At 49.7% G+C, this 57671-nt stretch carries 56 protein-coding genes and 3 pseudogenes (2 of these 59 only partly in view); 40 read left to right on the plus strand and 19 right to left on the minus strand.

All coding sequences use genetic code 11. The annotated features are described in order from the left end of the window. The 5 genes from mgtA to KDW_RS23850 all read left to right on the plus strand — a co-directional run. Window positions 1-2123, plus strand: partial view of a magnesium-translocating P-type ATPase gene (gene mgtA, locus KDW_RS23830; protein WP_151758412.1) — the 3' portion only. The gene continues 436 nt to the left of window position 1, outside the view; only the last 2123 of its 2559 coding nucleotides appear in the window; the start codon falls outside the window, past its left edge; its stop codon occupies window positions 2121-2123. A gap of 324 nt (window positions 2124-2447) precedes the next feature. Next, complete coding sequence (locus KDW_RS23835; protein WP_151758413.1) at window positions 2448-4025, plus strand: MauE/DoxX family redox-associated membrane protein; 1578 nt, start codon at window positions 2448-2450, stop codon at window positions 4023-4025. Window positions 4026-4666: 641 nt separating this feature from the next. Next, window positions 4667-4921, plus strand: a complete 255-nt coding sequence (locus KDW_RS23840) for a hypothetical protein (RefSeq protein WP_151758414.1) — start codon at window positions 4667-4669, stop codon at window positions 4919-4921. 125 nt (window positions 4922-5046) lie between these two features. Then, entirely contained in the window at window positions 5047-5967 is a 921-nt protein-coding gene (locus KDW_RS23845; RefSeq protein ID WP_151758415.1) for a cation diffusion facilitator family transporter, read from the plus strand. Between the two features lie 278 nt (window positions 5968-6245). Further along, on the plus strand, window positions 6246-6944 hold the full coding sequence (locus KDW_RS23850) for a VIT1/CCC1 transporter family protein (protein ID WP_151758416.1): 699 nt from the start codon (window positions 6246-6248) through the stop codon (window positions 6942-6944). Between the two features lie 95 nt (window positions 6945-7039). On the opposite strand, the pseudogene ahr reads toward KDW_RS23850, so the two are convergent. Further along, window positions 7040-8053: pseudogene (ahr, locus tag KDW_RS23855) on the minus strand (NADPH-dependent aldehyde reductase Ahr); the annotation flags it as partial. A 448-nt stretch (window positions 8054-8501) separates the two neighbouring features. Between ahr and KDW_RS23860 the strand changes: the two are divergent. The 9 genes from KDW_RS23860 to KDW_RS23900 all read left to right on the plus strand — a co-directional run bounded on the left by KDW_RS23860 (window position 8502) and on the right by KDW_RS23900 (window position 15761). Next, entirely contained in the window at window positions 8502-9185 is a 684-nt protein-coding gene (locus tag KDW_RS23860) for a VOC family protein (protein ID WP_151758417.1), read from the plus strand. A 227-nt stretch (window positions 9186-9412) separates the two neighbouring features. Beyond that, on the plus strand, window positions 9413-10555 hold the full coding sequence (locus tag KDW_RS23865; protein ID WP_151758418.1) for a 4Fe-4S dicluster domain-containing protein: 1143 nt from the start codon (window positions 9413-9415) through the stop codon (window positions 10553-10555). A 5-nt stretch (window positions 10556-10560) separates the two neighbouring features. Further along, window positions 10561-11028: a Crp/Fnr family transcriptional regulator gene (locus KDW_RS23870; protein WP_151758419.1), complete on the plus strand. Its 468-nt coding sequence runs from the start codon at window positions 10561-10563 to the stop codon at window positions 11026-11028. Next, a complete protein-coding gene (locus KDW_RS23875; protein WP_151758420.1) occupies window positions 11025-11867 on the plus strand; it encodes an FAD/NAD(P)-binding protein in 843 nt (280 codons plus the stop codon). The genes KDW_RS23870 and KDW_RS23875 overlap by 4 nt, the downstream gene beginning before the upstream one ends. 1 nt (window position 11868) lies before the next feature. After that, the gene (locus KDW_RS23880; RefSeq protein ID WP_198925484.1) at window positions 11869-12648 is read left to right on the plus strand and encodes an NADH-quinone oxidoreductase subunit B family protein; all 780 of its coding nucleotides are present in this window, start codon (window positions 11869-11871) and stop codon (window positions 12646-12648) included. Next, a complete protein-coding gene (locus KDW_RS23885) occupies window positions 12638-13930 on the plus strand; it encodes a Ni/Fe hydrogenase subunit alpha (protein ID WP_151758421.1) in 1293 nt (430 codons plus the stop codon). Before KDW_RS23880 ends, KDW_RS23885 begins: the two co-directional genes overlap by 11 nt. 42 nt (window positions 13931-13972) lie before the next feature. After that, window positions 13973-14440, plus strand: coding sequence for a hydrogenase maturation protease (locus KDW_RS23890; protein WP_151758422.1), 468 nt, complete (start codon window positions 13973-13975; stop codon window positions 14438-14440). Window positions 14441-14593: 153 nt separating this feature from the next. Continuing rightward, window positions 14594-14902, plus strand: coding sequence for a hypothetical protein (locus tag KDW_RS23895; RefSeq protein ID WP_151758423.1), 309 nt, complete (start codon window positions 14594-14596; stop codon window positions 14900-14902). A gap of 19 nt (window positions 14903-14921) precedes the next feature. After that, window positions 14922-15761: a baeRF3 domain-containing protein gene (locus KDW_RS23900; RefSeq protein WP_162005560.1), complete on the plus strand. Its 840-nt coding sequence runs from the start codon at window positions 14922-14924 to the stop codon at window positions 15759-15761. 31 nt (window positions 15762-15792) lie between these two features. Here the strand turns inward: KDW_RS23900 and KDW_RS23905 are convergent, their stop codons facing one another. From KDW_RS23905 to KDW_RS23915, 3 genes are read right to left on the minus strand one after another with little or no spacing between them, the layout of a single operon-like run. Beyond that, the gene (locus tag KDW_RS23905; protein WP_151758425.1) at window positions 15793-16398 is read right to left on the minus strand and encodes a hypothetical protein; all 606 of its coding nucleotides are present in this window, start codon (window positions 16396-16398) and stop codon (window positions 15793-15795) included. Window positions 16399-16439: 41 nt separating this feature from the next. Beyond that, window positions 16440-17036: a DUF6114 domain-containing protein gene (locus tag KDW_RS23910; protein WP_151758426.1), complete on the minus strand. Its 597-nt coding sequence runs from the start codon at window positions 17034-17036 to the stop codon at window positions 16440-16442. Window positions 17037-17086: 50 nt separating this feature from the next. Further along, window positions 17087-17884 (minus strand): hypothetical protein, encoded by a 798-nt coding sequence (locus tag KDW_RS23915; RefSeq protein WP_151758427.1) that lies wholly within the window; start codon window positions 17882-17884, stop codon window positions 17087-17089. A gap of 677 nt (window positions 17885-18561) precedes the next feature. Here KDW_RS23915 and KDW_RS23920 point away from each other — a divergent pair. The 3 genes from KDW_RS23920 (at window position 18562) to KDW_RS23930 (ending at window position 20006) form a co-directional block, all read left to right on the plus strand. Beyond that, window positions 18562-18978 carry a hypothetical protein gene (locus KDW_RS23920; RefSeq protein WP_151758428.1) on the plus strand — a complete coding sequence of 139 codons (417 nt, stop codon included), beginning with the start codon at window positions 18562-18564 and terminating at the stop codon, window positions 18976-18978. 16 nt (window positions 18979-18994) lie between these two features. Then, window positions 18995-19426: a hypothetical protein gene (locus KDW_RS23925; RefSeq protein WP_151758429.1), complete on the plus strand. Its 432-nt coding sequence runs from the start codon at window positions 18995-18997 to the stop codon at window positions 19424-19426. Between the two features lie 112 nt (window positions 19427-19538). Next, complete coding sequence (locus KDW_RS23930; protein WP_162005561.1) at window positions 19539-20006, plus strand: hypothetical protein; 468 nt, start codon at window positions 19539-19541, stop codon at window positions 20004-20006. Between the two features lie 363 nt (window positions 20007-20369). On the opposite strand, the gene KDW_RS23940 is transcribed toward KDW_RS23930, so the two are convergent. After that, window positions 20370-22649 (minus strand): HAD-IC family P-type ATPase, encoded by a 2280-nt coding sequence (locus KDW_RS23940; protein WP_162005562.1) that lies wholly within the window; start codon window positions 22647-22649, stop codon window positions 20370-20372. Between the two features lie 1032 nt (window positions 22650-23681). Between KDW_RS23940 and KDW_RS23945 the strand changes: the two genes are divergently transcribed. From KDW_RS23945 to KDW_RS23980, 9 genes and pseudogenes are all read left to right on the plus strand, one after another. After that, window positions 23682-24113 carry a GNAT family N-acetyltransferase gene (locus KDW_RS23945; RefSeq protein ID WP_162005563.1) on the plus strand — a complete coding sequence of 144 codons (432 nt, stop codon included), beginning with the start codon at window positions 23682-23684 and terminating at the stop codon, window positions 24111-24113. 221 nt (window positions 24114-24334) lie between these two features. Then, window positions 24335-24721, plus strand: coding sequence for a hypothetical protein (locus KDW_RS23950; RefSeq protein ID WP_151758434.1), 387 nt, complete (start codon window positions 24335-24337; stop codon window positions 24719-24721). An 11-nt stretch (window positions 24722-24732) separates the two neighbouring features. Beyond that, window positions 24733-24915 (plus strand): annotated as a pseudogene (locus KDW_RS36125) (NB-ARC domain-containing protein); the annotation flags it as partial. A gap of 74 nt (window positions 24916-24989) precedes the next feature. Next, complete coding sequence (locus tag KDW_RS23960; protein WP_233097866.1) at window positions 24990-25679, plus strand: ATP-binding protein; 690 nt, start codon at window positions 24990-24992, stop codon at window positions 25677-25679. Further along, window positions 25643-26989 (plus strand): hypothetical protein, encoded by a 1347-nt coding sequence (locus KDW_RS23965; protein ID WP_151758437.1) that lies wholly within the window; start codon window positions 25643-25645, stop codon window positions 26987-26989. The genes KDW_RS23960 and KDW_RS23965 overlap by 37 nt, the downstream gene beginning before the upstream one ends. A gap of 66 nt (window positions 26990-27055) precedes the next feature. Next, window positions 27056-27220: a hypothetical protein gene (locus KDW_RS33150; protein ID WP_198925486.1), complete on the plus strand. Its 165-nt coding sequence runs from the start codon at window positions 27056-27058 to the stop codon at window positions 27218-27220. Beyond that, window positions 27207-27356 carry a DUF3303 family protein gene (locus KDW_RS33155; RefSeq protein WP_198925488.1) on the plus strand — a complete coding sequence of 50 codons (150 nt, stop codon included), beginning with the start codon at window positions 27207-27209 and terminating at the stop codon, window positions 27354-27356. The genes KDW_RS33150 and KDW_RS33155 overlap by 14 nt, the downstream gene beginning before the upstream one ends. Before the next feature lie 91 nt (window positions 27357-27447). Beyond that, complete coding sequence (locus tag KDW_RS23975) at window positions 27448-28128, plus strand: phosphoribosyltransferase (protein ID WP_151758438.1); 681 nt, start codon at window positions 27448-27450, stop codon at window positions 28126-28128. A 125-nt stretch (window positions 28129-28253) separates the two neighbouring features. Beyond that, window positions 28254-28934: a dienelactone hydrolase family protein gene (locus KDW_RS23980; RefSeq protein WP_443092590.1), complete on the plus strand. Its 681-nt coding sequence runs from the start codon at window positions 28254-28256 to the stop codon at window positions 28932-28934. A gap of 80 nt (window positions 28935-29014) precedes the next feature. On the opposite strand, the gene KDW_RS23985 is transcribed toward KDW_RS23980, so the two are convergent. From KDW_RS23985 to KDW_RS24005, 5 genes are all read right to left on the minus strand, one after another. Continuing rightward, window positions 29015-29995: an alpha/beta hydrolase gene (locus KDW_RS23985; RefSeq protein WP_151758440.1), complete on the minus strand. Its 981-nt coding sequence runs from the start codon at window positions 29993-29995 to the stop codon at window positions 29015-29017. A 15-nt stretch (window positions 29996-30010) separates the two neighbouring features. Beyond that, window positions 30011-30661, minus strand: coding sequence for a response regulator (locus KDW_RS23990; protein WP_151758441.1), 651 nt, complete (start codon window positions 30659-30661; stop codon window positions 30011-30013). Then, on the minus strand, window positions 30658-31716 hold the full coding sequence (locus tag KDW_RS23995; protein WP_151758442.1) for a HAMP domain-containing sensor histidine kinase: 1059 nt from the start codon (window positions 31714-31716) through the stop codon (window positions 30658-30660). The genes KDW_RS23990 and KDW_RS23995 overlap by 4 nt, the downstream gene beginning before the upstream one ends. Before the next feature lie 153 nt (window positions 31717-31869). Further along, the gene (locus KDW_RS24000) at window positions 31870-34284 is read right to left on the minus strand and encodes an FtsX-like permease family protein (RefSeq protein WP_151758443.1); all 2415 of its coding nucleotides are present in this window, start codon (window positions 34282-34284) and stop codon (window positions 31870-31872) included. Then, entirely contained in the window at window positions 34281-35051 is a 771-nt protein-coding gene (locus KDW_RS24005) for an ABC transporter ATP-binding protein (protein ID WP_151758444.1), read from the minus strand. Before KDW_RS24005 ends, KDW_RS24000 begins: the two co-directional genes overlap by 4 nt. A gap of 354 nt (window positions 35052-35405) precedes the next feature. Here KDW_RS24005 and KDW_RS24010 point away from each other — a divergent pair, with 354 nt between their 5' ends. After that, window positions 35406-35945 carry a hypothetical protein gene (locus KDW_RS24010; protein ID WP_151758445.1) on the plus strand — a complete coding sequence of 180 codons (540 nt, stop codon included), beginning with the start codon at window positions 35406-35408 and terminating at the stop codon, window positions 35943-35945. 79 nt (window positions 35946-36024) lie between these two features. On the opposite strand, the gene KDW_RS24015 is transcribed toward KDW_RS24010, so the two are convergent. After that, window positions 36025-38382, minus strand: coding sequence for a phosphoketolase family protein (locus tag KDW_RS24015; RefSeq protein WP_151758446.1), 2358 nt, complete (start codon window positions 38380-38382; stop codon window positions 36025-36027). 347 nt (window positions 38383-38729) lie between these two features. Between KDW_RS24015 and murB the strand changes: the two genes are divergently transcribed. The 3 genes from murB to KDW_RS24030 all read left to right on the plus strand — a co-directional run bounded on the left by murB (window position 38730) and on the right by KDW_RS24030 (window position 42857). Continuing rightward, window positions 38730-39725, plus strand: coding sequence for a UDP-N-acetylmuramate dehydrogenase (gene murB, locus KDW_RS24020; RefSeq protein WP_151758447.1), 996 nt, complete (start codon window positions 38730-38732; stop codon window positions 39723-39725). A gap of 736 nt (window positions 39726-40461) precedes the next feature. Then, complete coding sequence (locus tag KDW_RS24025; RefSeq protein WP_162005565.1) at window positions 40462-42315, plus strand: PAS domain S-box protein; 1854 nt, start codon at window positions 40462-40464, stop codon at window positions 42313-42315. Window positions 42316-42398: 83 nt separating this feature from the next. After that, entirely contained in the window at window positions 42399-42857 is a 459-nt protein-coding gene (locus KDW_RS24030; RefSeq protein WP_151758449.1) for a MarR family winged helix-turn-helix transcriptional regulator, read from the plus strand. A gap of 131 nt (window positions 42858-42988) precedes the next feature. Here the strand turns inward: KDW_RS24030 and KDW_RS24035 are convergent, their stop codons facing one another. Further along, entirely contained in the window at window positions 42989-44161 is a 1173-nt protein-coding gene (locus KDW_RS24035) for a hypothetical protein (RefSeq protein ID WP_151758450.1), read from the minus strand. A 419-nt stretch (window positions 44162-44580) separates the two neighbouring features. On the opposite strand from KDW_RS24035, the gene KDW_RS24040 reads away from it, so the two are divergent. The 4 genes from KDW_RS24040 (at window position 44581) to KDW_RS24055 (ending at window position 47888) form a co-directional block, all read left to right on the plus strand. Next, window positions 44581-45084: a J domain-containing protein gene (locus KDW_RS24040; RefSeq protein ID WP_162005566.1), complete on the plus strand. Its 504-nt coding sequence runs from the start codon at window positions 44581-44583 to the stop codon at window positions 45082-45084. 195 nt (window positions 45085-45279) lie between these two features. Continuing rightward, window positions 45280-45756, plus strand: a complete 477-nt coding sequence (locus tag KDW_RS24045) for a DUF2231 domain-containing protein (protein WP_151758452.1) — start codon at window positions 45280-45282, stop codon at window positions 45754-45756. Window positions 45757-46030: 274 nt separating this feature from the next. Further along, entirely contained in the window at window positions 46031-47077 is a 1047-nt protein-coding gene (locus tag KDW_RS24050) for an ABC transporter ATP-binding protein (protein WP_198925490.1), read from the plus strand. A 49-nt stretch (window positions 47078-47126) separates the two neighbouring features. Next, window positions 47127-47888 (plus strand): ABC transporter permease subunit, encoded by a 762-nt coding sequence (locus tag KDW_RS24055; RefSeq protein ID WP_151758453.1) that lies wholly within the window; start codon window positions 47127-47129, stop codon window positions 47886-47888. Here KDW_RS24055 and KDW_RS24060 read toward each other — a convergent pair. Beyond that, window positions 47869-48674, minus strand: a pseudogene (locus tag KDW_RS24060) (IS5 family transposase). The gene KDW_RS24055 and the pseudogene KDW_RS24060 sit on opposite strands and share 20 nt — an antisense overlap. 19 nt (window positions 48675-48693) lie before the next feature. On the opposite strand from KDW_RS24060, the gene KDW_RS24065 reads away from it, so the two are divergent. From KDW_RS24065 to KDW_RS24075, 3 genes are all read left to right on the plus strand, one after another. Beyond that, window positions 48694-49008 (plus strand): hypothetical protein, encoded by a 315-nt coding sequence (locus KDW_RS24065; RefSeq protein WP_151758454.1) that lies wholly within the window; start codon window positions 48694-48696, stop codon window positions 49006-49008. A 69-nt stretch (window positions 49009-49077) separates the two neighbouring features. Beyond that, window positions 49078-50547 carry a sensor histidine kinase gene (locus KDW_RS24070; RefSeq protein WP_162005567.1) on the plus strand — a complete coding sequence of 490 codons (1470 nt, stop codon included), beginning with the start codon at window positions 49078-49080 and terminating at the stop codon, window positions 50545-50547. After that, window positions 50525-51178, plus strand: coding sequence for a response regulator (locus tag KDW_RS24075; protein ID WP_233097867.1), 654 nt, complete (start codon window positions 50525-50527; stop codon window positions 51176-51178). Before KDW_RS24070 ends, KDW_RS24075 begins: the two co-directional genes overlap by 23 nt. A 42-nt stretch (window positions 51179-51220) precedes the next feature. Here KDW_RS24075 and KDW_RS24080 read toward each other — a convergent pair whose 3' ends face one another. From KDW_RS24080 to KDW_RS24095, 4 genes are all read right to left on the minus strand, one after another. Next, window positions 51221-51544 carry an EthD family reductase gene (locus KDW_RS24080; RefSeq protein WP_151758457.1) on the minus strand — a complete coding sequence of 108 codons (324 nt, stop codon included), beginning with the start codon at window positions 51542-51544 and terminating at the stop codon, window positions 51221-51223. A 194-nt stretch (window positions 51545-51738) separates the two neighbouring features. After that, window positions 51739-52284, minus strand: coding sequence for a hypothetical protein (locus KDW_RS24085; protein WP_151758458.1), 546 nt, complete (start codon window positions 52282-52284; stop codon window positions 51739-51741). Window positions 52285-52445: 161 nt separating this feature from the next. Further along, window positions 52446-52865, minus strand: a complete 420-nt coding sequence (locus KDW_RS24090) for a protease inhibitor I42 family protein (RefSeq protein ID WP_162005568.1) — start codon at window positions 52863-52865, stop codon at window positions 52446-52448. A gap of 291 nt (window positions 52866-53156) precedes the next feature. Next, window positions 53157-54617, minus strand: a complete 1461-nt coding sequence (locus KDW_RS24095) for a tetratricopeptide repeat protein (RefSeq protein ID WP_151758460.1) — start codon at window positions 54615-54617, stop codon at window positions 53157-53159. Window positions 54618-54699: 82 nt separating this feature from the next. Between KDW_RS24095 and KDW_RS24100 the strand changes: the two genes are divergently transcribed. The 3 genes from KDW_RS24100 to KDW_RS24110 all read left to right on the plus strand — a co-directional run bounded on the left by KDW_RS24100 (window position 54700) and on the right by KDW_RS24110 (window position 56297). Beyond that, the gene (locus KDW_RS24100) at window positions 54700-54996 is read left to right on the plus strand and encodes a hypothetical protein (RefSeq protein ID WP_151758461.1); all 297 of its coding nucleotides are present in this window, start codon (window positions 54700-54702) and stop codon (window positions 54994-54996) included. A 38-nt stretch (window positions 54997-55034) separates the two neighbouring features. Continuing rightward, window positions 55035-55577: a hypothetical protein gene (locus tag KDW_RS24105; RefSeq protein WP_151758462.1), complete on the plus strand. Its 543-nt coding sequence runs from the start codon at window positions 55035-55037 to the stop codon at window positions 55575-55577. A 90-nt stretch (window positions 55578-55667) separates the two neighbouring features. After that, window positions 55668-56297 (plus strand): MauE/DoxX family redox-associated membrane protein, encoded by a 630-nt coding sequence (locus KDW_RS24110; RefSeq protein ID WP_151758463.1) that lies wholly within the window; start codon window positions 55668-55670, stop codon window positions 56295-56297. 28 nt (window positions 56298-56325) lie between these two features. Here the strand turns inward: KDW_RS24110 and KDW_RS24115 are convergent, their stop codons facing one another. Both KDW_RS24115 and KDW_RS24120 read right to left on the minus strand, forming a co-directional pair. Beyond that, window positions 56326-57246, minus strand: coding sequence for a cellulase family glycosylhydrolase (locus KDW_RS24115; RefSeq protein ID WP_151758464.1), 921 nt, complete (start codon window positions 57244-57246; stop codon window positions 56326-56328). A gap of 323 nt (window positions 57247-57569) precedes the next feature. Continuing rightward, a protein-coding gene (locus tag KDW_RS24120) for a glycoside hydrolase family 30 protein (protein WP_151758465.1) crosses the window boundary here: on the minus strand, window positions 57570-57671 show its 3' portion. 1854 nt of this gene lie beyond the right edge of the window; 102 of the gene's 1956 nt are visible here — the last part of the coding sequence; its start codon lies beyond the right edge, outside the window; the stop codon is at window positions 57570-57572.

Genomic DNA, 57671 nt, shown 5'->3' on the forward strand with positions numbered 1-57671 from the left:
GGCGTGAACTCGTGCCGGGCGATATGATCCGCCTCGCCGCAGGAGATCTGGTTCCCGCTGATGCGCGTCTGGTCCAATCAACCGATCTGCATATCCAGCAAGCCGCGCTGACCGGTGAATCATTGCCTGTCGATAAAAACGCGGATGACATTGAGGCGCCGACAGAAAGCTTTGCCGAGGTCCACAATTGTGTCTTTCTTGGTACCTCCGTGGTGAGTGGGAGTGGGACCGCCCTGGTTATCGCCATTGGTCGGGACACAGCCTTTGGGGATATCGCCGTGCGTCTGGCCAGTCGGGCACCTGAGACCGAGTTCCAGCGCGGCATTAAAGGCTTCGGACAGTTGATCATGCAGACGGTCTTCTTTTTGGTGTTCTTTATTGTCCTGGTTGGAGTACTTGGACGCCACCCGCCATTTGAGACGATGCTCTTCGCCATTTCACTCGCAGTGGGCCTTACGCCTGAATTCTTGCCGATGATCACAACCGTGACCCTGGGACGCGGCGCTTTACGTATGGCAAAGCAGAAGGTCATCGTCAAGCATCTGGAATCCATCCAGAATTTTGGCAGTATCGACACACTGTGCAGCGATAAAACGGGGACACTAACCAGTGGTGAGACCAGGTTGGAAGGCCATCTTGATCTACACGGTCATGAATCTGAGCGTGTGTTGCTGTTTGGATATTTGAACAGTGCGAACGAGACCGGGATCAAGAGTCCGCTTGATGAAGCTATTTTGCACTATCGCAAGCTTGATGTCAGTGCCTATCACAAGATTGGCGAGATACCGTTTGACTTTGAGCGGCGCAGTCTCTCTGTGGTGGTCCAGCATGAGGGCGAAACCTTACTGATCACCAAAGGCGCTCCTGAAAGCGTGCTGGAACATTGTACCGCTTATGAAGGCGACGGCGAGCGCAGTGTGAGTGAGGAGTCACGGACAGCCTATGCGAATACCTATCGTGACCTGAGTCGCCAGGGATATCGGGTGCTCGCCGTTGCCTATCGCTCTATTTCCCCGCAGGACAAATATCGTCCAACGGATGAGCAAGGACTGGTACTCTGTGGTTTCCTGACCTTTGCTGATCCGCCTAAAGCCGATGTGGCACAGGTGCTACAGGCGCTCAAAAACGATGGGGTACAGGTCAAGATCGTCACCGGTGACAACGAATTAGTTACCCATCATGTCTGTGAACTGGTGGGTTTAGAGAGTAGCAGAATCGTGCTGGGCAGTGAACTGGAGCATATGACCGATCCGGCGCTGGCTCAGGTCGTCGAGGAGGTTAATGTCTTCGCTCGTGTTTCGCCTGCGCAGAAGAATCGCATTATCCTGGCCCTCAAGAGTCGCAAGCACGTGGTTGGCTATATCGGTGATGGCATCAATGATGCGCCATCATTGCATGCCGCAGATGTTGGAATCTCGGTCTCAACCGGCGTCGATGTCGCCAAGGACGCGGCCGATATCATCCTGCTCGAATCGAGTTTGCAGGTCCTGCATAATGGTATTTTGGAGGGGCGTAAAGCTTTTGGAAATGTCATCAAGTATTTGTTGATGGGAACCAGTTCAAACTTCGGAAATATGTTCAGTATGGCCGGAGCCTATGTCTTCCTGCCTTTCCTGCCCATGCTGCCAACGCAGATCTTGCTCAACAACTTTCTCTATGATCTGTCGCAGGTGACAATCCCAACCGATAATGTGGACGCCAGCTACATCAAAAAACCGCAGCACTGGGATATCGGCCTCTTCCGTAATTTCATGATCATTATTGGACCGATCAGCTCAATCTTTGATTTCTTAACGTTCTTTATGATGTTGTGGATTTTCCACGCCGGCCCCGTGCTATTCCATACAGGGTGGTTCGTAGAATCACTCGCCACCCAGACACTGGTCCTGTTTATTATTCGGACCGCAGGAAATCCGTTGCGAAGTCGCCCCAGTCGTATGCTAGCGATTACCACGCTCTTGATTGTCGCGATCGGCATCATCCTGCCGTACACGCCACTGGCCGGTCCACTTGGCTTTACACCCTTGCCGCTCCTCTACTTCCTCTTCCTGATCGGCATGGTAATAACGTATCTCTTGCTCGTTGAACTGGTCAAGAGGCGCTTGATGAAGAGGTATGCTTGAAAACCTCTTGCCTATCGACAGCAAAATTATAAACACCTATTTGTGTGGATTTATGGTATTATTGACTTTTGTTGATTTTTATATTATGTATATTAAAGAAAGATTTTTTGATGATTAGTAGCATGTGCTATACAATGGATGAATTTAAGCGCGAGTATCAGGAAATGTGCCTCTCTTGATTCTCTGCTTCTGTGGTAGGGCAGATGTGGGTGCCGGGTTGTCTACAGAGGGATCTGGATCTCATGCCTCGTGAACGCAGTTCGTATCTCCACCATACAGAACTTTCAAGCTTATGATGTTTCAGGTTGAGGGGAGAAAAGATTTATGGCTGTCGCTTTACTGCTGGTACGACTCCTGCTCTCATTCATTTTCCTGCTTGCTGGCCTGGCCAAACTGGCTGATCTGGCGGGATCGCAAAAAGCCTTGCGTGATTTTGGGCTTCCGGACGTACTCGCCAGACCGCTGGGAAGCATATTACCTATTGTCGAAATTGTGCTTGCGGTCGGGCTTGCGTCGCGCGTCTGGTCCGGGTTGGCTGCTCCAGGAGCGCTGATACTGCTGCTCGTTTTTTGTGCAGGTATCGGCTATAACCTGGCCCGTGGACGTAAACCGGATTGTCACTGTTTTGGACAACTGTACTCAGCTCCAGCGGGTCCTGCGGCGCTTGGACGCAATGCTCTACTAGCGTTGCTGGCTCTGGCTGTGACCATATTTGGGAGCAGAAGCACCAGCATGAGCGCCACGAGCTGGTTTACTGCCAGGCCCATGTTGCAACAGCTTATGCTTCTGCTCGCGATTATCGTTGTGCCGCTGCTCATAGGCGGTGGCTGGCTATTACTGCAAGCACTGCGTCAACAAGGACTGCTGTTGCTGCGTCTTGATCGTGTTGAGAATCGCCTCGGGCAGGCTGGCATTTTGTTGGAGAAGACGCAAGAAGAAGAGTCTGGCACTGGATTGCCCGTTGGAGCACCGGCTCCAGCATTTTCAGGCAAAGGACTGGATGGCGAGATCATCTCCCTGCATGGCTTGCTGGCCGTTGGCAAGCCTGTGGTACTTGTCTTTACTGATCCTGACTGTGCTCCCTGTGCAGTGCTCATACCTGAGATCGGGCGCTGGCAGCGAGCATATGCCAGTAAGCTAACGGTGGCTTTATTGAGTCGCGGTACGGTTGAAGCTAATCGCGCGAAAACGTCTGAGCATCACATCACACGTATCGTGTTACAAAACAGTGACGAGCTTGACAAACTTTATGCCATCCATGGCACCCCCAGCGCGGTACTTGTCCATGCTGATGGTCTGATTGAGAGTCCGGTCGCCGCAGGTATAGAGAGCATACGGACCCTGGTAGCGAATACGGTACATCTACCCGTCTGGCGACGGCGGTTGCCTGTTGTCGTGGCAGGCAATAACAACAGCGCCGCTCCCGAACTCCAAGCACCCGCTATTGGTACACCCGCCCCGGCTTTCAGTCTGCCTGATTTGAACGGTGAGACGGTGGACTCGAACTCGTTGCGTGGTCAGCCAACGTTGTTACTCTTCTGGAATCCAGACTGTGGCTATTGTAAGAATATACTCCCAGACTTGCATGCATGGGAAGCCGAACCGCCTCAGGGAGCGCCGCGCCTGTTGATCATCTCGAGTGGAACGCTAGAGCAAAACCGCTTGCTGGGCTTGCGCGCCCCTGTTTTGCTCGGTGAAGACACCAATGTGCGGGCACAATTTGGTGCCACCGGTACACCAATGGCCATCCTGATAGATGCCCAGGGAAAGATCGCATCGGCCCTGGCGCAGGGATCATTTGAGGTACTGAGACTTGCCTATCAAAATCCAGCAGCAGATGGAGCACAATTCCCCGATACGCCCGACGAGAAGCAAATTCCTACCGTGAGTGAGCATCGGTAAAGGAAACTGCAGGCTTTATCACTGAACAATGTCATTATATGTGAAATGCAAACAAGAAAAAGATCCATTCCGGACGCTTATAGGGAAAAGAACCGGAATGGATTTCCGCGTTGAAACCTCCTATGCTATTATGTTGCACGGATGCAATTTTATGTTAGCAAAGGATGTGCTATGTGACACTCCGCACGCCCTGAAGGGGCGGCGGCTTCTTGCACTCCTACGTAGTCGGCCCCCTGAGTCGGTGCCTCGTTGAGGCAACTCGTTGAAGACCGTAGTGGGTGAGGAATACACTCAAGCACAGATCCACACATCTGCTCGCTTGAAGGGCGGTGCCATGCCTGTTCACCGTTTCATGCCGTACCCGACGGGTGTGCAGCCAACGTCGGGTGTTTGGCGACCTGGAAAGGGTGAACACCTTTCTCTTTCGAAAACTGATGCATGCATCAGTGGGAGGCTTTTCTTGAACGATTTTGCCTGGCAACACTTCCTAAGGCCGTACAGCCTGTGCTGTCGTGCCTTCGTTGCACCTATGCAGTATAATCCAACCATGCATTCTATGCAACAAGCAAGGGCTAAAGCCCAGGAGAAACCCGCCTATCCGCCTGGGTTTAAACCACAGCGGCTTGCGGCGGGTTACGCTTTTGTCACTCTTAACACTATTTGGTGCAGCGGCGGTCAGTATTATGCTGCTCGCGTATGCTCTGGAAGCTCGTTCTCATCTCTGGGTATTGATCTTTGCCTTCGCGTGCGCGGCCTCATCTCTGTATGGATGGCTCTCTGGAACCTGGCCTTTTGGGGTTGTCGAAGGTATCTGGGCATTGGTTGCCCTGCGGCGCTGGTGGCGTCTGCGTCTATCCTTTGTTCCGCCTGACGAGCCTGCCTCGATGGTCGAATAAAGACAGAAATTATGGATGAAGATCGCATCCTGCTTTATTCCACTTTCGTATTAGTATTAACAGACTTGTGCGTAAAAAACAGAACAGTATAAGCTTGTGGAGAGCCCGTGCTGTGAAAGGATACGATGAAACAGCAATCTCTGCGTGTGTATATGTACTTATCGATAGCCGCAGCGCTGGTGACGATGGGGGTTAAGTTTATTGGTTATTTTCTGACAGGTTCGGTCGGACTCTTTTCGGACGCCGCTGAATCGGTCGTTAATCTGGTGGCGGCCCTGGTAGGACTGTGGGCGGTCACGCTGGCGGCGCGACCTGCTGATGCGGATCATACCTATGGGCATACCAAGTCTGAATATTTCTCTAGTGGCGTTGAGGGGGCGTTAATTCTGGTGGCGGCCCTGATCATTGCTGTTGAAGCTATTCCGCGCCTGTTGCATCCTGAACCAATTAGTCAGGCGTTTGTTGGTTTGTCCTTCTCGGTCTTTGGGGCCGTGATCAACGGTGTGCTTGCGTGGTTTATGTTACGTGCAGGCAAGAAGCAACGCTCTATTACCCTGGAAGCGGATGCACACCATCTCTTTGCTGACGTGGTCACAACTGTAGGCGTCCTGGTGGGAGTGCTCCTGGTGGCAATCACCAGATGGTATATCCTCGATCCAATCGTAGCCTTGCTGGTCGCAGTCAACATCATCTGGACGGGCGTCAAACTGCTACGGCAAACAGGATTGGGCTTACTTGATACCGCATTACCAAAAGAAGATCGGGACGCAGTCAACAAAGTCTTAGACACCTATCGCAAGCAGGGAATTGATTTTCATGCCCTGCGCAACCGCATGGCTGGCAGACGGCGTTTTGTCTCCTTTCATGTGATTGTGCCAGGAAATTGGACAGTGCTCAAGGGGCATTCCATCTGTGAGAAGATTGAACTGGAGATTTGTCAGGCCTTGCCAGAAAGCACCGTGTTTACTCATCTCGAACCAAAAGAAGATCCTGTCACCTTTGAAGATATTAATTTAGATCGAGAAACTCCTTCCCAGACAAACTGATGTTCGTTATGATCATTTTGTGTTGTTGAATAAAGAGCTTGTCTGGTTATATGCAATATCAGGCAAGCTCTTTGAGGCTATCTCTAGTCGCCGCTCGTAAAATAGCTAGAGGGCAGGTTTTATCCCTATGGGAAAGCTATGCCGCTATGTGTACGGCATGAAAATACAATAGCGTATCCTGGACTGCCCTTGACCGATCCAGGATACGCTAAATATATATATATGTGTTAAGGCATTTTGAGGAACTGTCCTCAGCAGAAAATAAGCGAGGCGTAGTTATGCCACAAACACCACATACTGAGAAACATTTCACGGCTGGCGAGACAATTAGAGATATTGTGATTGGTATGTCAGACGGATTAACGGTTCCGTTTGCGCTGGCGGCCGGTCTGTCGGGCGCAGTCAGTTCGACGACCATTATCATTACCGCAGGTCTGGCCGAGATCGCAGCAGGCTCGATCGCGATGGGACTAGGTGGTTATCTGGCCGCCCGTAGTGATGCTGAACATTATGCCAACGAGCGTCTGCGTGAGGTGCAGGAAGTTAAAGAGAAGAGCGATGCCGAGAAAGCGGAAGTCAGGGATGTCTTCACCTCGTACGGCCTCAATGAAACCGAAAGTGCTCCTATTGTCGAAGCCCTCAGTAAACGTCCGGAGGCCTGGGTTGATTTTATGATGCGCTTTGAGCTTGGACTTGAGAAGCCAGATCCAAAACGTGCGCTCACCAGTGCGCTGACCATTGCCGTATCTTATATCGTTGGCGGCTTGATACCGCTAAGTCCCTACTTTATTTTCTCACCAGCCACTACCGCGCTATTGTATTCGGTTATTGCCACTCTGATCGCCTTGCTTGTATTCGGCTATGTTAAAGGGCGCTTCACCGGTGCAAAACCTTTCAGAAGCGCGTTTCAAACTGCACTTATAGGTGGGCTCGCCGCGGCCGCAGCCTTCATGATCGCACGCTTTATTTCCAGATAGCGTCTGCTTCTCGTGTGATGTCCAGTATCCGTGTATAACACATGCATACTGGACACCACACGAGAAAAATTCAGACGAACCTCTATGCGCTTACTTTTTGCAGAGTCTACATCGAGCACGATACGATATTGTGCCTTTCCTGATTCCAGCCGCGCAAATGCCTCATTGACCTTGTTGAGCGGAAAAATGTTCAACCTGCGGCGCGATCTTATGACGCGTTGCAAACTGTAACATTTCGGCAATCGTGACGGTTGAACCCGTGGGAGAGCCGGCAATGCTGCGCTGGGCACCGATTAAATCGAAGACGGTAACGGGAACCGCCTCGGGCACGACGCCGACAAAATGTAAACGTCCTCGAGGGGCCAGGTGGCGATCAGTGCAGACCAATCAAGCGAGACATTGACTGTGACGAGCAGAAGGTCAAGTGAGCCGGCCAGGGATTGAATTGCGTCTGCCGTCTCGGCTGAGAGACCACACGATGTGCTCCAAGCGCCTTCGCATCCTCGAATTTTGCTTCGCTCGAAGTCAATGCTGTGACCTCGCACCCCCAGCATTGGCGAATTGAAGGCCATGTGACCAAGCCCACCGATGCCAACTACTCCTACGCGTTGAGTAGGTCTGATATCAAATGTATACAGAGGAGAAAAGACTGTGACCCCACCACACAGCAGGGGCCAGCGCGCTCGGGTCCAGTCCTCAGGAATAGGAATGGCCCAATCCCATTGGGCACGGACGCGATCAGCAAAGCCACCGTAATGTCCAATGATGGTTGGGAGCGCCTCGGCACAGAGATGCTGATTGCCTGAAAGGCACTGCTGACAGTGCATACAACTGGCGGCTGTCCACCCAATACCAACACGCTGGCCGAGCGTGAGCCCTTTGCTGTCAGCGCCCCGAGCAACCACCCGACCAATGACTTCATGACCCGGAACAAAGGGATAGACCGAGTTTCCCCAATCATTATTGAGAACCGAGATGTCGGAATGGCAGAGTCCACTGTATTCTACGGCGATCTCCACCTCATCTGGACCAAGCTCGCCTGCTTCGTATTCGTAGGGAACGAGGTCTTGTTTGGGACCATGAGCGGCCCAGGCATGTATAACGGACATATATTCCACCTTATCTATGTTGTGTGTTTTTACAAAGAATCGCTAAAGTAGTGGCGGCTCTCATCAGCCACTGCACTTCTTCTTCATAAGGGATGGAGGAGAAACTGAGGAGGAACCCGATTTGCGGATCTTATTTCTGTCCTCACCTGCTACGATGGAGTCAGTCAACGCAGCAGGATCTCCTGCCTTGTAGTTGAGATGCATACGATAGCATCTTGTTCCTTTGTATTGTAGGCCAGTGCAACCATAAAGTGCAAATAGAAATTCTGCAGGGTATTATAAAAATATTTATGTCAGCTTGTTCATTGGTACAGGTCAAATCCGGCCTTTTGTACGGTGTCCTGGTAGCGCAAATGAGGGATACTATCTGCATAGCCCGGAGGATGTGCAGGTAGAAGAAAGGTGGAAGTGATACATTATAAGAGCTAAGACAAAGGAGTTGAGAGTTATGCATATTCAAGCATTACAGCTACAGACAAAACATCTAGTTGAGCAGAAAGCATTTTATCATACTGTACTGGGTTTACCTTTACTGGCTGAGACCGCTACATCTTTCAGCGTCCAGGCAGGCACTACCCGCTTGAGCTTTCAAGCAACCGAGCAAGAGGTGCATTATCATATCGCCTTTACCATTCCGAGCAATAAATTTGCGATGGCTAAAGCCTGGATTAGCCAACGTATGGCTTTACTACTCACAAAGAAAGCCGAAGACGAAATCTTGTTCCCCAACCTCAATGCGCGCTCATTCTATTTTGGTGACGCAGCCGATAACATTCTCGAATATATGGTGCACACTGGCCTGGATAACCAGACAGCAGGCGATTTCGGACCCGAGGATGTCTTGCGTGTCAGCGAGATTGGTCTACCAGTGGAAGACGTACCTGCCCTTGCAGAGCAGCTAGAAAAGCAACTGGGCATCGTATCGTATCCCACGGCGAATGAGGTTTCCGCTGGTTTTGGCTATCTGGGTGATATCTTCGGGCAACTGGTCGTAGTGAAAGCCGGTCGTCCCTGGTTGCCCGGCGAAACCATGCCCGCCATCGTCTCACCTGTCCATGTCGTGATTGAAGGCCAGCACGAGCAACAGCTTCAACTCTCACCCTATCCATATACGATTACGGCGCAAGCATAACCATAACGTCTCATGCCCAATAAGAAGACTGATAGCTGGCGACCACCAGCTATCAGTCTTCTTCTATAAAAAGGCGAGCGCAGCAGGCATGAGTCGCCAGAATAATATAGTGCGTGTCCAGTATGTATGCAAAGTATTCAATGAAAGCGTGTGAAGAGTGAAAGTGGTAGCCAGATAATCTTAAAGAGATTATTTTTGTTGATATTGAGCAGAGCAGGAGGCGGACCATGCACTCCTCACCATCCATCAATGATCAGCTGATCATGCAATGTGAGCAGTTTGAGCAACTGCTACAAAGATTGCAGCAACGAGAATATCATGTGCTTGGTCCAACCGTGCGTAATCAGGCCATCGTTTATGATACCCTGACTTCAATTGCCGACCTTCCCAAGGGCTACACAGACGAACAGGACGGGGGAAGCTATCGGCTCAAGCAGCGCCACGACGATGCCTTCTTTGGATATGCAGTCGGTCCCCACTCCTGGAAACAATTTCTCCATCCTCCCATCACGCGCATATGGCGAGCAAAGCGTGACGGATCTTCGTTTCATATCGCCAAAGAGGATAAAGGCATTCCCAAATATGCCTTTATCGGAGTGCGCTCCTGTGAACTGCATGCTATTGCGATTCAAGATCGGGTGTTCTTGCAAGGTGCCTGCACAGATCCAGGCTATCAGGAGCGCAGGCAGGATCTCTTTATTGTGGCTATCAACTGTGGGCAGGCCGGTGGCACCTGTTTCTGTGCCTCGATGCAGACGGGACCACGCGCTACTTTTGGCTATGATCTGGCCCTGACCGAGATCGTGGATACCCGGCAGCACTTCTTTGTGGTCCATATCGGTACAGAACTGGGCGCAGAGATGATGGATGGTCTGGTATGTCAGCAGGCCAGTCCAGACGATTTGCAGCGGGACGAACAGATTGTGGCCTGTACCGCGCAAACGATGGGGCGGCAGATGGCTACCTCGCCGGTTGAATTAAAAGGTTTGCTGGCGCGCAATCTGGAGCATCCACGCTGGGAAGAGGTTGCCGGGCGCTGTCTGTCCTGTACCAACTGTACCATGGTCTGTCCCACCTGCTTTTGTACTACGGTTGAAGATGTGATAGACCTGGCCGGTGAAGAGACAGAGCGGGTGCGCAAATGGGATTCCTGTTTTAACCTGGACTTCTCTTATCTGTATGGTGGAAGTGTTCGGGCCTCGGCTAAGTCGCGCTACCGACAGTGGATGACACATAAGCTTTCAACCTGGTATGACCAGTTTGGTTCCTCTGGCTGTGTTGGCTGTGGGCGTTGTATCACCTGGTGTCCTGTAGCCATCGACATCACCGAGGAAGTGCGCGCAATCTATGACAGCGAGCAAAAGGAGTAGTAGCCATGCCAGATTATGATCGGCTGCTGGCAGCCCACCCATTTTTCAATGAATTTCAAGCTGATTACCTGCATCAAATAGCCTGCCTGGCTACAACGGTATGTTATGAGCGCAACGCCTATATATTTCATGAAGGGGATGCGGCCGAACAATTTTATCTGATTACTCGCGGTCATGTCATGCTTGAGACCTTTGGTGTCGAGAGAAGAGGATCCATTTCCATTGAGACGATTGAAGCCGGTGAGGTATTGGGATGGTCATGGTTATTTGCGCCCTACCGCTGGCATTTTAGCGCACGCACCCTGGAAGAGGTCGAGGTGATTGTGCTGGATGGTGTCTCTCTGCGCTACATGTGTGAAGCTGATCCCATGTTTGGCTATGCGCTGCTAAAACACATGGCGGTTATCATTATGCAACGGCTGCAAAGAACACGTTTGCAATTAATCGATATGTATCGAGCGGATGGTGGATGATGCTGGTAGAAAGAAATGATCCTATGCTGCCACGCTGGTATCGCATCCAGCATAGACGTGAAGAACTCGCCAATACGTTTACCGTGACACTTGAACCGCAGGATCACGAGGATATTCCCGTCTTTGACTGTGGACAGTTTAATATGCTCTATGTGTTTGGTGTCGGGGAAATACCGATCTCAATCAGTGGGGATCCTGCCCATCCTGCTCCACTTATCCATACCATACGCGCCGTTGGCAATGTCTCAAATGGTCTGCAGGGCTTGAAATCTGGCGCGCTGATAGGTGTGCGTGGACCCTTTGGTACTCCCTGGCCGCTGGCATTAGCTGAAGGAAAGGATTTGCTACTGATTGCTGGCGGACTGGGTCTGGCACCTTTGCGCTCGGTGATGTATCACGTGATCGCACATAGAAAAGCCTATGGGCGCGTCACTCTGCTGTATGGTGCGCGGACGCCCGAAGACATGCTCTATCGTCAAGAATGCGAACACTGGCGCGCGCACCTGGACCTCGATGTGGCGGTCACCGTTGATCGGGCTACGGAATCCTGGCGTGGTAGTGTGGGCGTCGTGACTCGACTGATTGCACACGCCCTGTTTGATCCTGCTAAGACACTGGCGTTTGTCTGTGGGCCCGAAGTCATGATGCGTTTTTGCGCCCAGGAACTTGAGAAATGTCGTGTTCCTGGCGAGCAGATTTTTATCTCGATGGAGAGGAACATGAAATGCGCCATTGGTTTCTGTGGGCACTGCCAGTATGGTCCCTTCTTTATTTGTAAAGATGGCCCGGTGTTGCCATATTATCAAGTAAAGGACTTACTGCGTAAACGGGAGATCTGACATGGTGAGTGATGCGAAACCTAAACTTGCCGTCTGGAAATTTACGTCCTGTGACGGTTGTCAGTTGAGCTTACTGGACTGTGAAGAGGAATTACTGCCTCTGGCGAAAGAGGTAGAGATCGCCAATTTTCGAGAAGCATCCCGGGCCGTGATCAAGGGACCATATGCGCTGTCCCTGGTTGAAGGATCGGTCACCACCGCAGAAGAGGTTGAACGCATCCAGCACATCCGGAGCGTATCTAAACGCGTGGTTACCATCGGAGCATGTGCTACCGCGGGCGGTATTCAAGCCCTGCGTAATTTTAAGGACGTGCAGGAATTTAGCGCTCTCGTCTACGCGAGCCCGCAATATATTGAGACCCTGAGTACCTCCACGCCGATTGCTCAGCACATCACTGTTGACTTTGAGTTACAGGGATGTCCGATCAACAAACGACAGTTGTTAGAGGTCATCACTGCGTATCTCCATGACATCAAGCCCACGATACCCGCGTACAGCGTCTGTGTGGAATGCAAGCAGCGTGGCACTATCTGCGTGATGGTCGCGCACGGAACACCTTGCCTGGGTCCTGTCACCCATGCAGGGTGTGGCGCGCTGTGTCCGGCCTACAACCGAGGGTGCTATGGTTGTTATGGTCCCAAAGAAACGCCCAATCTGGTATCACTGAGTCGACAATGTCGTCACATGGGCATGTCCACCGATCAAATCAGGCGCGAACTGCAGACCTTTAATGCGTATGCTGAACCCTTCCGGCGTGAGAGTCTGTCATATGAAAAATAGAAATATTATCGTGGATTATCTGGCGCGTGTAGAGGGTGAAGGAAGCCTCTTTATTAAGATCAGGGATGGCGCGATCAGCGATGTGAAATTGAAAATCATGGAGCCTCCACGCTTCTTTGAAGCCTTATTACGTGGCCGGGCCTGCACCGAAGCACCAGATATTACCGCGCGCATCTGTGGGATCTGTCCGGTTGCGTATCAGATGAGCGCAGTACATGCGCTGGAGGACGCCTGTCAGCTCAAGGTTGAAGGACAATTACGTGCGCTACGACGGCTGCTGTATTGTGGAGAATGGATAGAAAGCCATACCCTGCATGTCTATATGTTGCACGCCCCGGATTTTCTTGGCTACTCATCGGCCTGGCAGATGGCCCAGGACTATCCCGATATTGTGAAGCGTGGTTTGCAGATGAAAAAAGCTGGCAATGCGGTCATCGAATTTCTCGGTGGTCGGGCTGTGCATCCAGTCAATGTGCGCGTTGGTGGCTTCTATAAGCTAGCGACCCGGAGTGAGTTTGCTCCACTGGTAGAACAACTAGGCCGGGGCCGGGATGCGGCGCTAGAAACGGTACGCTGGGTCGCGCAACTGCCATTTCCAGATTTCCAGCGGGACTATGAGTTCGTGGCGCTCAGTCATCCTGATGAATATGCCATGAATGAAGGTCGGCTGTGTTCAAATAAAGGATTGAATATCGCCGTACAGGACTATGATGATTACTTTATCGAGGAGCAAGTGCCGTATTCAAATGCGCTCCAATCCCGTATCAAGGGGCGCGGAGCCTATTTTACTGGCCCGATGGCGCGCTATAATCTGAACTTTGCTCGCCTCTCGCCGCTAGCCCAGGAAGCGGCATGTGCCGCTGGACTCGAAGAAAGCTGTCAGAATCCTTTTCAGAGCATTATCGTACGTAGCGTAGAGATCCTCTACGCCTTTGATGAGGCCTTGCGGATTATTGAGGAGTACGATATGCCAGTTCAGGCCTCACTTCCCTTTCAGCCTCGTGCTGCGACCGGTTATGCCTGTACCGAGGCACCTCGGGGCACGCTTTATCATCGCTATAGCATTGATGATGAGGGCATCATTCTGAATGCCAGGATTGTTCCGCCAACCTCGCAAAACCAGAAGACCATTGAGCAGGATCTCAGGTACTATGTCGCCCAGGTGATCCATTTACCCGAGCAAGAACTGACCTGGAAATGTGAACAGGCAATTCGCAACTATGATCCCTGTCTTTCATGTTCCACGCATTTTCTGAAGGTTCATATTGAGCATGAGTCGTAACAGCGCCAGACTGCAGCACGCTGGCACGGGAAGGTGGTGGGAATGGCAACGCGGATGCTTCTGGTTGGCATTGGTAATCCCTATCGCAGTGATGACAGGGTTGGCCTGCTGGTCATTCAGATGCTCAAGAGCAAGCAGTTGCCAGGGATTACGTGTATTGAACACAACGGAGATGGGGCTGATCTGCTGGAAATCATGGCGCAAGCTGAGCGCGTGATCCTGATTGATGCCGTGAAATCCGGAGTAGTTCCAGGCACGATCCATCGGTTTGATATGCATACTACCTGGTGGCCATCAGCTATGACGTTCATCTCATCGCATGCCTTCGGAGTAGGAGAAGCCATCCAACTGGCCCGAGCCATCAAACAACTGCCAGCATATCTGCTGATATATGGTATTGAATGCAGCAATTTTGGCACAGGAACGGTGCTCTCACCTGTAGTGGAGCAGGCTGTGCCAGGAGTAGTTGACCTGATCCTGGAGGATATTCAGGCCAGCACGTTACGATAGCTGTCCAGAGTATTGAGTTATGAGAGTGTGGTGTCACCAGCGAGGTGTCTGCTTCGTGAATGGGGTGCAGTGGCCCTCTCTATTCACGAGGCAATAACAAGGGATCTGGTATGCGTTACTAATTTTGATGAGGGAATAAAGGAGAACTATCCTATGCAGATACCATCCAGATTTGAAGTAAAGACGCTCATGGAAGAGTATCACGATCCATGCGTCTCATTGTTTCAACCCGTCGAGCACGTTGGTCCGGAGACCCGGCAGAATCCGCTGCGGCTGCGCAATCAACTCCGTGAAGTCGAGAAGCAACTGGATCAGAATCCCCATTTTGCAACCAGGAAAGTTGAGCTCCTGAAGCCGTTGCTGAACCTGCTCAATGATGAAGATTTCTGGCTAGAAAGCGGTCAGGGGCTGGCCATCTTCCGTAATCTGGAACAGCTACACTTCTATCTATCATCTACCTGAGAGCGTCAAAGAGCAGGTGGTGATCGCGCCCCATTTCTACCTCAAGCCCCTGCTTCCCTTTTTGATCAATGATGGACGTTTCTATATTCTGGCATTTTCTCAGAAAGAAATCAGATTATTGCAAGGGACGCGTTATACAATTCAGGAAGTACTCTTGCCAGAGCAGGTGCCTGAAAGCCTGGCTGTGACCTTGCAATATGATAAGCTACAAAAAGAACTCCAATACCACAGTACCGCCTCAGGTGCGCTGAAGGAAAAAGGCGGACGGCATGCCATGGTTTTTCATGGCAAAGGCGAGAGCGATGGAGCGACCGAACATCTGAACCGCTACTTTCATCAGATCAATCATGGCTTGCATGAATTCCTGCACGACGAAACGGTTCCCATGGTGCTGGCAGGCGTAGAGTATATGATGGATGAGTATCGTAAGGGCAATACGTATCCCCACCTGGTTGCGGGTGGACTGGCTGGCAATCCAGATGAGATGTCGATTCAGACTATACACCAGCGGGTGTGGCCAATTGTTGAGCCGACGCTTTCACAGGCCCAACAGTCCGCACTCGCGCAATATCAGGAATATGCTGCGACAGAACAGGCTTCTAACAATATCAGTTTGATTGTGCCTGCGGCCCATGCAGGGCGTGTTGCCACCTTGTTTGTGGTCCGTGATCAAGAACAATGGGGACACTTTGATCCTGCCACTGGATCAATAGAAGTGCATACCAGCGCAATGGCTGGCGATGATGACCTGCTAGAGCGAGCCGCCACCCAGACGATCTTGCATGGTGGATCTGTCTATGTGCTCGATCAGAGCACAGATATTGGCAATCAACTGGCCGCAGCAGTGTTTCGCTATTAAGGTTGTATGCACTCACATCATGGAATAGTGGCTAGCGGGTGACCGAGAGATGCATATCAGGGAAGAGCGCGCTATCAAGGCTGATGAATGGCGCCTTGATATACAAATTATAGAAGGTCTGGTCACCCGCAAAAATTCTGACGCCAAAGCGAGCATTGGACGAGATAGACTGGTTCTGGATGCGATCAAGACTCGCGCTTAGAGACTGGATATCCGTGCGGGTCCCAAACAGCCTGGCTGGTCTATTTCCATTCCCGGTTCTTAAGAGAAAAGTGACAGGGCCGATAAAGGGAAGATCGATCCGCTTGGAGATACGTAAATTAAAAGCGGTCGCGTTGTCGGTGACGATGGCCACCGGCACATTATGGCCTGAATTCGAGAAGCCCAGCAGCAACGTGCTATTGGTAATGTCAAACCTATCTGCTTGAATGGTAAATGGCAGCGGGAAATTTGCCGCAATGGCGAGATTTCCTGTCATCGCTTGCCAGACCAGGCCGGCGAGGAGTAGAAAGGCGATAAACAGTACCGGCCAGAAAATTTTACGCCTGCTATAGCCAACCGTGACGACATCAACGGTCTCAACATTTTCGGGATATCCCTGTTTTCTCGGTGGAAAGCTGGAAAGTGTTTTCTGCATAATCTCTCTTCCTTTTATCATCTGATAAAGACCTTTTATCGTTAGCGTGAAGACGTTGCCTGGTATTTGCGTAGATGCCAGCAACGCTTTTGACGAGATGGCCGTGCTAATAGCAGTTGATACTCAGTCCTGGAAAGTGTGAGGTTACGCCAGGCTACACCCTGCGCGCCCCCGATAATGCCAAAAATCATCCCGATACCGAAGCCGCCCGCCGCCGCCATCAGTGAAGCAAGGGCACAGATAATCGCCAGGATACCTGTTAGCAGGGCATAGGCTGGAAAGAATAATTGTAGGAGTCCCAGCACACACAGCATAGAGCCTACCAGCAGGCCGGCCCAGACCGTATTACCGGGTAGAAAGGCAAACTGCATCAATGCCAGCGGCCCCCAGAGTACCAGTATGCCTGCCAGTACAATCAAGCAGGAGCCTACCACTGGCCGTTGCTGGAGCCATAACCTGCGACAAGAGGGGAAATCAGCTACAGGTACAGAAGTAGCGGCCGGTGCTAGCAGTAGCTTCTCAGGCTGCTCGGCGACCTCGACTGTGGTCGCATGTGACCTGATGTCTGCCGTTACTGCTGACCCCGAAGATTTTTTTTTGCGTGATCGATGTGTGGTGCGTCGTGTCGCTGTTGCCATAAATACCTCCTTCACGGATGAACGTTGAAGTCTTTTCGGGACCCAAAATGTTATTGCACGGAAAGCAGCATGTCTGGAATGTCAATGCCCAGAGCATCCAGTGATGTTAGTTTGATCGTAACATTGGTCAGTGTGATCGTAAGCTTTGATAAATCGGGCAGACCAGGTGGATTGATGGTCGGTGGCACAGGACTGGCTACAGGTAGTGGGTCTGGCGTAGACATAACGGTCCCTACCAGCGGATGTTGTGTCTCCTCTGGATCCGCTTCTGTATCTGTGACCGGTGTTGCCTGTATATGGTAACTATTGGTGGCTGTCGAAAAGTCACTCTGCGAAGATCCTGGCGTCGCAGGAACGCTCCTACCGGCACGTATGGTTGGTGTGCCTGGTTGATCAGGTACATTGATTGGAGTGGTTGGAAGTTTACCAGAAATAATACTCTCCAACGGGATACCGATCACGTTCAGGCTGGTAAAATTCCCCTGGTCCGAGGTGATGGAAATAACGTGAGCACGAAGATTGGAGAAGCGGACCGGATTGTTTCCTGTGTTGGCGAATTGAAACGTCACCGTGCCGACAAATGGTAGCGACACCTGTTTGCTGAAGACCAGTTTGGTGGCGATCGCATCCAGGACGATCGCATCCGCCAGCGATCCTCCATTTTGCACCACACGCAGGTCCAGATGAAAATTAAATGCCTTGAAAGAACTGGCCGTTATCGTAAAAGGACCATTAGTATCGAGCGTTGTGGCGAAAGCCATGGGTGACCAGAGCAGCAAAGAGATGATGCACACAAATAACGAGATACTGGCCACAATCAAATATTCTACAGATCTAACACGTCCCATATCATCTTCCTAATCCAAAAATATATGCTTTGTATTATCCTATCGTACTATTTTTGCATTTATTGCATAAAAAAGCATGAATGTAGAGGTCATGTTGGGTGAGCAGGCGTGTAGATGCTGTGAAGGGTCAGGCAGATGGACATGGAGAGAGGTGATAGTTGGGAGCAAACTGGTTACGCTCGTGGGGTGACGTTCGCAGCCATGAAATCTTCCGTTACCGAACAGGGGTATCCTGTAGCATATTCTGATAAACTATCTTATTCTATGGTCTTTTATGTTAAAATAGGATAAATATTTCTTCGAATACAAGATTAATACCTTGAGTTTCTTTATGCATAAGTAAAATTATGTGTAATAATATGAAGGAGTACTTTTAGTTAATGTCATATGCATTTTTTGTGGATCATCTCTTAAGTATGGAGTAAGTGCCAGGTTAATCTTACTACATCCAGGAAACGCAAGTGTCACAGATGTGAGGTGTAAAAGTGAGAATATGCATAGTGCATTACGTATAGGTAGTTCATCTTATTGTGTACAAAATTTTTGTTGTTGGCCAAGGGGGTTATTATGGGAAGGATTTATTTCCTTGATCTCTCAACATTACTTACCTATTTCCAATATCAAGAATCCCCTGTGTCCTGAAAACCACGTTTAAGACAAGGAATATAACTGGTTATGTGATGATTGAAAAAGGCGCAGTTATTCGTTCGCTCGTGATGGATATGAGGGGTAATACGATAAGTCATGATCAGGAATATGAAGCCCTGTGGCAATCAAATGAATGGGAAGTGGTCTTACCATCTGAGATACCGCCTCAACTACAACAAAGAACTACTGAACCACTTGCCCTGAATCCTCGGGCGATGCGGTCACATTCTTCTGAAGCTATCGTTATATTGTTAAGCAAGAAACGCGACATCTCTGACCGGGAATTAGCCGATTTATCGGTGAAGCAGCGCATGCAATTGCGTATGGTTTTAACAATGATTAACGGGCAACGAACGAGTGACGAGCTTAAAGCAACTATCCACCTTCCAGGCCAACTCATCGACGAGATTCTTTTTTATCTTTTCTGTATTGATGCCATTGAATGAGAAAAAGGAGCTAACTATGAACGCAGCCTTATCCTGGTGGTTTCGTCTTTCACTTCCCAATCTCCCTACGGAAACACCCAGCCAACGAGAAAAAGCACGTTACGCCCGCCTGACCAGTGGTTTTCTACTGCTGATTAGTCTGCTTTTTCTTCCAACCGCCTTTATCATGATTTTTGACTCACCGAAGAGTCCTTCTTCGCCTCCCATTGCGATGATCGTCGTACTTATTCTCTGCGGCGCTTTTATTTTTGGACGGATGGGACTCAATATTTTATCGGCCAGTTGTATTGTTTTCTACGATATTTTTATGGTGACCGGCGTCCTTCTTAGTAATCCCTTAGATCCCTCGCTGCTTCCCCTCTTTGGAGCGTTCGTGCTGGCAACCATTATTGCCAGTGCCTTGATGCCGCGATTGCATCTATTATTGTCGGAATTATTTGCTGTCTAGACATTTCGTTTATCGCGTTTAATCCTTTCGTACCTCGGACCGCAGCCTTTCAAGCCATGCTCAACGACGGACTGTACACCGTAACCTGGCTGTACCCATTCTCGTACAAATTGTGATTGCGACGATCATGTTTGTGGTCATGACGATCCTGACAAAAGCGATCCGTCGAGCAGATAGAGCTGAAGAAGTTGTAGCGCTTCAACTTGAGTTAGCCGCTTCGCAACGTCAGCGTGCAGAAGAGCAGCGGCAACTCGAAGAAGGATTTCATCAAATAGCAGAAGTGCATGCGCGCGTCGCGAATGGTGATATGCGTGCCCGTGTCTCGCTTGAACAAGGACACGTATTATGGAGTGTGGCTGTTCCTCTGAACAACCTGTTAAATCGGATGCACCGGACGCAGAACGATACAGATATTTTGTTGCAGACCCAGCAAGTGGCCCAATATGTTGCCAGTTACATCCATCGGGCCCGTGTCACAGGCGAGCAAAATCCGCTTTCTGCTACCGGAACCGCACTTGATCCTGTGATCGTAGAAATTAATAAGGGTTTGCCATCGGCCTATTCAAATAGAGGCAATTAGCAGTCCACATATTTTTTTGTGTACCTGTTTTGTTTGGTCATTATGCTGTGGTGGAAATGCGTGCGCGTCGCGCACGCATTTCCACCACAGCATAATAATTTTTGAGCGCCGTAGGCGCGAAAGTCTGTCGACGAAGTACCTCATGGAAGTGATTTTCAGACACACTCTAATAGTGATAATGCTACAGGCGGAAGAAACGTTCGAAGAGATGGAAATGCAAGATGCTGTACATGAGGATGGCCCAGACCAGTGTGGCACCGCCGATCAGCAGGTATGTGCCAGGATCTAATGCCTGTAAGTTGAACAGCGTACGCAATGGTGCTATGGCGAGTATGCTGCTAAAGCAAAGGAGCAAGCCCAGCATCAGTAATGAAGGAAGCCAGTTGTTATACGTTCCTGGTTGACCTGGCCTGGCGCGGTTGGGGGCTCAACAAAAAGTACCAGTAGCAATCCACACAGGACCAAAAATACCGTGAGGGCTGTCTGTGCTAAGGGGATCGCGCCCTCACGATAGGGGTTGGTAGGTACCGGGAAGGTAAGAGTGGCAGGAATCAGAACAGCAAGATAGACCCCAAGAGCGATCAGACAGGTTATCAGGGATACAGGCATGACGAAACGCACCAGGGAGCGAATCAAACTCTGTCCCGCGGTGTGTCCTGGACGTGCCCAGTAGGCCAGAGCGAGAGTAGGGATGCCTACGGTAAAGAAGGTGAGCAATGACGTCTGGCGGGGTTGGAAGGGAAAGCCACCGATAAAGGTGATAGCGACCAGCAGTAGTGTCACAGAGGAGACGCGCGCTAAAAAGAGTTTCAAGATATCCTGCATACCGTTACGGATACGTTGTCCTTCATGCACGGCTGAAGGAAGGGAGGCAAACGTATCATTGAGGAGTACCAGGTCAGCAACGCCGCGCGTGGCCTGACTACCGCTCTGCATGGCGATGCCGAGATTGGCCTGTTTGAGTGAGAGCACATCATTAACGCCATCACCGATCATAGCGATATAGTGATTGTTCTGGCGGAAAGTCTTGATCAAACGTTCCTTCTGGTGTGGGGTGATACGGCCAAAAATAGTGGTTTCCTCGGCTCTCTGCGCCAGTTGCGCATCATCTAACTGCTCCAGTTCTGTTCCTGTCATCACCTTGATCTTGTCATGGAGTCCTAATTGGAGCGCCAGGGCAGTAACGGTTTGAGGATGGTCGCCAGAGATAATTTTTAGCTGGACACCCAGGGCCATAAATTGTGCCAGGGTTTCGCGGGCCTCAGGACGAATGGTATCGCGCAAACTGAGCGCACCCAGAGGGATCAAGCCCGCAGGTAACGTGCCACCAGCATCCTGCGTTTGTAGGAAGACAGGTTCAGGATAGCGCGCAAAGAGCAGCACACGTAGTCCTTTTTCTCGCTCCGTCTCCATGAAGGTCCCCAGAGCGGCATCCGGAATCAAAAATGGCTGAAGCATTTCTGGCGCGCCCAGCACATAGACACCTTGCATGACAGTATCCCCAAACACGAGCGCGCTCCACTTGCGTGCGGAAGAAAAAGCAATCTCCTGGCGTACAGGCAATCCCGGTCGTGCCTGCTCCTGACACGCGACTCTGATCGCATTACTGGTTGCATTCTGACTTGATACATGCATGCTATAGGTGCCAAGAAGCTCACGGAGCATGTCTTCATCAATAGCATATGGGTGTAATGCGGTCAGTTCAAGCTCATTGGTCGTCAGCGTTCCGGTTTTATCTGTGCACAGGATATCCACATGGCTCAGTGACTCGATGGCATTAAATTTTTGGACCAGTGCCCCTTTGCCAGCGAGGCGGACGGCCCCCAATGCATAGGCCACACTGATGGAAAGAAACAGACCATTTGGCACAATACCGATGATCACCATTGCCATGCGCACTGTTTCCACGAGGGGAATCGTACTCACCACAGAGGCGGCAATCAGCAGCGTTTCCAGGAAAAGAGCGATCAGGAGCAGGACACGGATAATCAAAGCAATTTCACGCTGGAGCGGCGTGGCCATATCACGATAAGCACGCGCGCCCGCCGTAAGATTCCCGGCGACACTCTGGATACCAATTTTGTCAGCGCGATACAATGTACGTCCCGTGACACAGAAGGTTCCAGCATAGAGGCGATCGCCTTTGCCTTTGCTGATCGGATCCGTTTCGCCGGTCAGCAAAGACTCATCGACCTCCACGCATCCCTCACCCACGATCGGTCCATCGACCACGATTTGATCTCCAGGATGTACCACCATAATATCATCCACCACCACCGACTCTGGATGAATCTGCTGCTCGCGGCCATCGCGTAGCACCACAGCATGGGGGCGGGTCAGCAAGGCAATATGATCCAGCGTGCGCTTAGCGCGTATCTCTTGAAACAAGCTGATCACCAGATTAAACGAAACCACCCCAACCGAGATCAACGCATCGAGATATTGGCCCAGGAGAACAAGAGCCAGTGCGATAGAGAAAAGAATAGTATTGACCGTATTAAACACATTTTCACGGATAATGCGTATATATGAGCGTCCTGTAGGGGGCGGTGGCACACAACCGAGTCCCTGAGCACGCCGTTCCTCAACCTCATGTGTGCTTAATCCTCGCATCAACAATGTTTGATTCTGCTGGCTCTTCATCTTCTGTCTGGCACACCCTCCTGGCTTGCTCGCCAATGTTTGCGTTAAAGATAGCATACATATCTCACAAAACGCTCTTCATCATGAGTATGAGACTCTCACCAGGATCACAATGATTTCTGACCCTCTTTGTGTAAAAGCCAGGGCCCAATGATTCTGTAACGCGAGATTGTTTTATAGGATGAGGAAATACAACAGGGAGGATAAATTTAACATTTTCGATTTATTGCAGCAGATATGTTGTAATGTTTGTTGGATGTTTGTCAATTTTGGATCAACTTTGGATCAACTTTGTACTTCTCTAGTAGCACTCTTTTACCGTATACTTACGCATATAAAAGGTTGTGGTGAGTCAGGTACCCCACGCCTCTGCGGCGGGGGCTTGGAGAAGGGGTGATTGCTGCCCGTCTTCTCCAGGTCCGGACCTGACCAGACCCAGCCAGGGGTGCTTGCACCCATCGGGCTACGATACCGGACGTGTCAAAGAACCTACCAACGCGTGCTTGCCAGCGCGTTGCTCTAGAACTTCTCAGTTAACCAGTCAGACGGGGTTCGAGGCAGTGCTGAGAAGATGTGCAGGCCGGTATCATCGTCGAGGCACACCTTACCTGGGAAACCAGTGGGGTTTGACCGTTCCCACCAAAAACGGTCTCCCGCAAGGGACGACACACAAGGAACAGCAAACAGGAGGCGTGCTTCCTCCCCATGCCTGAAGGCAGGGGTACCCGCACGATTGAAGTGATGGAAGAGAACTAACCTGGAAGTATATACGCGATATACGTAAATATAGCAGGAAAATAGTGTGGCGTGTATTGGTGGGATAGCATGTGGTTCTCTGAAGAAAGGGATAATTTTATGCATATTGCTTCAGCAAAGTGGACGAACCTGAATCGCATACATACTATACAAACAGCTTCATGGCTTGTGTGGCCTGCTACCCACTCTGAAGAAGATCAACGCTATCTGACATACATGTGTTATGTATCCGTTTTTCCAACGCGTCTTTACCCTCTTCCGATGGGAGAAGAGAGAGTGATACAGCGTTTACCACAAATAGCTCCCTGGCGTAATGAATGGGGACGTCCAGGAGATATGGCCTTTATTGCGATTGATACCATCACAAAGAAACGCTTAGGGGCTATCTGGTGTCGTCTTTTCCCTGAGGCAAGTGACTTTGTGCCCGGTTTTTGTAGCAGTAATATTCCAAATTTAGGTATTGCTGTTGATACTTATGCTCGTCATCGGGGAATAGGTGGATCATTGCTCCGTTCGCTGAAACAGGCAGCCTATCAACAAGGCTATACTGCCCTTAGCCTGGGTGTGACAGCTAAAAATCCTGCCAGATTTCTGTATGAGCGCCATGGATTTAAGACCCAAAACGTACCAGCCTATCCTGATCCCATCACGATGTTAGTCGATTTAGGGGCAAAAGCAGACAAAAGTTATAAAAATTCTATTTGTTAAGTGTCCGGACAACATTTGGACAACATTTGGATAATCTTTGTTTTGTATGAGGAAGTAGAGCTAGAGAGAGGAAAAGCCTATTCATTCTATAAATGTTGTTGTAATACATCTATAAAGTACCTATTTATCGTAAGCGCATTGAATTTATGTGCTATAATCAGGGTGTTATGTTATGTAGTGGATGATAACAAGCATCCTATTATTAAGCTGTAAAGAATAAAATGACGTCTACGACAAATAGAGATTATAAGCCTTCTCTAGATGCGCTCACGCGTTTTCGTGAGGAGATCACGATTGCTCGCCGTAAGACGGGGCATTTGCAAAAGGAATTGGCAGATGCGTTGGGTATTGATGCCCAGGTACTGAGCCGCAAGCTCCATGGGGCAAAGCGGTCTTTGCTCACGCATGCCGAGGTAAAGCAAATTATTAAGGTACTGGCTGATTGGGATGGCATTACTACTCGTGCTGAGGCTGGCAAACTGCTCAAGTTGATGGGCTTAAAAGCAGAAAGTTTCTCTGAACTTGATTGGAAGTCTCCACCACTGGATAAGCTTGAGATAGCCTCACCTCATACGCAGTCACCCAGAATAGTTTCCCCCGGCCAATAGCTCACCGCTCTATGCCCTTTTTACCCAGTCCAGCAAACGCACTTATCGGCCGTGAATATCATGTACAGTTGTTATTGGATCGACTACGACACATGTCGGTGCGCCTCGTGACATTATTTGGCATGGGTGGAGTTGGCAAGACGCGTCTGGCATTGGAGGTTGCTCATACGATCCAGCATGAATTTGCTGATGGTGTCTTTTTTATTCCTCTGACATCACTGCGTGAGGCCGCCCTATACCCTCAACGATTGTGCAAACATTGCGCCTCATGGACCCAATCAAAGACAGTGATCCAGACAAGCAAAGCATTTTTTCACACGAAGATGTGCTTAAAACTTTCCTGCACAACAAAAAGCTCTTGTTTATATTTGATAATGTGGAGCAGATTCCAGAGATCGGCTCTTTTATCAGTGATCTGCTGCAGAGTGCCCGGGAAATCAAGATCATGGTGACAAGTCGAACGCTACTGCACCTGTATGGTGAATATGAATTTGATGTGCCACCATTAACTATTTGTGCTTCTGACCATGAAGCTCATCAAGACACCTTTGAACAGTTTGCTGCTATTCGCCTCTTTATTGAGCGGGCGGAGGCTGTCAATCCAGCCTTTCACATGACCAGGGAAAATGCCGTAACCATCTCGCGTATTTGTACGCGTCTGGATGGGCTTCCGCTGGCGATTGAACTGGCGGCGGCGCGTTCCAAGGTGTTACCCCTGACCAAAATTTTACAGTGGCTGACCAGCGGAATGGGTCAGAATTTCCTGAGTACCAGTGCACATAACACATTACAGAGCCACCAGACATTACAGGCAACACTGAACTGGAGCTATGAACTGCTAAGTCCACAGTATCAGGCTCTTTTTCGTCGTTATGGCGTATTTGTTGGTGGCTGGACCCTTGAGGCTGCCAGGCTATTGTCATGCCTGACGTTGAGGGAAGCCCCATTGCCAGCGTGATCGAGCAAATGGAGTTTCTCATCGGTCAGAGTCTGGTGAAACGCATGCGGTCAGACGAGATGGCCCCGAAAGATAATCTGGAGTCGCGCTTTCATCTGCTAGAAACGATTCGTGAATACGCGCTGGAGCAACTGGCAAGAGCTGGCGAGCAAGCGGATGTACAGAGACAGCATGCCAGCTATTATCTCTCGCTGGTCGAAAAAACCGAAGCCAGCTTATCTGGTGATGATTCAGCGGCTGCCGTCGCGTTATTTGTGCGCGAACAAGGAAATCTGCGTGCCGCGCTTGCCTGGGCGACTGATCATGGTGAGAACGATACCGCTTTACGGATCAGCTGTGCCCTGGGACGATTTTGGGAAGCCCGGATGCAGTTCCATGAAGCTTTTCGCTGGATTGACGCTGTATTCAAGCTACAAGCAGATACACCTTTATCCGCCCGTGCCAATCTCTTGATGGGAGCCGCCCGGCTGGCGCTGTGGGAGATCGGCTGTGAGCGTTCCCGCGAACTGGCACAGGAAGCCCTGACGCTCTATGCCGCCGAAGGTAACCAGGTTGGTAGAACCTGGGCGTTATTCCACATTGGTGATACCTGGCATATCCAGGGAGATTACGTACTATCCAGCACCTACCTGGAGCAATGTCTGCAACTTCTCCACGCACAGCAGGACTGGCGTAACTACGCCTTTACCCTGAGCAGACTTGGAGCGCTGGCGACTCTGCGCGGCCAGATGCAGAAGGCGCGTGCCTGGCTGAGCGAAGCAAGGGAACTTCTCTATGAATACGATGAGCCAGGCTTGCAGACTGTGACATTGGTTTACCTGGGGATCCTCACCTTTGTGCAGGGCGAACTGGTGCTGAGCAGCAACTATTTACGTGAAGGAATGCTCCTGGCCAGACAAACGGGCAACCACTATATGCTGGCCGCTGATTTACTTGTGCTGGGTTGTGCCCTGGGTCGAATGTACGGGCCATTTTACACGGCCCACATCTGTAGCGCAGCCGAAATGCTTTACGCGAGCCTGAAGGCCAGCGTGCCAACAGCATACCGCCCACTCTATGACACCAATCTTGGCAGCTTACAGGCAAAAGTTGACAGAGTAACCTGGGACATGTGGTGGGAGGAAGGTAAAGCCTTCTCTTTAGAAGAAATCTGTACGCTGGCCCTCTCTGCCGAGCGGAGCCAAAGAAGCCGAAGTACCGATGCCCTCCCTCGGGCGCTGATTGCTCGACGCGGACAGGTCGCAGCGACCAGCGCTGCCGGTACGGGGCACTGTAACATTATGGTGCTATCATTCGTGCCGTGTGCGTGACAGAACGAAGCTTCCTGTACTGTTTGTCGAAACGCTAATTGCGTAGAGAAAAAAGGAGGAGTTCCCATGTTGTGGTATTGTAAATTCAAGTGGCATGCACATACAACCCGTGACCAGGTGGCCAGGCGTGTAGTCCAGCAACACGATGCAGGTGCTAACCACCCGGAGCGTATTAAAGGCTGGTTCAATCTAGCCGGGGCGGGCAGGCTTCCTCCTGGTGGAGACAGATGATCCACATAAGTTAACAGCCTTCTTACAGCCGTATATGGATCTGATGGACTTCGATGTTCACTCTGTCTACCCAATCGATTATGATCAACAGATCAATGAACTGCGCCAGGTGGTGCAGGTGGCAGCGCCCGTCTGATCTTGATTGCCGTGCTGGCAAAATGGATCGGGCAATACTACTGTGGTCGCGATAAAAAGGGCCGCGACCACAGTAGTAGGGAGGAACCGTGATGGCAACGCAATTTCGTGATCGAACAGATGCAGGCGAACAACTGGCCGCCCGCCTGGCCGCGTATAGCAATCGTCCAGATGTGCTGGTGCTGGCATTACCGCGTGGTGGTGTAACGGTTGGCTTTGAGATCTCCCATCAACTGCATGCTCCCCTGGATGTGATGATCGTGCGTAAGCTTGGCGTCCCCGGACAAGAAGAACTGGCGCTGGGAGCGCTTGCCCCAGGCGGTATACGGGTTCTGAATGAAGATGTACTGCGTATGCGTGGCATCTCCAATGAAGTGATTGATGAGGTAGCTGCTCGCGAGCAACGTGAATTAGAGCGACGAGAGCGCCTCTACCGTGGCAATCGTCCAGCGTATGATGTACGTGGACGCACCGTGGTGCTGGTAGATGATGGTATCGCGACCGGAGCAACGATACGTGCCGCTATCGCCGTCCTGAAACAGCAGCAACCTGCCCACCTGATCATCGCCGTTCCTGTCGCGGTAAAGATTACCTGTGATGAGTTCGCAGCGCAGGGATATGAGGTCGTCTGTCCTCTGCAACTGGAGACCCTCTATGCGGTGGGTAACTGGTATGAATATTTCCCGCAAACCAGTGACGAAGAGGTACACGACTTGCTTGAAAAAGCCTGCCATGAGCAAGATGCGTGGTTAGCGCAACACAAAAAAGGCTGAGCATACTTTGCTATTTTTCAGCGAGCTTTTGGGATTTTCTCCGCCCTATAGTTTTTGGGATCATACAGCTATCCATATAGTGTGGCATTGATAGAGCATATTCAGCAATCATGGAGGAGGGAATGATGGGCAAGCTTCAACTTGAGAAAATTGTACAGATACCAGCGGATAGCATTGCGCTTGAAGGTGCGCTTGTGATTCCCGAACATGCCGAGGGTGTGGTGACTTTTGCTCATGGGAGTGGAAGTAGTCGTCTGAGTCCCAGAAACACTTTTGTTGCTCAGCAGTTAAACAAAATCGGCATTGGCACACTCCTGATGGACCTACTCACTGAAGAAGAAGACGCGCGCTATGAAACGCGTTTTGATATCGAGCTACTGGCTAATCGTTTGCTGCAAGTGACCTACTGGCTACAGAAGCAGCCAGACACCAGAAATCTGATACTCGGTTACTTTGGAGCGAGTACAGGCGCTGCCGCTGCTTTGCGGGCAGCCGCAGCGTTGCCGGAAGCATCCATCAAAGCTATCGTTTCGCGTGGTGGACGTCCCGATCTGGCTGGAGGTGCGCTGATGCATATTCAGTCTCCGACCTTGCTGATTGTTGGTGGCAATGATGATATCGTCCTGCAACTGAACCGTGCGGCCTTTGCCAGTCTTCCTGGTGAGAAAGAGCTGGCAATTGTTCCAGGCGCGACCCATTTGTTTGAAGAACCAGGTGCTTTAGAGGAAGTTGCACGATTAGCCAGCAACTGGTTCAAAAAATATCTCCATATACTTGCGGCTCCTGGAAATGTGAATAGCCAGTGAGCAGGATGTCGAGGAGCGTGGCTATACGCGAGGGTTGCTGGTGCGCTAAATTTTGGTCGTACGGGAACAGGTTGCAGCCGTCAAGGCTGCCGGTACGTGGCGGTGGTATCGGGCCAGGTGCCGTTTGCGAGGGCGATGTATTTCTCGAAGTAAGCGGCGATCTGGTCCAGGGCCAGATGACCCTGGGCGGCTGGCAATTGATCTGCGAAGGCGTGCCAGCCATGGAACATACCTGCCATGGTGACGCATCTGGCTCTGACACCCGCAGTCGTGGCGAGCTCTTTGAACTTGTAGGCATCGTCATGGAGGAGTTCAAGTTGTCCAACTTGCAGAAAGAGTGCGGGTAGGCCATGCAGGTCAGCATACATGGGTGAGGCTAGTGGCTGGGCTGCTTCTGCCTGATTGACATACTGGCTGGCGGCGTACTCGAGTAGATCCAGGGAGAGGACTGTATCAGTGGTGAGCTGGCTTTTGCGGCGTAAACCGGTGGTGGTGAGGTCAAGCCAGGGTGAAATACATGCGGCCATGGTTGGTAATGGGATTTTTTGATCACGAGCCAGCAGTAATACTGCCAGTGCGATACCGCCGCCGGCTGCTGATCCCATGATGGCCAGGTTTTTATTGGCGTAGCCCTGTTCCTGTAGCCATTGATAGGCCGTAAGCCCATCCTCAATGGGGGCTGGAAAAGGATGTTCCGGTGCCAGTCGATAGTCTATTTGTAGTATTCTGGTGCGGGTCATGGCGGCCAGCGCTGAGACAAGTACGCGATCAGTGTGCAGTGAGCCATTAATATAGGTGCCACTATGGAAATAGAGGATGGCCTGTTGTGTTCTGGCTGCTACAGGAATAATCCATTCGGCCGCTAGATCCTGAATGGAAAAGGTTTTAATAGTTACCTCAGACTGCATGGTATACAGTGTCGGAATGGTCTCAAAAGCGGCACGATATTGTTCGATAGAAAGTGTGTCCAGTGGCTGTTCATGTATGTCCCGGAGTAGGGACGCGATCTTTTGTTGAATCTGTGAGGCATTGTTAGTATTAGCGCTGGTTTGATCTTCCATGTTTAACCGTTTCCTTTATTTCCTGACGATACCCTCACGCCAGGCCAGGACAGCGGCCTGTGTACGGTCGGTCAGGTGAAGCTTACTTAGAATATTGTTGACGTGGCTTTTTACAGTGCCTTCGCTGATAACCAGGTGATTGGCGATCATAGCATTACTGTATCCATTGGCAATCAGGCGTAGCACTTCCAACTCGCGCTCACTGAGTTCGCGAAAAGGATTAAGTGCATCCCGCCGTTTCCCCTGTAACTCCTGGATTACACGGGAAGCGACACGCGGATGGAGAATAGCTTCCCCGCGTGCGGCTTTATAAATGGCGTTGACAATCTCCTCCCCTGCGGATTCTTTGAGCAAATATGACAGCGCTCCCGCCCTGATGGCGGGAAAAATATATTCATCCTGAGCATAAGAGGTCAGAACGACAATGTATGTTTGAGGATGGATCTTTTTCACACGTTGCGTGGTTTCAACACCATCTAAGCCCGGCATAGCCAGATCCAGCAGGAGCACATCTGGCTTCAGTGTCGTGACCAATTGCAGCGCTTCTGCACCTGAACCCGCCTCGCCAACGACTTGAATGTCTGTCCGGGTAGCTAAAAAAGCCTGGATCCCCTGGCGGACTACTATATGGTCATCAACAATGCAGACCCGAATCAGTGCTGTCATTTCTTCTCCACTTCTACTGGCACTGGAATACGTGCCTGGATGGATGTTCCCTTTGTTGAGCTCTCAAGTGTAAATAAGCCATCAATAGCTGCAATGCGCTCACGCATGTTGTGTAGTCCTAGACTGTGTTTTTGCTTACGAGTAATTGAAGGATTAAAACCATGTCCATCATCGGTGATACTGAAAGTGATTGTATGTGACTCATCTAGCAATAGTTTCAAGTATACATTATGGGCGTGACTATGGCGGGCGATATTTGACAGAGCCTCCTGGGTGACGCGAAAGATGGTCTGTTCAATGCCGGCGGGAAGAGAAATGACTGGTTCTATATGCACAGATAGCGCGATAGCCGTACGCTGTGACCAATCGTGGCAGAGTTCTTCAAGCGCCGGCCCGAGTGTTTTATCCATCAAGGCTGGTGGGCGAAGCTCTTCTATGAGCGTGGCCAGTTCTTGTTGCGCTAGCAGGGCAAGCTTTTCGGCTTCGACAAGATGGCGATATGAGGCGTCGGCGTCTTGCTGAAAAAGGACACGGACGGCCGATAACTGCATCTGGACGGCAAACAGATGTTGCTTGACCGCATCATGTAAATCTTGTTTTAAGCGTGCCCGTTCCTCCAGGATCGCCAGTTTGCGTCGGGCTAACAACAAGAGTTGTAGTTGTTCTGCCATATGATTCAGGTCGGCACTTAATTGTCCCAGTTCATCGTGAATATGATCATGAATAGTGTCTTGAAATTCTCCTCGACTCCATGCTTTTGTGGCCTGAGCAATCCGGCGCAGGCGGCCTGTAAGATGCCGGGCGATAAGCATGCCAGCGCCCGTCCCTAGAGAGCTGGCTAAGAAAATAAAGTAAAAGCCGTTCGGCTGCCAGTAACTCCATAAGATCGGGAATAGCCGTTCTGGTCGGATTGTGTTTGAATTCTGGATATCTTGCAGCACGGGAGCCAACGTGATCGTGCATTCAATCGTCAGGGCGGCAATAAATGTGACCAGCAGATACGACATGCTGAGCCGCCAGAAGAGACCACCAAAATGCCAATGCCATCTGCGCATAGCGTAAGATCCTCATATAACTATAGTTGTATTATTTTACGACGCTAATATCCTATTATAGCGATTGGTGCACATATGATACTGGCAGTATATGACACTATTTACGCTCTATGCATCAGGAACTCATTACCGCTATTGAGATTTGTGAGCGTGTTATTCATAGCGCAGCAATTCAGCGATGTGTAAGCGCGCGGCATTTTTTAGCGGGATAATACTGGCCAGGGTGGCGATAGTTAGTAGAGACAGCAGTAGTAGTAGAAAAGCCAGAGGATCGACGATAAAGTCTACTGGCATCACAAACTGGCTAAACAGGCGTAAAAAGGCGTAGGCCAGGGGCAGTCCCAGCAGCGTTGCAGGCAGCCAGGCGATGAGTCCAAGTGAGAGGCCCTGTACCCAGAAAACCTGAGCTACGCGCCATGAGCTAGCCCCCAGGGTCCGTAACATACCTATTTCTCGCCGCCGTTCTAGTACTGCGGCGGTTAATTCATTGGCCAGACCGATCATGGCTGCACCGCCAACAATGGTCGCGACTCCATAGAGCAAAATGTAGGAGATAAACCAGCTACGCTGATGACGCATAATTTCATCCTGCACCAGATAAACGTTGACTATTCCGCCGCCACGCTCTACTGAGCCACGCGTGGTCGCATCCATAGCTAGATTCCCTAGCTGCTGCGTGAGCGCCTGGATTGTGGTAGCTGAATGATCGGTTGCCTGGAGCAGGACACGAAAGGCTGCATCATTGACGGATTGTGCGGGGGCACCCTGAAATTGATAGAGTGTATTGACAGGAACCACTGCGGCTCCCATTTGCCCCAGACCATTGACGTTCTCGTTGATGATACCAATAATGCGCCAGTTTATGGCTTGATTGCTGGGATTAGTCACGCTGAGATTATCGCCGACAGCCAGGCCGGTGAGCGCTGAAAAATGCCGGCTAATGAGCACAACCTCGCGATCCTCAGGCCGTAACCAGCGTCCGCTGACGAGTTGATAGTGGTAGATTCTGGTCTGTGGCTCAATTCCCCAGAGTGCCAGATGTCCCCAGCGGGTGGTAACGCCTCCCTGTCCATAGCGCTCAAGGACGCGAATATGCTGGACCCTGGCCAGATCGTGTTTGAGGCTGCTGAACGTCATCTGGGGCCCTAGATCTACTTCAATATCGGCATGAAAGTTCGTAAAGACCGAGCCTACTGTATAGTTAATCGAAGTGGTCAAGATTTGCACCATTAAAAAGCTGGTTCCGGCGATGCTGAGCATAAAAATAGTGAGCATAGCACGCCAGCGTTTGCGGAAGAGGCTGCGTAATCCCATCCACACGGTTTGCGAAATCCAGGTGAGCCGCCAGTCAAAACGCGTTAGTAATGTATTGTCTCGTTCTGTACTAACCCCATATGTAGAAAGCGCCTCACGGATAGTGATGCGGGTACCATTCCACAATGGAAGTATTGCTGCCAGGATGGGCACGCCAAAGCCGACAAGCAGACCCAGCAGAATGAGATTGATGGGCAGGATAAATGGCCCTAACGCCAACGGAATCGCAGGTGCCAGTATGGAGGCCAGAGCATAGCCACCGGTAATCCCCAATATCAGTCCAGGGATGGTGGCTAGCGAGCTACAGATAATGATAAAAAGCAGGTAACTGCGCATAATCTGCCATTGGGTGCCACCCAGTGTTTTCATGGTAGCAATGATCGCTGTTTGTTCGGTAATCAAGGTGGTGACTGTATTGAAAATGAGGATGGCACTGACAAGTACCGCCAGGATGACCAGTGCGATGAGCAGCGTAAAAATGCCATTAATTTGTGACAACGGCACAATAGCAGGACCCGGGAAGGCCGTCACCAGCACACTTATATGTTGGCTGTGTAGGATCGTCTGGAGATCTCTAGCCGTCATATCAACCTGGCTGATATGCTCCACTTTATAATGAAGCATATATTGGCGGGCGGGACGATTGGGTTGATTGCTATTGGTCAGTACATCTAATTGACGTATGCCGTCTGCACTCATATATGCCTGGGCCTTACCGGAGGTAGCAGGATCGACGCCAGCGGTGCGGGCCATGCCTACCACGCGTAACTGCACCTGTCCATGGGTTGTATCGATACGAACCATGTCGCCAATGGCCGTAGGTGCCAGGGCGGTATCGCCATATTCCAGCACAATCTCGCCTGCCTGAGGATAACGACCACTGATTAGTTCAAATGGAGCCAGCGCGGGTGTGTGCAAATCGGGATAACTGATAATTTTGAGCGCGGTATAGCCTGGTGCTTGATGGATGCTCCAGAGGGTTGAGACTCGCGTCTCGAATTGAACCGCTTTGACATTGGGCACAGCTTTCAGCGCAGGTAGCAGGCCAGCATCTAATCTGTCGACAACCATGGTAATATCCGGTTGGGTCGCCTGGCTCTCAATGGTATAGGCGAAAGCTGAAAAAAGGATGTCTTTGGTAAAAGTAATGCTGATCAGGCCAAACACCCCTACGAGAATACCGCTAATCAGCAGCAATGTGCGGGCTTTTCTTCTGTACATATCCGCCAGAATCTTTCTTGTGCTTGCGCTCATGAATGTACCTCCTCCTGGCGGGAAGTGATCGTGGCCTTTGTTCCATGTGTATTGACAATCTGACCATCCAGTAGATCAATACGCGCCTGTGCGAGTGACGCAAGTTGTGGATCGTGCGTCACATAGATGACCGTTTTTCCCTGGGTGGTAAGGTTTGCCAATGTAGTAAAGATCGCGTGTGCTGTGCGAGAATCAAGATTACCGGTTGGTTCATCGGTAATCAGCACTGGTGGATCATTGGCTAAGGCCCGGGCGATGGCGACCCGTTGTTGCTGGCCACCAGAGAGTTCAGCAGGTAAGCGCTGAGCGAAAGAGCCTGCATCTACGATGCTCAGACATATCTGAGCCCGCTCGCGCCAGGCCTGGCGCGGAAGGTTACCGCCTCCACCTAATTCCAGGGCCAGTAACACATTTTCAATGGCCGTAAGGGTAGGGATGAGTTGAAAAAACTGAAAGATGATGCCGACATTACGCCCACGCCAGCGCGCCAGCGCATTTTCGCTTTGAGCCTTCAACTCCTGACCAGCAAAAATGACGCTCCCCTCCGTTGGCCGGTCGATGCCAGTCAGCATATTCAACAGCGTCGATTTGCCACTACCCGATGGACCATTAATCGTAAAGAGACTTTGCGTGGGCACGGTAAAGGTGATGTCATTAAGGAGCGTGGTCTTTTGAGCACGCGCCGTAATGACACGTGTAAGGTGCTCGACCTGGAGGAATGGAGATCCAGGTAACTGATAATCAGCATCTTTATCAAGATTGAGCATGGAGATTGATCCTTTCTCAGGGAGCATATTTTGACCTGAATGGTCATATTGCGATCCTTGAGAAAGTATAGGGGAATATAAACTTAAAGCTTTCTATCGGAAGTTAGATCGTGCCTCTATTTGAAGTTAGAAAGTATGTGGCGGATACGGCTGTTTGTATGCCTACCGGTAATTATACCGGGTGGTTACTCTTTTTTTGCATATAAAAACCCGGTAGACATAACCAGTATATTTACAGGATAATTATCTCTTATTTCTCTTGTATACTCCCATAGCATAAAAAACATGCTACGTGGTTTCCACGATCCACACACTTTTTGTTGATTTTTGTTTCTATCAGGAAAGGAAACGTCCATGTCTCGCATTTTCTCAAAAGTATCTGCTTCGTTTCTCATGCTCTTGTTAGCGCTTGTTATCGGCACACCGATGGCGCAAGCACACACTGCTGTGACTGCATCACAACCATCCTGTCGACAACTCGTTGTCTACTTGCATGGTAAAAATCCCGTAACCACAAAATGTCTGTCAACCACGGCAACAAACTCTTCCCATACTGTCTCGCCACACACATCAAAAGTTGATTGTGGGAGTCGTGATGCGATGGTTATCTGGTCAGATGCCAATTTACAAGGATGGAGTATCTGTTTTGTCGGGACTGGTTTTGTCAATATGACCTCTTTCTCAGTCAATCCTTTCTGGAATTGGAATGATCAGGCTAGCAGTTATGGAACTGGATGTTTAGATGGAATCTTTTATACCAATACCAATGGTTGGGGACAAAGCCAACCGTTTACAATGAAAACGACTGGAAACTTTGATGGCTATGCCGGTCACTTGCCCAATGATGCGCTTTCTTCGATCTACATCACCTCGGATCATTCGCCCAACTGCTAACCAACCTGCATATATGAGAGGCGAGAGGCGCAATGCAAATTGCGTCTCTCGCCTTTGACGTATGTTTGATGGATTGTACTTATTCTGTCCAGTGCCAATCGCTAACCTCGGGCATGTCTTCAAGATTGGTGCGGATATAGCTTTTGTGTCTGGCGAGCATATCGTTGCACTCTGCAATGAGCGGAGGCGTTAAGCCGTGGACGCGGGTTGCACGGCGCATGGCTTCAATACAGAGTTGATAGCGGCTCATGCCATTGAGTACGACCATGTCGAATGGTGTGGTGGTTGTGCCTTCTTCGTTGAAGCCACGTACATGGAAACGCGCAGGATTGGTGCGTCCATGGACGATTTCGTGGATCGCACGTGGATAGCCATGGAAGGCAAATACCACTGGCTTATCCGCTGTGAAATGGTCAACAAATGTCGTCTCATCCAGTCCATGTGGGTGTAAGAAAGATGGATAGAGCGTCATCAGGTCGACGACATTTACCACCCGGACCTTCAGTTCAGGGATATGATGGCGCAACCACCAGGCCGCTGCAATGGTTTCCAGCGTCGGAATATCGCCTGCACAGGCCATGACCACATCGGGTTCAACGTGTTCATCATTACTGGCCCAGTTCCAGGTCGATAAGCCACGGGTGCAGTGATCGATGGCATCCTGCTGGTTCAACCATTGGAGTTGCGGCTGTTTATCAATGACGATCAGGTTTACATAGTCGTGACTACGCAAGCAGTGGTCAGCGACCGAGAGTAAGCAGTTGGCATCTGGCGGTAAATAGATACGCGCAACACTGCCCTTTTTGGTGAGCATAGTATCAATCAAGCCAGGACCCTGGTGGCTAAAGCCATTGTGATCATTGCGCCAGCAGGTCGAGGTCAACAGGATATTCAGTGAGGAAACGGGTTGTCGCCACGGAAGCTTGATGCTCTCCTCAAGCCATTTGGCATGCTGGATGGTCATAGAGGCCGAGACCATGGCGAAGGCTTCATAGGTAGCAAACAGGCCATGGCGGCCAGTCAGTAGATAGCCCTCAAGCCAGCCCTGACATAGATGTTCGCTCAATACCTCCATGACGCGACCATCAGCAGAGACATGATCATCAGATGGACTGATCGCTTCGACGGAACAGCGATTTTCAACCTCAAAGATATTGCCGAGGCGATTGGAATTGGTTTCATCAGGACAGAAGAAACGGAAATTCTGCTGTTCGGCATTGCGAACAAAGATGTCTCGCAACATTTTGCCGAGTTGACGCGTCGATTCGTGCAATTCCGTGGCCGGTTTTGTAACCTCTATCCCATAATCAGTAAATGCAGGCAGGTCCAGATCGACCAGCAGTTTGCCACCATTCGCATTGGGATTGGCACCCATACGCCGATCACCCACCGGGACCAGTTGCGCGAGTTCCGGTACCAGGTGGCCCTGCTCATCAAACAACTCTTCAGGATGATAGCTACGCAGCCAGTTCTCAAAGATATGCATATGCTCCGCATTGGTGCGCACTTCCGCGACCGGGACCTGGTGAGCGCGGAACGTCCCCTCGATCGCCATTCCATCTACCTCTTTAGGACCTGTCCACCCCTTGGGTGTACGCAGCACAATTACCGGCCAGGCTGGTCGTTGTGTGGAACCATGTTGACGAGCATCTTCCTGGTAGGAACGGATTTTTGCGTAGCAGACATCCAGGGTCGCCGCAAAGTCCTGATGGACCTGCATGGGCTCATCGCCCTCCACAAAATGGACATCATAGCCATGGCCTGAGAGTAGTTGATGGATATGTTCGTTACTGGCGCGCCCGAGCACCGTTGGTCCGGAAATCTTATAGCCATTCAAGTGTAAGATGGGGAGTACCGCACCATCGCGGCGTGGATTCAGAAACTGTAGACTTTTCCAGGCACCCTCAAGTGGAGCCGTCTCCGCCTCACCATCCCCAACCACCGCCGCTACAATCAGGTCAGGATTATCAAAGGCGGCTCCAAAGGCATGAGAAAGAACATAGCCTAACTCACCACCTTCATGGATTGATCCTGGAGTCGGGACGCTGACATGGCTGGGTACACCACCCGGCGTCGAGAATTGACGGAACAGATGCTGCATCCCCTCGGTGTCCTGCGATATCTTTGGATAGATCTCTGAATACGTGCCCTCCAGATATACATTCGCCAGCAGGGCAGGACCGCCGTGACCAGGGCCGGCGAGATAGATAATATTCGCATCGTGATCCTGGATCAGACGATTTAAATGAACATAAATCAGGCTCAGGCCCGGCGAGGTCCCCCAGTGTCCCAGCAGACGGGGCTTGATATGGTCCGGGCGTAAAGGCTCGCGCAGGAGTGGATTAGCCTGTAAATAAATCTGGCCGATGGTCAAGTAATTCGCTGCATTCCAATATTTGTGCATCAACTCAAGACGTCCCTGATCGACGTGAGACATTTATACCTCCATATATTGCAGTCATCTTTTTATCCATGTCCTGAGCATAGGCGTCCTGGATCACAATCCGACTACATCGAGATGTAGTTATGTCACATATCAATCACAGCAGTAGTTGGTCAGGAAAGAAGATTGGATAGCTCAGGCGTGATTGATATGTGATAGTAGAGGATGTTTTGTGTGCATTTTGTGATACTGCTCCTTTATACTCGCAGTAGAAAATGGATTACACTGAATATACCCAGGTTTCCTGCGGCATAGAAAGGAATCATTGTTATGATATTCGATGCTGACCATGCCTACGAAATACTTTCCCCCCATTTTCAAAAGCGTGTTCATTGTCATGAATCGCTTGCGCAGCACAGTTCGTTTGGTGTCGGGGTGAAGCCGATCTCTGGATTACTATTGAGAGCCAGAAAGAACTGGCAGACCTGATCAGCGTATGCTCGCAAGAACGCTGGCCCTTGCTGGTGGTTGGCGCAGGCACAAATATTTTGTATGCTGACGCAGGGGTGCGGGGAATTGTGGCTCGCGTGAATCTGCATGATTATAGTATGGAAACCCAGGCCGATGGGACCGCGATAGTGACTGCTGAAGCCGGTATCCGTTGGAGTGAACTTATCCAGCGACTGGTGCCGCTTGGCTGGGGTGGATTAGAGTTCGGGATTGGCATTCCTGGAACTCTTGGCGCCGGAGTCGTCAGCAATGCCGGGGCGCATAACCAGGATCTGGGGCAGGCCCTGATCTGGATTGATGTCCTGGATGCACGCGGATGCAATGTCGCTGAAGAAGGCGAATATGCGCAGCCGTTGGTGCGGCGTTATTATCACGAGGATTTAGCGCTCGGCTACCGTCACAGCCGTTTCCGTGAGCAGCCGATAACGCAGATTGATCAAGACGGACAGGTCATATTGACTTCCCATGGTCTGATTACGCCGGCCGAACTGATTATGACCGTGGCGTTACGCGTGCATCGACAGGATCCCGCAGAACTGTCCGCATTGCGCGATCAGCACGTGGAATATCGTAAGCAAATTGAGCCCTCCTACCGCCATCTAGGCTCCATTTTTAAAAACCCTCCCGGTACAACCGCGCACGACCTGATCAAAAAGGCAGGTCTGGCAGGAAAGACACAGGGCAAGGCGCAGATCTCGGAACAGAATGCGAATTATATCCTGAATTTAGGCGGCGCAAGTGCGCAGGATATTGTCGATCTGATCGTGGAAGCACACCAACGGGTGCTCGCTCAATCTGGAGTTGCTCTGGTATTAAATATAGAACTGCTTGGGGAATGGGACTCTCTCATTGGAACTGCTCCTGGCGCAATTGTAGCGCGTCAATAAGCATATACATGAATAGGTCTGGCATGGTTTAAAAAAGCCAGTTCCCCAGAGCGTTTTTGGCTGCTCTGGGGAACTGGCTTCATGGTCGTGGAGAGAGGTGCGCAGCCTTCATGGCTAATACGTTTCACGTAAGCCTTTTTCTGGACGAGATTGACGAAAGCATCTAAGCCGATCAGAGGCCCAGTGACTTCAAAGGATCAAGAAAAGCGAACAGGTAGGTTCGACCCTTTGGGTCGATTCGTGCCTGCATGATATCCTTGCTTGACCATGAGCAAGCCTCTTCATGCCTTGCTTCACCGCTTTTTCACTTGCGTGATCCTGCGGAGGTGAGGGTATCGTAGAGGCAACCGAATCGACCCAAAGGGTCGAACCTACACGTTTTACCTCTCTTGATCCTTTGAGAAGGTGTTCCTTCACCGTCATGCTATCATTTCAGCCATTCAATCCTTAAGTGAAAAGTATTAGCCATGAAGGCGGCCGCTACAGATTCTCACTTGCTTCTCAGCGAAAATATACCCGCTTCACGAGGAAACCTGTTTGATGTCCTGTTTTCCTTGACTTTATCATCTTTCCTTGACTATAGTAGTCACTATAGGTAGCGCTAAATTCTGTCTTAGTGGGGCGTTTTTACGTAGTTCAGGATGGCTTATGACAAGTTGAAATACCGATGTATACAGAGAAATATAACTCCTGTTTGTTTTACGCCGCGACAAAGGATCAGCATGAAAGTTTTAGTATGAGTGACTCTTTATTTGATCAAATTATCGATAGCCTCGAAGATTATGCCATATTTACGCTGGACACAGAGGGAAAGATACATTCCTGGAACGCTAATGCAGAGCATATGTTTGGTTATGCTGAGAATGATAGTATTGGAAAAAGCGTCGCGATGCTCTTCTGGCTGGAGGATGGAAGCGAAAAAACGCTCGAGGAAGATTTACTGCTCGTGGCACAAAATGGCCGCGAAAAAAGCGCACGCTGGTATCGGAGAAAAGATGGGGAAAAATTCTGGGCCAGAGATTTTCTTTTCCCGCTCACTGATGAAGAAGGGAATGTGCGGGGATTTACCAGGGGCGTACGTGATTTAACCGAAAAAAGACGCTATGAAGAAGAACAGAAAGCGCTGAGAAAAGAGCTAGCGACCGAGAAGCGCAAATTAGTTGATGTGTTTGAGCGTGCTCCCGCTTTTATGGCCATTCTGCGTGGAAAAGACCATGTCTTTGAAATGGTAAACACGGCGTACTATCAGCTTGTCGGGCATCGAGACATTATCGGGAAATCTGTCAGGGAAGCCATTCCAGAGGTCAGTGATCAGGGTTATATAGAGCTACTGAATAGCGTCCTGGCAACTGGCAAGCCATTTATTGGTACCGAGATGAAAATTGGATTACAACGAATACCGGATGGCATTGTTGAAGAGCGGTATTTGAATTTTGTGTATGAACCATTGAAGGATACCAAAAACAAGCATATCGGTATTGTTGCGCATGGCTATGATGTTACAGATCAGGTATTCGCCAGACACAAAGTAGAGCAACTAGCCCTCCAGGTAGAACAACAGGCACGAACCTTCGACGTGACCCTCACAGCTTTGAAAGATTTTGTCTATACCTTTGATACTGCTGGAAGATTCACCTATGCTAATAGTTCATTGCTGCAATTGTTAGGGCTGACGCTGGATAAGATTGTGGGAAAAACCTTTCATGAATTACCTTATCCAGAAGAGCTTGCGACCATACTTCACACCCAGATTAAACAGGTTGTATTAACGGGCAAAGTCGTCATTGACGAAACATCATATACCAGTCCGGGTGGAATCGACGGGTATTATGAGTATATTTTTGTGCCGGTTTTTGATAACGATAAGAAGGTTATCCTGGTTGCCGGCTCAACACGAGATATCACGACTCGTAAGCAACTGGAGAGCCAGAAAGATGATTTCATGGGGATTGTCAGCCATGAATTAAAGACACCGGTTACTAGTATCAAAGCGTTTACCCAGGTCTTGCAAAAGCGTTTTGCCAAAGCCGGCGATGAAAGGTCAGCGCTCCTACTGGGCAAAATGGATGCGCAAATAAACAAATTGACTTCGCTAATTGGCGATTTGCTGGACGTTACGAAGATCGAAGGTGGGCAACTCCAGTTCAATGAAGATTTTTTTCATTTTGATGAACTTGTCAATGACGCGATTGAGGAAATCCAACGCACGACAAATAAGCATACTATAGAAAAACAAGGAACGACCCAAAAGATAATTTACGGCGACAAAGACCGGATAGAGCAGGTGATGATTAACCTTTTAAGCAATGCGATCAAATACTCTCCCCGTGCAGACACAATTATTGTGAAAAGCAGCGTTGAAGATGACCAGGTGACCTTTAGTGTACAGGATTTTGGTGTGGGCATACCCAAGGAAAGACAGCAACAGGTCTTTGAGCGCTTCTATCGGGTCAGTGGCAATGAAACCATTCCAGGTATTGGCCTTGGATTGTATATTTCGGCGGAGATCATGAAACGGCAAAGAGGCACAATAGGGGTCGTGAGTGAACCGGGAGAGGGCTCAACTTTCTTCTTTAGCTTACCTGTGTAGCAACATAATGCCTTGACTTGCATTTGATTGTGTGCTATATAATTGTATTCAAGTTAACTGGTAGACGTGAGGGAGCAGGTAAGATGATAGATAGAGAAGATGCAGCTAGAGGCAGCAATGTGACGATTAGTGATATGCTGTGTTTTGCCCTGTACTCGGCTTCGCGAGCCGCGATGGATGTTTATCGACCGTTGCTGGATGAATTAGGGCTGACCTATCCACAGTATCTGGTGATGATGGTATTGTGGGAACATGAGACCTGTTCTGTCAAAGAGATTGGCCAGATCCTCCACTTAGATTCAGGAACCCTCTCTCCGCTATTGAAGCGCCTGGAAGGGATAGGGTTTATCTCACGGCAGCGGAGAGCCAGTGATGAGCGCGTGGTAGATATCGGTCTTACTGAATCCGGTCGTGCATTGCAGACTCAGGCCAGTAAAGTACCTGAGCAGATCAGTTGTCAATATGGAATAGAGTTCGATGAATATCGTGAACTGCTGAGTCGCCTCAAAAAGCTCACCAACCACCTTTCGACAAACAGCTAGATGGTATTTGAGAGGGACGTTGACGAGCGGGGCCCTCCTTGCTCGGACGCCCACTGGTTGCAGCGGCAAGAGCTGCAGGTGTCGCGAACACGTCGCGACACCTGCAGCTTTATTGTGTACGATCAAAATCATTACGGCGTGGCGGTGGCGGAGGGCTGATTTTTGTCCAGGTGTATATTGCCGCACATGATCGGGTTGTTTTGAACCTGATCATTGAGATGTGTGCCATAGTGTACCTGGGCGGCCAGATTATTGTCTGGAATTGATGTGACGTTTTTAAAGGTTTTACTCAGGTCGACTTTACCCTCTGAATCGGCGGTGATGGTACCCAGATCATAGGCCACACTACCAATATTCTGACAGGTTCCTGAATATACGCGGACAGCATGGGTGGAATTTGGAGCCAATCCTTTTGCCTTGAATTGTACTGACAGGGTACCCTTGGTCAGACTAAGTCGAGCCAGGCCTGTGCTATGCTCATTAGGACTGTTTGTTGGTCCCATGTTAGCTGTAAACGTGTTACCGGTGGTACCAGTAGCCGTGCCAGTGGCGGGAGCTGTACCGGTGGCGGTAGCTGTGGCGCTGGAAGTCTTAGGCTGATATGATTTGATATTGCCACAAGCAATCGCGACTTTTTGTTCTGCCGTTTTAAGAGCTGAACCATTGTAAACACTGACATGCATATTGTTAGGGGTTGGTGGTGTGTTCACATGATTTATGGTCGCGCTACTTTTGATCTGTCCCGTGGCATCTGAGGTGAGCATGGTTGAGTAAAGACTCACTGCTGGCATAGCGGTTGGCGATGCTTGCGTGGCGGTGCCAGTAGCTGTCGCACCTGGAGTTGCCGTGGCAGCGGTATTGTCTTCAGCAGAGGTGCTATCCTCGGCAGAAGTATTGTCCTGAGTGGAAGTGTTGTCCTCATCAAAGGAGCTTTCCCCGGATGAACCCATGGCGGGGCAGGTGCCCTGTTCAATTTGTACGACATGCGTACTGTTTGGTTTGAAGCCACTCAAACTTGGATCCAGGGTCAGGGACTTTGTGTTTGCGTTATATGTCATGTGAATATAGCCGTAGGGTGTATGGCGCATAATAGCATGCGCAGTAACCGTGGCAGACGCCGTTCCAGTCGCCGCAGCGGTAGTTGTTGCCAGCGGGTCGGCTCCCGTGGTGGAAATGTGCGCTTCAGCCGCCTTCGTGTATGTGCTAAAGAGGAGCAACATACACATAAGGATGAGCGTACAAAGAGTGATGCTGATGAAAGTGACACAAGAGATGGTTCTCTTCAGACCGGATGGTTTCAACACATCATTTCTCCTTCGGTGATGAACATGTCTACCGCGTTTGTACCTATGGAAGAGCAGTGAATGAAAAAAACGCCAGAATTACTGCTCAATTTATAAATGACGATCATGCTCTATTATGCAAACATTGTTTGGAAAACTGCAATATCAACAATATACGCGGCAAGCATCAGGCCTTTTAAAATAATGCACACACCAATCAGGAGTGCGCTCAATGCCGCTCAGTGAGCATGAAGCGTATATAATAGATGTCTATTGAATTGCCTTGTGCTGGACTTGGCTATATGAGTGATATAATGACCATGCCCACCGCATTTGCTGAATGAAGAGAGGAAAAGCCATGTCCGGGTGTGCATGGTTGAGCATAGCCAATGTATCTATTACACGTGAAAAATATTTATGATGTGGGGAATGATTATTATATGGTCCATATTGAGGACCACGGGATCAATTCACATAAGCGCGAGGTGCGAAAAGCTGTCAAGGAAGCTTTTGCAAGTTTGCGCAAAGCCATCAATACATACCGACTCCTGCCCGAGTATGCGGAACGCTATCGTAGCGATGAAAGATATAGTGTCAAAGGAAATTACTGGTGTCTGCATAAGCAGCTATTGCTCCAATTTGCCAGCTGGTTAGAATTTACAGCTCCGCTGGAGACATTGCTGTGGGAAGCTAAACTGCATGCGGAGCAGCAATATTACAGTTTTCATGAGCCATACCGCGTCTCGCAAGCCAATGTAGATAACGCATTGCGCTTCTTTGGTCTGGACCATAGCGCCACGCAAGAGGATCTGAAGCGGCAGTATCGCCAGCTCGTCAAGTTATATCATCCAGACACAGGCGGCGATGAAGCGACATTCAAAAAGCTCCAAACAGCCCATACAATTTTGAAAACCCACCTCAGGTCCAACACGCTTGTGAGCTAGAGAGATTATATTTAAATTGTGGAGTCTAAGATAGATAGAAAGAACGTAATATATATCAGCATTACTTTGATAAACAGGCAGAGATAGTGGCTCCATTTTCATCTGTCCTTAATCATCAGCTTCTAGTATGGAAGCTGAATAGAGTATAGTCTCCATTTAACGTACAATGCAATGTATTAGAAAGAGTTTCACTGTATGAACATGGCCCATATACACCTTCTGGTGAATCATTTCCCGATTATTGGTTCAATCTTTATCAGTATCATGTTTCTCATTGCCTTAATTTTCAAGAATGTTTTTCTACAAAAGCTCTCACTCTGGTTTCTGGTCGTTGTAGCACTTTTTACTGCAGTGGCCTATCAATCTGGAGATGGTGCGAAAAGTATTTTAGAAAATGTGACTCGTGTACCGCAGGGTGTCATGCATGATCATGAATCGATGGCACGTGTTGGTTTAATCCTGATGTTTGTTGCTGGCGCAGTCTCATTGTTTGGCGTGATCTTCTACAGCCGTAAACCCACATTGCCCCGTTATCTCCAGATTATCGTAATGTCCATCCTGGTTGTGAGTGTGATAGTATTTATCTATGTGGGCTACCTGGGTGGTCAGGTCAGTCATCCTGAAATTCGCTCTTTTATAGAGGTGCCCGGTTATTTATTAGGGCTCAACTAGCAGACTATCCCCTCCCATCCTGCTCCTCTGCAGGAATGTAAGCAGGAATTCCATGCGGGCGGAAAACCAGATCATCCGCTCGCAAATCGCAAGATTCATAGTTCTCCTGGTCCTTAAGTAGGAGAAAAAATCGTTCTTCAGGACGTTTCTCTTTTTTATCTGTTCCCTTACACTCTAAACAGGCACATTCGCTTCATATGACTGCGTAAGTAAACATGTGAGCGCTGTGAATGATTAGAAGCATGTGATAAGGCAACAATAGAAGGAGCAAACAGTGGTAGAACAAAGAAACGTTGATCCTGATTCTCCGTGTATTATACAAACCGCTGGTTTAACTAAAGCTTTTGGTGTGCGTCTGGCGGTTGATGATTTAGATCTCAAGGTGATGCGCGGAGATATCTTCGGTTTCCTGGGTCCTAATGGTTCGGGCAAAACGACGACCATTCGGATGCTACTTGGTCTCGTACGTCCTACGGCAGGCAGCATACAACTCTTCGGACAAGAGCAGAGCCAGCATCTCTCCCAACTGCTTCCACGCATAGGTGCGATTATTGAAACCCCGGTCTTTTATCCTTATCTCTCAGGCCTTGATAATCTGCGCGTCGTGGCCCTACGTTCCGGTATACCGGCAGGTAGCAGATGTGATGCCCGTCTGGATGAAATTTTAACCCTGATCGATCTGAGTGCGCGTGCGAAGGATGCTTACCGTAAGTATTCACTTGGTATGAAGCAGCGGCTAGCATTAGGTGCAGCCTTACTGACCGATCCTGAGCTGATTCTGCTTGACGAGCCCACAAACGGACTCGATCCCGCCGGTGTACATGAGATGCGTGAACTTATTCGCTGCCTGCCACAGATGGGGAAGACCGTTTTTCTTTCCAGTCATCTGCTCTACGAAATACAACTTGTCTGTAACCGCGTAGCGATCCTGAATGAAGGGCACCTGCTCTACCAGAGCACAGTGCAAGAGTTGCTGCAAAGGGAGGCGCAGATCGTGGTACGCATGAACACGCATACAGAGAGCGAGCAGACCTGGGCGTACCTGCAACATCTGAGCCAGCAGGAAGCATCCTGGCTGCATGACATCAAACGTGAACAGGATGCGCAAGGGAACGAAGTGTTTGCGATCAATGCTTCCAGCGCACGTTCGTCTGAGATAACGGCCCTGCTGGCACAGAAACACCTCTATGTTGCCGAGATCTATCAACGGCGCGAAAATCTGGAGGACCTCTTTCTCCAACTAACCAATATGCAAGGACCATCCTCATCCACTGCTAATGTACGGGCACCAGAGGATGCGCAGTTGGGATTGCATAAATAGAGTTAAGAGAAGAAATATAAATATATATTGATGAGGAGAGGTTTTAGCCATGAGTTCTACGCCATCAACCCATAATGTTTCACCCGCAACATCTCTCATACAACAGCGTGGTTATGTGCTTACAATCATCCACTTGATCAAGGCCGAGCTCTATATTGTGCGTAAACGAACTTTGACCCGGATATTGTTAGCTGTAGCATTACTGATTATTCTACTGAGTACGCTGGAAAGTATCGTTTTCACCTATTATACGCGTGCCAGTAGTGCAGAAAGCTATAAGGTTTCCTATTGTATCAACGCCGGGATGCTGAATAATTGCCATCCGACAGCGACGCAGTTAGAGGTATATAAACAGCAGCAGGTGGTGAGTGTTTCTAACCCGCTGCGCCTGCCTGGCTCACTGAGTGGGATTGTTAAAACCACTCTATCAACGTTTTTACCTGTATTGATCATCATCCTGATTGGAATCCTGGTTGGGAGCGAATATAGTCTGGGTACTGTGCGGCTCATGTATACTCGCGGGCCGACGCGCATCCAATATCTATGTGCCAAGATGAGCGCAGCCGCCATCTGTATTCTCATCGCCTATGTGGTGTTGATTCCTTTTAACATCCTGTTGGGTCTGATGGCCAATCTGCTCTCTGGAATCCCACAATCTTTGACCTTTTTCAGTGCTACCTGGCTGCTGCACGCACTGCTTTTCAGTGCGATCGGCGCTTTTGGCTGGTTTGTCTGGTCTATGATGGCCCTCTGCTTTGCGATTATAGGACGCTCTAGGGTGTGTTTGCAAATCATAACCAAAGCAGAATAGAGGCAAGCGTGACCATAGCCAGGAAGTTGACCGCCCGCTTCTCATAGCGGGTGGCTACTCGCCGAAACTGCTTGAGACGATTGATCGTGCGTTCAACGCGGTTCCGCTTTTTATATACGGCTCGGTTAAATGGCCCGGTGCGCGTCTCGTCGCTGCGGCGGGGAATCGTGTAATCAATTCCTCGCTTTTTGAGGTACCGCCGGATCTTACGACTACTGTAGGCTTTGTCTCCCAGGACCCGCTTTGGCCGTAGCTTGGGACGGCCTCGTCCTGCTCTCTTGACAGCCCCTTGCTCCATCAGGCATTCGAATTTGGTCGTTTCATGGCGATGTCCTGCCGTAAGCACAACCGTCATCGGTTTCCCTTGACCTTCCACTCGCAAATGCACTTTCGTGCTGAAACCGCCTTGACTCTTGCCTAATGCTTCTTGATTTTGATCCCCCCTTTTGCTCCTGCTGCATGTTGGTGGGCACGAATCACGGTACTATCAACGCTATGCGTTTCCCAATCAATGTGGCCTGCGGCATCGCTTTGTTGCTGCAGGGCTTGCAGGACGTGCTGCCAGATTCCCGCCTTGACCCAGCGATAAAATCGGCTTGCCACGGTTCTCCACGGACCATATCGCTCGGGAAGATCTCTCCAAGGGGCTCCCGTCCGTAAAATCCAAAGAATGCCATTCAGAATCAGACGATGATCATGTGCTGGACGACCCACATGGGGCTTTTGCGGCGGCAGCAAGGGGGCCAGCTTTTCCCATTGCTCATCGCTCAATTCGCCTCTTCTCATACTCCTTTCTATCGGCTATTTGCAAACACGCCCTAGTGCTTCTGGTCTGGTGGCACCGCTGGCCTGGCTCTCGTTGGAGTCGGTATTTAGCCTGCTCATCATCAGGTTAGCAGGCAAGCTATCGGGACCTCTGGCCAATTTTGTTCAAGCCATTCCTGACTATCTGATCGTTACAAACATTTTATCCCTCCTGAAAAACCAAAGTCATGTTATCATTGGAGATGACCAATCTACACTTTCGGATGGACATTGTTGGATAGTGTTATTGATCTACACCACCGTTTTCGTTGTACTGGCCTGCCTCTTTACGCAAAGGCGGGATGTAACCCATTAAAAAATTATGAGACAGAAAAATAACGCGCATAAAAGCCACCTACACTGGCGCATGGCGAGATCTTACGTTATGGTAACGCTCGTCTCGGTACTGATCGTGGAGAGCCTGGCTTATATTCCCTTGACTTTTCTGATCAGGTCTTTCGTGGGCGAGCATATTGCTATGCCATTGCTCCATAGTCAGGGTTTGCTCTATGCAAGTGAGAGTGCTAATGTTCTCCAGAGATCGACTAATGAGCACGATCTCGCGTCATTCTTTATGCAAGAAGGAGAGGCACCAGTGCATATCATCGGTGCCTCTCCACCGATCCGGCCAACTACGACGCTCTATCCTGATAACAGGCCGTTACCATTCGGGCTGCTCTTTTCATCGGCCGGTCAGGTGCTGAGTAGTTCCTATCCCAAACGCTATCCACTTCATAGTCAAGCCGAACATGTCCTGCTGGATCGTGGATCACTGGTCACGCAGGCTTTACATGGCAAGAGCAGCATGGTAGCCCGCGATCTTGCCATGGGGCACGTAATCTGTATAGCAGAACCTGTCTGGGATATTCATCATCAGGTGATCGGGGCTATTTATATTCAGGCTCCCTTAGCATCATTCTTTAATATCAACGCCTGGCTTTTCCTCTTACTACTAAGTGGTCTGCTCCTGCTGATATTTACTATTCCTATTGGAGGCATTTTTGGTTTTTTGACCACACGACGCCTGGTGAGCCGTATCCGTGGACTGGCACTGGTGAGTGAACAGTTTGCGCAGGGGGATGATCCACCACAGCTACCGATCGCCATCCGCGACGAACTGGGACAATTAGAAGTACAATTTAATCAGATGGTTGCCCAACTCAAGGAGAGTACGAGCAAGCAACAGCAACTGGTAGCACAGAATGCACGTCTGGAGGAACGAACACGTATTTCACGTGACCTGCATGATGCGATTTCGCAGGATCTCTTCTCGCTCCGTATGCTGTCCCGTGGCTTGCGCACTGCTATCGAGAGCCGTACAGATCTGCCAATGTATATCGAGACGCTTGAAGAGGTTGTGACGCATATGCAACGCGAGATGCGGGCGCTCTTACTCAAACTACGTCCAGGAAAGCTTGATGAGCTAGGATTTGTGGCGGCATTACAGGATATGGCTCGTAGCTATAGTGCGCGTGTGGGGATTGCTGTTGAGGCTATAATTCAACCTGTAGTACTCACTGTTCAAGCCGAACACATGTTATTCCGTATTGCGCAGGAAGCCTTGTCCAATGCTGTCCGTTATGCTGGAGCAAGCACGATTACTTTGAACCTGGAGTCCAAAGATAAAGAGATTATCTTCTCTATTACTGACGACGGCAAAGGCTTTGTCCTGGCGGAAGAGCAACAATCCGGTGGTTTGGGGCTTCAGCTCATGCGGGAACGTGCGCAAGAGCTGAATGGGACCTTTGCGCTGGAGACTCGGCCAGGTCAGGGTACATGTATCAGGATCACATTACCGTTATTGATTAGAGATGCTCATGGAGGGCCAGCGTATGATCCATCTACTCATCGTTGATGACCATGTCGTTGTGCGCAAGGGATTGCGCCTGTTACTGGAACAACAAGCAGATATTATCGTGGTCGGCGAGGCCGGCGACGGTGGTCAGGCCATTGAGTTGGCCACTGAACTCTTACCAGACGTGATTTTGATGGATCTCTTGATGCCCAGGATCGATGGCATCACGGCTATCCGACACATTAAGGGCATTCATCCTACTGGTTATATTATTGCGTTGACCTCCTCCTATGAGGATGAACAGCTTTTTGGTGCAATTCATGCCGGAGCATGCTCATATCTGATCAAAGATACTGATCCAGACGAATTAATCGAGACGATCCGCCGGGTCGCGGACGGTGATTGTAAGCTTGCCCCCAAAGTAGCTGAACGCCTCCTTGATGAGGTACGGCAGCTGTCAAAAAGCCGCGTCAATGAACTTACTGCTCGTGAGCTTGATGTCCTCAAAGAGATCGCGCACGGTCACTCAAATCGTGAGATTGCGCTCAACCTCTCAGTGAGTGAGCGTACCATCAAGACCCATGTATCCAATCTACTCTCAAAGCTCCATCTGGAAGATCGCACCCAGGCTGCTATTTATGCGCTACAGCATCATCTGGTACCCTTGAAAGAGGCGTTTCCGAAAAAATAGCTTTTGTGTAATGTGGCGATGCAATTCCTGTTGAGATGGTGTTCAGGCGTTCGCTGCTGAGGAAACGACTTCACTCCATTGACGCAGTGGTTCAATATCAGTAAAGTTAGGAATATCCCCATAGATTTCCTGACCGTGTTGAGCAAGCGCGGCACCAAACTCTTCACCTGACTGCACCCAGAAATATGCAACGCCAATAAATGCCGGAGCTGGCGCACCAGGCGCAGCCAGGTTTTTATGTACCTCGAAACGTACACAATTAGCGCCTAAAAGATGTGCAAAAAGAGGAACATGTTTATGGGCGAAGTAATCGAAATCGAACTTCTTACCTTGCTGAGCAGGATAAGCGACGGATGCACAGAACATAAAAATCTCCTTCAAAAATTCTCTACCAGTAAAAGAAAATCAGTGCTCTGGAAAGATGAAGTTGGATGTATGCAATTTTTTTATCTCCTAATGATTGTAGCACATAAATAAGCGCTAAGGAAGCTCATAGCTTATGGTATGATGAGAAGTGCTCTATTACTGGATAGATATGGATGTTACTACCCTGAAGTACCTCAACTATTTATCGCTGGAGGTGGTTGTTGATCTATTTTTTCGCGTTTTTTCCAACCATAGATAATACAAAGCAGGGATAATCCAAAACAGACAGCACTCAGCCAGAAGAAGAGCCATTTAATTTCTGATAAGGGAAAACTTGTCGTACTCAGGGCTGCGATACCCAGAATGAGATAGAGGAAAAGTTGAGTCCAATCACTTAACTGCTGACTGTGATGTAACGTTTCAGTTTGAAAATGGAGCCAGGAAGAAGATAATCTTGGATTCGCATCCGCAAGCAGCATTTTTTGATAGAGCCTTAAATTGGCCATTACGATATCATGATGAGCACTGAGAGCGCTTGTGACCAGAGCCAGAAAACCTACGCTAATGTCGAGATAGGTAAAGTATGGTTGTGCAAGGGAGGCAGCAATCAAGGTACTGGCTATTGTTACAAAGCCAAAGAGTATCTGGGTGCGGAGTTGAAGTCTGGCAGTGATTTCGCGTCCAATATCTCTATATAAATCATTACTGGCAATAGGTAATCGGACCTCTTCATTTGCCATGACGTGCTCCTCATTCTTGTACCTTGAGTATGATATGAAATTTTGCACAATAAAGGCGCACTGATCCCGTCCACGAAGAACCAGAGCGCCTTATCATTATTCTGCTGCCTGCATCATCAGATTAAGCGAACCTGATAGATGGCAGGTAGGGGTAGAGCATATCAGTGTGGTCTTGCTCTCACACGAATGGTAACCATAAAGTACCTGGTAGCTGGTTTCGTTTTTTCCCAGGAGCGCTGATAGGTAAGTAGCAGTTTTTCAGTGCCACTGGCGCTGGCATTAAAGACGAACTCCATCGTGCCTGGAACGCCAACGTTATGCTCGTGGCCCGGTTGGGGCGTAGGAGTAATAAAGCGTTGGCTTAGTAATGTGAGGACAGTATTTGTTGGCGTTGAAACCCTCCAGGAATAACCTGTGCTTGGATTCGAGGCGAGATGGATAATGATTTTGGTATTCTGATAGACCGTTTCGGTTTTTCCACTATCTGCCTCTGTCAGCATAAGTGGTGGACTCGGATAACGAAAAGCGCTGACCACCACAAACAAACAGCACAGAAAGATTGTGAGCGGTAATTTTCTCATGAGAGACACGAGTTGATTATTTTTTCGAAAGCTTGTTATTATTTCCATGACGTTGTTTTATGCAACCTTTCTAGAATTTACCAACTAATGGTGCATATAATCAGTATACAGGTAGCAAAAAACGACTGGCTTTGAAGTTTGCTCGTACGGGAACAGGTTGCAGCGCCGAGCGCTGCCGCTACGACGGGGTTGTTGGCAGCGTTTCTAGCCAGGATTGAATTTCCTGATGTTTTGGTGATGCGAGTTGTTGATAAATCGATAGGCTTTGTTCTCCGTAGTGTCGTGCAGACGCTATATTGTTTTCCTGTCGGCGATCTGTGCAAGTGCATAGGCTGAAGATGCGAGGGCATCTGGTTCGGTTGATTGCTCCTGGACAAGCAAAAGATGACATCTGGCATTAATGTAGTCTGTTTGTTCCAGGTAAAGTGTTCCTAATTCATGATGTATCCAGGCAATCATTTCACGATGGCCTATAGTGGTAGCGGTATTCAGCGCTTCCTGGAAATATTGTTCGGCTTGCTGATACGCTTTTTGCTTGAGCGCGATGCTACCAAGATTGATAATGATGCCAGTCTGGAACATGGGGTTTTCGATGCGCTCTGCCAGATGCTTTCCTTCTATCAGTACTTTTTTGGCTTCAGCATCCTGCTCAAGATAGGTAAGTATCGATCCGAGATTCGATAGGATAAGGCAGAGTTGTTCGGTATTGCCTGCCAGGTTAGCCAGTTCGCGAGCTTCCTGCAACGATATTCTGGCTTCAGTATATTTTTCGCGTCGCTCTTGAATGGCCGAGACGTTGATCAAAAGACCAGCAATATGTTCCTGATCGTTACTCTGCCGTGCAAACTTCAAGCCCTCTTGCTGGATTGCCTCGGCTTGCTCATACTGGCCATTTCTGACAAAGACCTGTCCCTGTAATGTCAGTAATTTGCTTTTCAGTAGTGAATCATCCTGGTCCCGAGCTAATTGAAGTCCTTCTTCAAGATAGTGCTCTATCTGTTCATAGGCGCCCCGACGTTCAAGACACAAAGCCAGGCTTACAAGGATGCGAGCGACCAGGTACTCATCCTGGATCTGACGGGCGGATTGTAAACCTTCAAGTAAGATTTGCTCTGCCTGCTGGTATTCTCCCCTGCGCTCTTGCACACTGCCAAGTTTTTGAAGAACCTGTGCATAGAAGGGCGCATCCTGTACGGGATGGAGTAAACTCCTGGCATGTTCGAGATAGCTAACAGCGAGATCGTAGCGACCATGTGTTTGTAAAAAGCTCGTCAGTGCACATACACCCTGACAAAAATACCTTGAGAGGTGGTGTTGTTGCGCATATTCAAGGGCGGCAAATATGGCTGGCACCTCTCGTTCAAGCAGAGTATATGCCGTTTCATTGAGTTGAATATACTCAACGAAATAGTGGACGAAACGTTGGATGGCGTCAGGATCGGATCCATTTAAGTGTGCATAATCAGCAATTGTTTGATGCATCGTATAGCGAGCATTTTCATGATATTCCAGCAGTCCGACATCCACCAGTAGATCAAGGATATCCGGACCGGTCATCCCGACAGCAAGGGCGGCCTCTTCAGAAAACGCATTTGGTTTTGGCGGAAAGAGTGAGAGGGCATAAAATACGCGGCGGGCAGCATCATCGAGGGCTTCTTCACTTAAACCAATAACAGCTTTCAACGAAATATTTTTCTCACTGGATAAACTGGGATAGTGGTCAGGTGCTTCTAGCGGCTGTTCCAGGATCAAACGTTCCCGTGTCGAGCGTAAGCGTTGCAGTGCTGTAAGGAGCCTTCTGCGCTGGCGGAAACGCGCATGTACAAGTAGATATTTGCCAATCAGGAGTTCGGCCAGTGCTGGAAAATCTTCTCAACCAGTTGCAACCCTCTGGGCCGAGCCTGATGTCCCCCGGCCATTCCCCTTTTTCTATGGTAAAGCTCACGATGCATACGCAGTCGTCCCAGAGAAGGTAAACTTTTTACCAACGCCAGGTCTGATGGTGAGTAATCAGCGGATCAAGCAAACAACCTTCTACTGGATACAGCAACGGACCTACTATCGTCTCACCGTCCATGATGTCAGTACGAATGAGGCTAAAACGATTGCTTCATCACTTAAATTGTTATAATTGCATATTTGAGAGAAAAAGAAGGAGCAGGGTACAAGATGGCAATTTTTGTTCGATCCCCAATTACTGGCGCGACATGGTCGCTTGCAACGTATTGCAATGCATCCGGCAATCCTCCGCACACAATCGTCAATCCCTGGCAGGGCTGGCAGAATCCTATCAATGTTGGTGGCGCGCATGCCGGTGACGCGATGTGGTGGTATGCCGACAATGGTAATGGCGGAGCAACCTTTGCAAGCTTCACAACCACGCAATTTACTGGTGTGTGCGCCGTTGATCCTGCTCCCTGGACAAATGGAGTGATCGTGCGTTTATACGATCAGCAAAATGGTCAGGGCAATCATGTCGCATCAATCATGTTCGGACATGTCGCCAATCGCTGTAGCGACTCGGTCGTGAATACCTATGGGAGAGCGGTAGCCTGGCAAATTGGAAATTTTACCACGGATTGTCAGTGTGGATGTTACTATGGTATCCATGTGCACATGCAGCAATGGAATGGGACCCAGAATAGCAATCTTTACTGCAACCGACCTGTAAATCAGGATCTGGACGCGCTGTATATCTGGAATACCCCCTAATCGACGCCCCCACAATTTTTCCTTGCTGTTTATACCTGAAGGAAAAATTGTGGGGGTTTAGCAGTGCATGAGAAGGAGAGGGCACAGCTCATGGCATATTCGCTCTGGTATCCTTATGTCACTGTATGCGTGCGATGGCTGATCGCATGCATTTTTTTAGTCTTCACACTACGAAAATTACCCAATCGGCCAGCGTTTGTCTTTGTGGTCATGGCATACCGCGTCTTACCACGGCGCTGGGCAGTTTTCTATGGATTATTTCTTCCCTGGCTCGAATTAATCATTGGTATCATGCTCGTGCTGGGAATTCTGCCGAGGATTTCCGCACTCCTGAGCGCTTTATTGTTCTGTAGCTTCCTGATCGCCATCGGCTTAAATATGGCACGGAGAAGAGTAGATCTTGACTGTGGCTGCGCGGGAACAAAGTCCCAGGAGAAGATTGGCGCTAAAATCATGTTGCGCAACCTGGGATTGCTCATCATGGCGGCAATCGTGTGTCTTTCCTCCAGCACCTTTTTGGTGTTATTGCCAGAGAGCCGTTTCCTCTTATGGTTACAGGGATCCGCGTTATCCATGACGCCGATCATAGTTGCTGTGGCAGTAGTGTGCAGTGTCCTCATAGGATTATGTGTTCCCTTAGGGAGACAGATGATGCAAATCCAGCTTGAGTATGAGGCAGTAGAGTCACAAAAGCAAGAAAAAGCGACTCCAGCACTATAGCTGGAGTCGCCTTGAGGGCTTAAAATACTTAGTAGCTATGATTGCGATAAGCATCATCGCCAGCGCCATAAATATTATATGCAGGATCGGGTCCACCGGGGGCCGTCATAAGATGATAGTAAGTTGCGTAAGCAACATTCCAGGGCATCTGGGGATTACTTTCTCCTTGCTGGACAAGGCCAGCATAACGATAGCCCTTGGTGGCCTGGGAAGTTTGGCTGGTATCATTGATGCCGAATTCGGTGAGTGCCCAGTAGACATCGCCAAAATATTGTTGCATCAGCGGCACAATAATCTGCCAGTCAGGACCAGCTGGTCCCGTGAAATCATAGAACTCGTAAGCGTGGAAGCCAACATAGTTTGCTTTGCGCATCACATCGCTACTGATTTGAAACCACTGGTTAACAGACGAGCCAGTCGCCAGTCCTGGACTGATGATCATGGCGTTTGGGAAGTTCGCGCGACAGGCGGAGATAGCTTGATCGAGATAATAACGCCATACCCAGATAGAATCCGCGCTACCATTCCAGGCTTTATTATTTGGCTCATTGCCTAACTCGATAAGGATATTTTGTTTAGCCTGGTACCAGGGGCGAATCTGTGCAACAACCTGATCTGGATACGGATTACTATCGGTGCCGCAACCATCACCGACGGCCGTGCGCACAATAGTATTTGGAGTCATGGCACAGAGTTGTGCGATAGTGGTTGGATCTGTCATCGAGCGATCCTGCAATCCCCAGCCAGTCACCACCTTCAGTGTGTTATAGCCCCCACGAGAAATACAGTTTTGCAACTGGGCGAAGGTCGCTGAGGTCAGAATGACGCCATGGGCTCGATTAGATAAGGCGGCAAAAGTAGGATGAGCCAGAAAAGGCGTCAGGCCAGTCGCGGCCGCCGTCCCCAGCGCTAACTTACCAAAAGTACGGCGTGAAATATGTTTATCCAAAAAAAATCACCTCTTTCTCTAGCGTGAGCTGTGTCCCAGAACAGCATATGAGACGTAAGGATTTCACTACATAAGCTAGTGTAAATCGAGGTGGAGTAGAAGTGAATATCACTTTTTTATCACTTTCAACATGCACTGAATTGCCAGAGGAATTAGCCTGAGCTCTCATTTAAGCAATCGTAACGATGTGTGCTCGGACGTGTTCGGGGGGCGCCAGGGAACCTGCTCAAGCATGAAGAGGTCGCAGCGACGAGCGCTGCCGGTACGAGGGGTCGCAGCGGCAAGCGTTGCCGCTACGACTACGACAGGTTATGAACTATTTTCTAGTCATCTTCGCCGGGCCAGGTGAAGGTGATGGCTGCACCTGCAGGTAGTGTGTATGAGAAGGTCCGGTGGGGGAGCTTAACCTGGAAGGTTGTGGCTCC

This window comes from Dictyobacter vulcani (genome assembly GCF_008974265.1).
GTDB lineage: Bacteria > Chloroflexota > Ktedonobacteria > Ktedonobacterales > Ktedonobacteraceae > Dictyobacter > Dictyobacter vulcani.

What these genes read in the sequence shown, in the direction of transcription:
- KDW_RS23885 (WP_151758421.1), top strand. Translation starts at nt 12,638, where the DNA reads ATGAAAAATAGAAATATTATCGTGGATTATCTGGCGCGTGTAGAGGGT.
- KDW_RS23925 (WP_151758429.1), top strand. Translation starts at nt 18,995, where the DNA reads ATGAACGCAGCCTTATCCTGGTGGTTTCGTCTTTCACTTCCCAATCTC.
- KDW_RS24015 (WP_151758446.1), bottom strand. Translation starts at nt 38,382, where the DNA reads ATGTCTCACGTCGATCAGGGACGTCTTGAGTTGATGCACAAATATTGG.
- KDW_RS23835 (WP_151758413.1), top strand. Translation starts at nt 2,448, where the DNA reads ATGGCTGTCGCTTTACTGCTGGTACGACTCCTGCTCTCATTCATTTTC.
- KDW_RS24075 (WP_233097867.1), top strand. Translation starts at nt 50,525, where the DNA reads ATGATCCATCTACTCATCGTTGATGACCATGTCGTTGTGCGCAAGGGA.
- KDW_RS23980 (WP_443092590.1), top strand. Translation starts at nt 28,254, where the DNA reads ATGGGCAAGCTTCAACTTGAGAAAATTGTACAGATACCAGCGGATAGC.
- KDW_RS23895 (WP_151758423.1), top strand. Translation starts at nt 14,594, where the DNA reads ATGCAGATACCATCCAGATTTGAAGTAAAGACGCTCATGGAAGAGTAT.
- KDW_RS24005 (WP_151758444.1), bottom strand. Translation starts at nt 35,051, where the DNA reads ATGCTCAATCTTGATAAAGATGCTGATTATCAGTTACCTGGATCTCCA.
- KDW_RS23985 (WP_151758440.1), bottom strand. Translation starts at nt 29,995, where the DNA reads ATGGAAGATCAAACCAGCGCTAATACTAACAATGCCTCACAGATTCAA.
- KDW_RS23990 (WP_151758441.1), bottom strand. Translation starts at nt 30,661, where the DNA reads ATGACAGCACTGATTCGGGTCTGCATTGTTGATGACCATATAGTAGTC.
- KDW_RS23880 (WP_198925484.1), top strand. Translation starts at nt 11,869, where the DNA reads ATGGTGAGTGATGCGAAACCTAAACTTGCCGTCTGGAAATTTACGTCC.
- KDW_RS23850 (WP_151758416.1), top strand. Translation starts at nt 6,246, where the DNA reads ATGCCACAAACACCACATACTGAGAAACATTTCACGGCTGGCGAGACA.
- KDW_RS23950 (WP_151758434.1), top strand. Translation starts at nt 24,335, where the DNA reads ATGACGTCTACGACAAATAGAGATTATAAGCCTTCTCTAGATGCGCTC.
- KDW_RS24010 (WP_151758445.1), top strand. Translation starts at nt 35,406, where the DNA reads ATGTCTCGCATTTTCTCAAAAGTATCTGCTTCGTTTCTCATGCTCTTG.
- KDW_RS24085 (WP_151758458.1), bottom strand. Translation starts at nt 52,284, where the DNA reads ATGGCAAATGAAGAGGTCCGATTACCTATTGCCAGTAATGATTTATAT.
- KDW_RS23915 (WP_151758427.1), bottom strand. Translation starts at nt 17,884, where the DNA reads ATGGGACGTGTTAGATCTGTAGAATATTTGATTGTGGCCAGTATCTCG.
- KDW_RS23860 (WP_151758417.1), top strand. Translation starts at nt 8,502, where the DNA reads ATGCATATTCAAGCATTACAGCTACAGACAAAACATCTAGTTGAGCAG.
- KDW_RS24090 (WP_162005568.1), bottom strand. Translation starts at nt 52,865, where the DNA reads ATGAGAAAATTACCGCTCACAATCTTTCTGTGCTGTTTGTTTGTGGTG.
- KDW_RS23875 (WP_151758420.1), top strand. Translation starts at nt 11,025, where the DNA reads ATGATGCTGGTAGAAAGAAATGATCCTATGCTGCCACGCTGGTATCGC.
- KDW_RS23940 (WP_162005562.1), bottom strand. Translation starts at nt 22,649, where the DNA reads ATGAAGAGCCAGCAGAATCAAACATTGTTGATGCGAGGATTAAGCACA.
- KDW_RS33150 (WP_198925486.1), top strand. Translation starts at nt 27,056, where the DNA reads ATGTTGTGGTATTGTAAATTCAAGTGGCATGCACATACAACCCGTGAC.
- KDW_RS23960 (WP_233097866.1), top strand. Translation starts at nt 24,990, where the DNA reads ATGGACCCAATCAAAGACAGTGATCCAGACAAGCAAAGCATTTTTTCA.
- KDW_RS23910 (WP_151758426.1), bottom strand. Translation starts at nt 17,036, where the DNA reads ATGGCAACAGCGACACGACGCACCACACATCGATCACGCAAAAAAAAA.
- KDW_RS24045 (WP_151758452.1), top strand. Translation starts at nt 45,280, where the DNA reads ATGAACATGGCCCATATACACCTTCTGGTGAATCATTTCCCGATTATT.
- KDW_RS24000 (WP_151758443.1), bottom strand. Translation starts at nt 34,284, where the DNA reads ATGAGCGCAAGCACAAGAAAGATTCTGGCGGATATGTACAGAAGAAAA.
- KDW_RS23890 (WP_151758422.1), top strand. Translation starts at nt 13,973, where the DNA reads ATGGCAACGCGGATGCTTCTGGTTGGCATTGGTAATCCCTATCGCAGT.
- KDW_RS24025 (WP_162005565.1), top strand. Translation starts at nt 40,462, where the DNA reads ATGAGTGACTCTTTATTTGATCAAATTATCGATAGCCTCGAAGATTAT.
- KDW_RS23865 (WP_151758418.1), top strand. Translation starts at nt 9,413, where the DNA reads ATGCACTCCTCACCATCCATCAATGATCAGCTGATCATGCAATGTGAG.
- KDW_RS23870 (WP_151758419.1), top strand. Translation starts at nt 10,561, where the DNA reads ATGCCAGATTATGATCGGCTGCTGGCAGCCCACCCATTTTTCAATGAA.
- KDW_RS23965 (WP_151758437.1), top strand. Translation starts at nt 25,643, where the DNA reads ATGCCTGACGTTGAGGGAAGCCCCATTGCCAGCGTGATCGAGCAAATG.
- KDW_RS23995 (WP_151758442.1), bottom strand. Translation starts at nt 31,716, where the DNA reads ATGCGCAGATGGCATTGGCATTTTGGTGGTCTCTTCTGGCGGCTCAGC.
- KDW_RS23905 (WP_151758425.1), bottom strand. Translation starts at nt 16,398, where the DNA reads ATGCAGAAAACACTTTCCAGCTTTCCACCGAGAAAACAGGGATATCCC.
- KDW_RS24055 (WP_151758453.1), top strand. Translation starts at nt 47,127, where the DNA reads ATGAGTTCTACGCCATCAACCCATAATGTTTCACCCGCAACATCTCTC.
- KDW_RS24110 (WP_151758463.1), top strand. Translation starts at nt 55,668, where the DNA reads ATGGCATATTCGCTCTGGTATCCTTATGTCACTGTATGCGTGCGATGG.
- KDW_RS24040 (WP_162005566.1), top strand. Translation starts at nt 44,581, where the DNA reads ATGGTCCATATTGAGGACCACGGGATCAATTCACATAAGCGCGAGGTG.
- KDW_RS23845 (WP_151758415.1), top strand. Translation starts at nt 5,047, where the DNA reads ATGAAACAGCAATCTCTGCGTGTGTATATGTACTTATCGATAGCCGCA.
- KDW_RS24030 (WP_151758449.1), top strand. Translation starts at nt 42,399, where the DNA reads ATGATAGATAGAGAAGATGCAGCTAGAGGCAGCAATGTGACGATTAGT.
- KDW_RS24080 (WP_151758457.1), bottom strand. Translation starts at nt 51,544, where the DNA reads ATGTTCTGTGCATCCGTCGCTTATCCTGCTCAGCAAGGTAAGAAGTTC.
- KDW_RS24105 (WP_151758462.1), top strand. Translation starts at nt 55,035, where the DNA reads ATGGCAATTTTTGTTCGATCCCCAATTACTGGCGCGACATGGTCGCTT.
- KDW_RS24070 (WP_162005567.1), top strand. Translation starts at nt 49,078, where the DNA reads ATGGTAACGCTCGTCTCGGTACTGATCGTGGAGAGCCTGGCTTATATT.
- KDW_RS23975 (WP_151758438.1), top strand. Translation starts at nt 27,448, where the DNA reads ATGGCAACGCAATTTCGTGATCGAACAGATGCAGGCGAACAACTGGCC.